This window comes from Halolamina salifodinae, assembly GCF_017874235.1.
In the GTDB taxonomy this organism is placed as follows: domain Archaea; phylum Halobacteriota; class Halobacteria; order Halobacteriales; family Haloferacaceae; genus Halolamina; species Halolamina salifodinae.
Window position 1 is genome coordinate 1 of the sequence record NZ_JAGGLC010000001.1, and the last position, 54,637, is coordinate 54,637.

Annotated in this window: 58 protein-coding genes and 2 tRNA genes (1 of these 60 cut by a window edge); 31 read left to right on the forward strand and 29 right to left on the reverse strand. The window is 67.6% G+C overall.

The annotated features are described in order from the left end of the window. Nucleotides 1–355: 355 nt before the first annotated feature. Entirely contained in the window at nt 356–1,348 is a 993-nt protein-coding gene (locus tag J2753_RS00005) for an NAD-dependent epimerase/dehydratase family protein (RefSeq protein WP_209489226.1), read from the forward strand. A gap of 30 nt (nt 1,349–1,378) precedes the next feature. Here J2753_RS00005 and J2753_RS00010 read toward each other — a convergent pair whose 3' ends face one another. Then, nucleotides 1,379–2,074 (reverse strand): HD domain-containing protein, encoded by a 696-nt coding sequence (locus tag J2753_RS00010; RefSeq protein ID WP_209489227.1) that lies wholly within the window; start codon nt 2,072–2,074, stop codon nt 1,379–1,381. A 144-nt stretch (nt 2,075–2,218) separates the two neighbouring features. Here J2753_RS00010 and J2753_RS00015 point away from each other — a divergent pair, with 144 nt between their 5' ends. Further along, nucleotides 2,219–3,004: an alanyl-tRNA editing protein gene (locus J2753_RS00015; protein WP_209489228.1), complete on the forward strand. Its 786-nt coding sequence runs from the start codon at nt 2,219–2,221 to the stop codon at nt 3,002–3,004. A 61-nt stretch (nt 3,005–3,065) separates the two neighbouring features. Here the strand turns inward: J2753_RS00015 and J2753_RS00020 are convergent, their stop codons facing one another. The 3 genes from J2753_RS00020 to J2753_RS00030 are packed head-to-tail and all read right to left on the reverse strand — an operon-like array spanning nt 3,066 to nt 6,564. Further along, on the reverse strand, nt 3,066–4,427 hold the full coding sequence (locus tag J2753_RS00020; protein ID WP_209489229.1) for an NAD-dependent succinate-semialdehyde dehydrogenase: 1,362 nt from the start codon (nt 4,425–4,427) through the stop codon (nt 3,066–3,068). A 19-nt stretch (nt 4,428–4,446) separates the two neighbouring features. Then, nucleotides 4,447–5,760, reverse strand: coding sequence for a hydroxyacid-oxoacid transhydrogenase (locus J2753_RS00025; RefSeq protein ID WP_209489230.1), 1,314 nt, complete (start codon nt 5,758–5,760; stop codon nt 4,447–4,449). Further along, entirely contained in the window at nt 5,761–6,564 is an 804-nt protein-coding gene (locus tag J2753_RS00030) for an N-acyl homoserine lactonase family protein (RefSeq protein ID WP_209489231.1), read from the reverse strand. Between the two features lie 230 nt (nt 6,565–6,794). Between J2753_RS00030 and J2753_RS00035 the strand changes: the two genes are divergently transcribed. Then, nucleotides 6,795–7,187, forward strand: a complete 393-nt coding sequence (locus J2753_RS00035; protein WP_209489232.1) for a DoxX family protein — start codon at nt 6,795–6,797, stop codon at nt 7,185–7,187. A 12-nt stretch (nt 7,188–7,199) separates the two neighbouring features. Here the strand turns inward: J2753_RS00035 and J2753_RS00040 are convergent, their stop codons facing one another. The 6 genes from J2753_RS00040 to J2753_RS00065 form a co-directional block, all read right to left on the reverse strand. Continuing rightward, nucleotides 7,200–8,768 carry a sodium:solute symporter family protein gene (locus J2753_RS00040; RefSeq protein WP_209489233.1) on the reverse strand — a complete coding sequence of 523 codons (1,569 nt, stop codon included), beginning with the start codon at nt 8,766–8,768 and terminating at the stop codon, nt 7,200–7,202. Further along, a complete protein-coding gene (locus J2753_RS00045; protein ID WP_209489234.1) occupies nt 8,765–8,980 on the reverse strand; it encodes a DUF3311 domain-containing protein in 216 nt (71 codons plus the stop codon). Before J2753_RS00045 ends, J2753_RS00040 begins: the two co-directional genes overlap by 4 nt. A 191-nt stretch (nt 8,981–9,171) precedes the next feature. Continuing rightward, nucleotides 9,172–10,212, reverse strand: a complete 1,041-nt coding sequence (locus J2753_RS00050; RefSeq protein WP_209489236.1) for a VOC family protein — start codon at nt 10,210–10,212, stop codon at nt 9,172–9,174. Nucleotides 10,213–10,395: 183 nt separating this feature from the next. Next, nucleotides 10,396–10,498, reverse strand: a tRNA-Gln gene (locus tag J2753_RS00055). Nucleotides 10,499–10,540: 42 nt separating this feature from the next. Next, nucleotides 10,541–10,975 (reverse strand): metal-dependent transcriptional regulator, encoded by a 435-nt coding sequence (locus tag J2753_RS00060; protein WP_209489238.1) that lies wholly within the window; start codon nt 10,973–10,975, stop codon nt 10,541–10,543. Next, nucleotides 10,972–11,469, reverse strand: a complete 498-nt coding sequence (locus tag J2753_RS00065; RefSeq protein WP_209489240.1) for a ferritin family protein — start codon at nt 11,467–11,469, stop codon at nt 10,972–10,974. Before J2753_RS00065 ends, J2753_RS00060 begins: the two co-directional genes overlap by 4 nt. Nucleotides 11,470–11,608: 139 nt before the next feature. On the opposite strand from J2753_RS00065, the gene J2753_RS00070 reads away from it, so the two are divergent. Both J2753_RS00070 and J2753_RS00075 read left to right on the forward strand, forming a co-directional pair. Then, nucleotides 11,609–12,820, forward strand: a complete 1,212-nt coding sequence (locus J2753_RS00070; RefSeq protein WP_321168757.1) for an MFS transporter — start codon at nt 11,609–11,611, stop codon at nt 12,818–12,820. Nucleotides 12,821–12,867: 47 nt separating this feature from the next. Beyond that, on the forward strand, nt 12,868–13,590 hold the full coding sequence (locus tag J2753_RS00075) for a ZIP family metal transporter (protein ID WP_209489242.1): 723 nt from the start codon (nt 12,868–12,870) through the stop codon (nt 13,588–13,590). Between the two features lie 90 nt (nt 13,591–13,680). On the opposite strand, the gene sufD is transcribed toward J2753_RS00075, so the two are convergent. The 3 genes from sufD to J2753_RS00090 are packed head-to-tail and all read right to left on the reverse strand — an operon-like array spanning nt 13,681 to nt 17,267. Next, nucleotides 13,681–14,928: a Fe-S cluster assembly protein SufD gene (gene sufD / locus J2753_RS00080; protein ID WP_209489244.1), complete on the reverse strand. Its 1,248-nt coding sequence runs from the start codon at nt 14,926–14,928 to the stop codon at nt 13,681–13,683. Next, nucleotides 14,928–16,358 carry a Fe-S cluster assembly protein SufB gene (sufB, locus tag J2753_RS00085; protein ID WP_209489246.1) on the reverse strand — a complete coding sequence of 477 codons (1,431 nt, stop codon included), beginning with the start codon at nt 16,356–16,358 and terminating at the stop codon, nt 14,928–14,930. The genes sufD and sufB overlap by 1 nt, the downstream gene beginning before the upstream one ends. Before the next feature lie 3 nt (nt 16,359–16,361). Beyond that, nucleotides 16,362–17,267 (reverse strand): ABC transporter ATP-binding protein, encoded by a 906-nt coding sequence (locus tag J2753_RS00090; RefSeq protein ID WP_209489248.1) that lies wholly within the window; start codon nt 17,265–17,267, stop codon nt 16,362–16,364. A gap of 254 nt (nt 17,268–17,521) precedes the next feature. Between J2753_RS00090 and J2753_RS00095 the strand changes: the two genes are divergently transcribed. Beyond that, a complete protein-coding gene (locus tag J2753_RS00095; protein ID WP_209489250.1) occupies nt 17,522–19,888 on the forward strand; it encodes a DUF2298 domain-containing protein in 2,367 nt (788 codons plus the stop codon). Nucleotides 19,889–20,017: 129 nt separating this feature from the next. On the opposite strand, the gene J2753_RS00100 is transcribed toward J2753_RS00095, so the two are convergent. After that, entirely contained in the window at nt 20,018–20,284 is a 267-nt protein-coding gene (locus J2753_RS00100) for an HAH_0734 family protein (protein WP_209489252.1), read from the reverse strand. Between the two features lie 109 nt (nt 20,285–20,393). Here J2753_RS00100 and J2753_RS00105 point away from each other — a divergent pair, with 109 nt between their 5' ends. The 6 genes from J2753_RS00105 to J2753_RS14495 are packed head-to-tail and all read left to right on the forward strand — an operon-like array spanning nt 20,394 to nt 23,006. Then, nucleotides 20,394–20,675, forward strand: coding sequence for a 50S ribosomal protein L44e (locus tag J2753_RS00105; RefSeq protein ID WP_209489254.1), 282 nt, complete (start codon nt 20,394–20,396; stop codon nt 20,673–20,675). Further along, entirely contained in the window at nt 20,672–20,845 is a 174-nt protein-coding gene (locus tag J2753_RS00110) for a 30S ribosomal protein S27e (protein WP_209489256.1), read from the forward strand. Before J2753_RS00105 ends, J2753_RS00110 begins: the two co-directional genes overlap by 4 nt. A gap of 6 nt (nt 20,846–20,851) precedes the next feature. Beyond that, nucleotides 20,852–21,649 carry a translation initiation factor IF-2 subunit alpha gene (locus tag J2753_RS00115; protein WP_209489258.1) on the forward strand — a complete coding sequence of 266 codons (798 nt, stop codon included), beginning with the start codon at nt 20,852–20,854 and terminating at the stop codon, nt 21,647–21,649. After that, nucleotides 21,646–21,870 carry an RNA-protein complex protein Nop10 gene (locus J2753_RS00120; protein WP_209489260.1) on the forward strand — a complete coding sequence of 75 codons (225 nt, stop codon included), beginning with the start codon at nt 21,646–21,648 and terminating at the stop codon, nt 21,868–21,870. The genes J2753_RS00115 and J2753_RS00120 overlap by 4 nt, the downstream gene beginning before the upstream one ends. 49 nt (nt 21,871–21,919) lie before the next feature. Continuing rightward, on the forward strand, nt 21,920–22,843 hold the full coding sequence (locus J2753_RS00125; RefSeq protein WP_209489262.1) for a PAC2 family protein: 924 nt from the start codon (nt 21,920–21,922) through the stop codon (nt 22,841–22,843). Nucleotides 22,844–22,883: 40 nt separating this feature from the next. Next, nucleotides 22,884–23,006: a hypothetical protein gene (locus tag J2753_RS14495; RefSeq protein WP_281064165.1), complete on the forward strand. Its 123-nt coding sequence runs from the start codon at nt 22,884–22,886 to the stop codon at nt 23,004–23,006. Here J2753_RS14495 and J2753_RS00130 read toward each other — a convergent pair. Both J2753_RS00130 and pan1 read right to left on the reverse strand, forming a co-directional pair. Next, nucleotides 23,003–23,182 (reverse strand): hypothetical protein, encoded by a 180-nt coding sequence (locus J2753_RS00130; protein ID WP_379810774.1) that lies wholly within the window; start codon nt 23,180–23,182, stop codon nt 23,003–23,005. The two genes, J2753_RS14495 and J2753_RS00130, sit on opposite strands and share 4 nt — an antisense overlap. 67 nt (nt 23,183–23,249) lie before the next feature. Continuing rightward, nucleotides 23,250–24,464: a proteasome-activating nucleotidase Pan1 gene (pan1, locus tag J2753_RS00135; RefSeq protein ID WP_209489264.1), complete on the reverse strand. Its 1,215-nt coding sequence runs from the start codon at nt 24,462–24,464 to the stop codon at nt 23,250–23,252. A gap of 137 nt (nt 24,465–24,601) precedes the next feature. Between pan1 and J2753_RS00140 the strand changes: the two genes are divergently transcribed. From J2753_RS00140 to rad50, 3 genes are read left to right on the forward strand one after another with little or no spacing between them, the layout of a single operon-like run. Further along, complete coding sequence (locus J2753_RS00140; protein WP_209489266.1) at nt 24,602–24,970, forward strand: hypothetical protein; 369 nt, start codon at nt 24,602–24,604, stop codon at nt 24,968–24,970. Between the two features lie 10 nt (nt 24,971–24,980). Further along, entirely contained in the window at nt 24,981–26,225 is a 1,245-nt protein-coding gene (mre11, locus tag J2753_RS00145; RefSeq protein WP_209489268.1) for a DNA double-strand break repair protein Mre11, read from the forward strand. Then, the gene (rad50, locus tag J2753_RS00150; protein WP_209489270.1) at nt 26,222–28,915 is read left to right on the forward strand and encodes a DNA double-strand break repair ATPase Rad50; all 2,694 of its coding nucleotides are present in this window, start codon (nt 26,222–26,224) and stop codon (nt 28,913–28,915) included. The genes mre11 and rad50 overlap by 4 nt, the downstream gene beginning before the upstream one ends. Here rad50 and J2753_RS00155 read toward each other — a convergent pair. The 3 genes from J2753_RS00155 to J2753_RS00165 are packed head-to-tail and all read right to left on the reverse strand — an operon-like array spanning nt 28,912 to nt 30,051. Further along, nucleotides 28,912–29,352, reverse strand: coding sequence for a DUF7346 family protein (locus tag J2753_RS00155; protein WP_209489272.1), 441 nt, complete (start codon nt 29,350–29,352; stop codon nt 28,912–28,914). The two genes, rad50 and J2753_RS00155, sit on opposite strands and share 4 nt — an antisense overlap. Nucleotides 29,353–29,400: 48 nt before the next feature. Next, nucleotides 29,401–29,829 (reverse strand): DUF7322 domain-containing protein, encoded by a 429-nt coding sequence (locus J2753_RS00160; RefSeq protein ID WP_209489274.1) that lies wholly within the window; start codon nt 29,827–29,829, stop codon nt 29,401–29,403. 45 nt (nt 29,830–29,874) lie between these two features. Beyond that, nucleotides 29,875–30,051, reverse strand: a complete 177-nt coding sequence (locus J2753_RS00165; RefSeq protein ID WP_209490765.1) for a DUF7331 family protein — start codon at nt 30,049–30,051, stop codon at nt 29,875–29,877. Between the two features lie 126 nt (nt 30,052–30,177). Here J2753_RS00165 and J2753_RS00170 point away from each other — a divergent pair, with 126 nt between their 5' ends. The 4 genes from J2753_RS00170 (at nt 30,178) to J2753_RS00185 (ending at nt 36,761) form a co-directional block, all read left to right on the forward strand. Continuing rightward, nucleotides 30,178–35,352, forward strand: coding sequence for a DNA polymerase domain-containing protein (locus tag J2753_RS00170; RefSeq protein WP_209489276.1), 5,175 nt, complete (start codon nt 30,178–30,180; stop codon nt 35,350–35,352). Between the two features lie 55 nt (nt 35,353–35,407). Next, a complete protein-coding gene (locus J2753_RS00175) occupies nt 35,408–36,175 on the forward strand; it encodes a glycosyltransferase (protein ID WP_209489278.1) in 768 nt (255 codons plus the stop codon). Further along, nucleotides 36,172–36,618: a GtrA family protein gene (locus J2753_RS00180; protein WP_209489280.1), complete on the forward strand. Its 447-nt coding sequence runs from the start codon at nt 36,172–36,174 to the stop codon at nt 36,616–36,618. The genes J2753_RS00175 and J2753_RS00180 overlap by 4 nt, the downstream gene beginning before the upstream one ends. A gap of 68 nt (nt 36,619–36,686) precedes the next feature. Next, nucleotides 36,687–36,761, forward strand: a tRNA-Met gene (locus J2753_RS00185). Nucleotides 36,762–37,140: 379 nt separating this feature from the next. On the opposite strand, the gene J2753_RS00190 is transcribed toward J2753_RS00185, so the two are convergent. Further along, the gene (locus tag J2753_RS00190) at nt 37,141–37,395 is read right to left on the reverse strand and encodes a hypothetical protein (RefSeq protein WP_209489282.1); all 255 of its coding nucleotides are present in this window, start codon (nt 37,393–37,395) and stop codon (nt 37,141–37,143) included. Nucleotides 37,396–37,575: 180 nt separating this feature from the next. Between J2753_RS00190 and J2753_RS00195 the strand changes: the two genes are divergently transcribed. Next, nucleotides 37,576–37,725 (forward strand): hypothetical protein, encoded by a 150-nt coding sequence (locus tag J2753_RS00195; protein WP_209489284.1) that lies wholly within the window; start codon nt 37,576–37,578, stop codon nt 37,723–37,725. Here J2753_RS00195 and J2753_RS00200 read toward each other — a convergent pair. The 5 genes from J2753_RS00200 to aroE all read right to left on the reverse strand — a co-directional run bounded on the left by J2753_RS00200 (nt 37,722) and on the right by aroE (nt 42,462). Further along, the gene (locus tag J2753_RS00200) at nt 37,722–38,594 is read right to left on the reverse strand and encodes an aminotransferase class IV (protein ID WP_209489287.1); all 873 of its coding nucleotides are present in this window, start codon (nt 38,592–38,594) and stop codon (nt 37,722–37,724) included. The genes J2753_RS00195 and J2753_RS00200 overlap by 4 nt on opposite strands. After that, nucleotides 38,591–39,190, reverse strand: a complete 600-nt coding sequence (locus J2753_RS00205; RefSeq protein ID WP_209489289.1) for an anthranilate synthase component II — start codon at nt 39,188–39,190, stop codon at nt 38,591–38,593. The genes J2753_RS00200 and J2753_RS00205 overlap by 4 nt, the downstream gene beginning before the upstream one ends. Next, nucleotides 39,187–40,839 carry an anthranilate synthase component I family protein gene (locus J2753_RS00210; RefSeq protein WP_209489291.1) on the reverse strand — a complete coding sequence of 551 codons (1,653 nt, stop codon included), beginning with the start codon at nt 40,837–40,839 and terminating at the stop codon, nt 39,187–39,189. Before J2753_RS00210 ends, J2753_RS00205 begins: the two co-directional genes overlap by 4 nt. A 44-nt stretch (nt 40,840–40,883) precedes the next feature. After that, on the reverse strand, nt 40,884–41,471 hold the full coding sequence (locus J2753_RS00215; protein WP_209489293.1) for a helix-hairpin-helix domain-containing protein: 588 nt from the start codon (nt 41,469–41,471) through the stop codon (nt 40,884–40,886). A gap of 82 nt (nt 41,472–41,553) precedes the next feature. Then, the gene (gene aroE / locus J2753_RS00220) at nt 41,554–42,462 is read right to left on the reverse strand and encodes a shikimate dehydrogenase (protein ID WP_209489295.1); all 909 of its coding nucleotides are present in this window, start codon (nt 42,460–42,462) and stop codon (nt 41,554–41,556) included. A 98-nt stretch (nt 42,463–42,560) separates the two neighbouring features. On the opposite strand from aroE, the gene J2753_RS00225 reads away from it, so the two are divergent. The 4 genes from J2753_RS00225 to J2753_RS00240 all read left to right on the forward strand — a co-directional run bounded on the left by J2753_RS00225 (nt 42,561) and on the right by J2753_RS00240 (nt 45,833). After that, complete coding sequence (locus J2753_RS00225; RefSeq protein ID WP_209489297.1) at nt 42,561–43,898, forward strand: D-aminoacyl-tRNA deacylase; 1,338 nt, start codon at nt 42,561–42,563, stop codon at nt 43,896–43,898. A gap of 69 nt (nt 43,899–43,967) precedes the next feature. After that, nucleotides 43,968–45,125: a cell division protein FtsZ gene (gene ftsZ, locus J2753_RS00230; protein WP_209489298.1), complete on the forward strand. Its 1,158-nt coding sequence runs from the start codon at nt 43,968–43,970 to the stop codon at nt 45,123–45,125. Nucleotides 45,126–45,209: 84 nt separating this feature from the next. Beyond that, nucleotides 45,210–45,395 (forward strand): protein translocase SEC61 complex subunit gamma, encoded by a 186-nt coding sequence (locus tag J2753_RS00235; RefSeq protein ID WP_209489300.1) that lies wholly within the window; start codon nt 45,210–45,212, stop codon nt 45,393–45,395. Continuing rightward, on the forward strand, nt 45,396–45,833 hold the full coding sequence (locus tag J2753_RS00240) for a transcription elongation factor Spt5 (protein WP_209489302.1): 438 nt from the start codon (nt 45,396–45,398) through the stop codon (nt 45,831–45,833). Nucleotides 45,834–45,953: 120 nt separating this feature from the next. On the opposite strand, the gene J2753_RS00245 is transcribed toward J2753_RS00240, so the two are convergent. Beyond that, on the reverse strand, nt 45,954–46,253 hold the full coding sequence (locus J2753_RS00245; protein ID WP_209489304.1) for a DUF7565 family protein: 300 nt from the start codon (nt 46,251–46,253) through the stop codon (nt 45,954–45,956). 122 nt (nt 46,254–46,375) lie between these two features. On the opposite strand from J2753_RS00245, the gene J2753_RS00250 reads away from it, so the two are divergent. Beyond that, nucleotides 46,376–47,110, forward strand: coding sequence for a PHP domain-containing protein (locus tag J2753_RS00250; protein ID WP_209490740.1), 735 nt, complete (start codon nt 46,376–46,378; stop codon nt 47,108–47,110). A 1-nt stretch (nt 47,111) separates the two neighbouring features. Here the strand turns inward: J2753_RS00250 and J2753_RS00255 are convergent, their stop codons facing one another. From J2753_RS00255 to J2753_RS00265, 3 genes are read right to left on the reverse strand one after another with little or no spacing between them, the layout of a single operon-like run. After that, a complete protein-coding gene (locus tag J2753_RS00255) occupies nt 47,112–47,612 on the reverse strand; it encodes a metal-dependent hydrolase (protein WP_209489306.1) in 501 nt (166 codons plus the stop codon). 50 nt (nt 47,613–47,662) lie between these two features. Further along, a complete protein-coding gene (locus J2753_RS00260; RefSeq protein ID WP_209489308.1) occupies nt 47,663–48,169 on the reverse strand; it encodes a CinA family protein in 507 nt (168 codons plus the stop codon). 40 nt (nt 48,170–48,209) lie between these two features. Continuing rightward, nucleotides 48,210–49,343, reverse strand: coding sequence for a tubulin/FtsZ family protein (locus J2753_RS00265; protein WP_209489310.1), 1,134 nt, complete (start codon nt 49,341–49,343; stop codon nt 48,210–48,212). 84 nt (nt 49,344–49,427) lie between these two features. On the opposite strand from J2753_RS00265, the gene J2753_RS00270 reads away from it, so the two are divergent. The 6 genes in view from J2753_RS00270 to J2753_RS00295 are tightly spaced (at most 39 nt apart) and all read left to right on the forward strand, a layout consistent with a single transcriptional unit that may run on beyond the window. Further along, complete coding sequence (locus J2753_RS00270) at nt 49,428–49,796, forward strand: DUF7310 family coiled-coil domain-containing protein (protein WP_209489312.1); 369 nt, start codon at nt 49,428–49,430, stop codon at nt 49,794–49,796. Continuing rightward, nucleotides 49,793–50,212 (forward strand): DUF7311 family protein, encoded by a 420-nt coding sequence (locus tag J2753_RS00275; RefSeq protein WP_209489314.1) that lies wholly within the window; start codon nt 49,793–49,795, stop codon nt 50,210–50,212. The genes J2753_RS00270 and J2753_RS00275 overlap by 4 nt, the downstream gene beginning before the upstream one ends. A 38-nt stretch (nt 50,213–50,250) precedes the next feature. After that, nucleotides 50,251–52,206, forward strand: a complete 1,956-nt coding sequence (locus J2753_RS00280; protein ID WP_209489316.1) for an ATPase, T2SS/T4P/T4SS family — start codon at nt 50,251–50,253, stop codon at nt 52,204–52,206. Beyond that, nucleotides 52,200–53,945, forward strand: coding sequence for a type II secretion system protein (locus J2753_RS00285; protein ID WP_209489318.1), 1,746 nt, complete (start codon nt 52,200–52,202; stop codon nt 53,943–53,945). Before J2753_RS00280 ends, J2753_RS00285 begins: the two co-directional genes overlap by 7 nt. Nucleotides 53,946–53,984: 39 nt before the next feature. Continuing rightward, nucleotides 53,985–54,449, forward strand: coding sequence for a DUF7283 family protein (locus tag J2753_RS00290; RefSeq protein ID WP_209489320.1), 465 nt, complete (start codon nt 53,985–53,987; stop codon nt 54,447–54,449). Next, nucleotides 54,418–54,637, forward strand: partial view of a DUF7285 family protein gene (locus J2753_RS00295; RefSeq protein WP_209489322.1) — the 5' portion only. 191 nt of this gene lie beyond the right edge of the window; 220 of the gene's 411 nt are visible here — the first part of the coding sequence; it begins with the start codon at nt 54,418–54,420; its stop codon lies off the right edge, out of view. The genes J2753_RS00290 and J2753_RS00295 overlap by 32 nt, the downstream gene beginning before the upstream one ends.

A 54,637-nucleotide genomic window follows, 5' to 3' on the forward strand; every position in this document is an offset into this window, starting at 1 on the left:
GGGCGAGAGCGAAGCTCTCGCTGGCCGTGCGGGCGACGCACGGGTCGCCCGCACAACGCGTCGGCGCGAACGAGCGCGCGAGGGTCCCGCGAGCGAAGCGAGTGGGACCACGAGGGAGCGTCGCTCCCTCGGAGGACGAGCGACCGGAGGGGAGCGAATCGGCTGGGGAGGCCGTGGCTGCGGTGCGGTGCTGTGCGGTCACAAGTGGTCATGGGAACTCCGCGGTGCAGTTCGCGGCCGCTGTTCCTCGGCAGATCAAACTAGCCACGCCCATTCAGAAAACCCATCAACCAAATTCCCGGCACCCACAACCGCCTTCCGGGAAGCTTTCCCCATCTCCACCCAATCCACACCCATGCCCAAAAGCGCGCTCGTCATCGGCGGCACCCGGTTCATCGGCCGCCACACCGTCGAGGAACTGCTCGATCACGACTACCACGTCACCATCTTCAACCGCGGGAACCACGACAACCCCTTCGCCACCCGCGAGGGCGTCGACCACGTCGAGGGCGACCGGCGCGACGAGACCGACCTCAAAGCCGCCAAACTCTCCGTCCGGCCCGACATCGTCATCGACTGCGTCGCCTACTACCCCGCGGACGTCGACATCGCGACCGACCTCTTCACCGACGTCGAGGGGTACGTCTACATCTCCTCCGGCGACGCCTACGGCGAGGAGGAGATCCCGAAGCGCGAGGACGCGACGCCGATGCGGCCCTGCACCGAGGAGCAGGCCGTCGACGACGCCGGCGAGACCTACGGGAACCGCAAGGCCGAGGGCGACCGGAAGATCGTCGAGGCCGCCGAGGAAGGCGTCAACGCGATGTCCATCCGGCCGTGCATCGTCTACGGCCCGTACGACTACACCGAGCGGATGGACTACTGGCTCGACCGCGTTGACAGCCACGACCGCGTGGTCGTCCCCGGCGACGGCCAGAACCTCTGGCACCGCGCGTACGCCCCGGACGTGGCGAAGGCGCTCCGCGTCGTCGCCGAGAACGGGGAGCCCGGGGGGTTCTACAACGTTGGGGACCAGCGCGCCGTCACACTGGAGGAGATGCTGGAACTCATCGCCGACGCGATGGACACCGACATCGAGGTGGTCACCGCCGGCGAGAACGAACTCGCGGCCGCGGGGCTCTCACCCGAGGACTTCGTGCTCTACCGGGACTACCCGCACCTGCTCGACGTGAACAAACTGGCCGATCTCGGCTGGGAGTCGACGCCGCTCGAGGAAGCGATGGCCCGGTCCGTCGAGGAACACCGCGAGAGCGACCGCGACGGCGCCGAGTACGACCCCGGACGCGAGAACGAGGAGACCGTTCTGGACGTGCTCGACACGCTCTAAAACCGGCCCGAAGGCGGCGTGCTCCGCCGCTCAGAACTCCATCGTCCGGCTCTCCTCGCTGATCCCCGCGACCTCCGCCTCCAGCCACTCGCGGAACCACTTCACGCGCTTGAGTCGCTGGTGGGCGATGGACTCCGCGGTGTCGCTGTCGACACGTTCGGTGTGTTCCTCACCGCGTTCGAGCACGCGGTCGACCATCTCCGCGGCGTCCATGTGGGTCCGGGCCTCGTAGCCCATCCGGAGCAGCATCAGGACGGTGCCGTTGGCGCCGACCTTGTCGAGTACGTCGGCCTCGATCAGGCACTGGGTCTCAAGTGAGACGTCCGAGAGCGGCCCCTGGTAGGAGTGGTCCGCGACGACGTTACAGACCTCGTCGATGAACGAGTCCGGGAAGTCACCGCGGCTGTTCAGGTACTCGCGGGCCACCTGCGCGCCCGCGGCGGCGTGGCGGTCCTGTTCGGCCTCGAGTTTGGAGACGTCGTGGAACACCGCGGCGACGCGGACGACGTGGACGTTCGCGCCCTCTTTCTCCGCGATGTCGGTGCCGATCTCGACGACGTTCCGGATGTGGTTGAAGCGGTAGTCCGCGGAGTGCCACGGGTACCAGCGCATCCGGCCGCCGTCGTCCTCGCTCTCGACGCTGGCCGCGAGGTAGTCGTGGACGAACTCCTCCATCGCGGCGAACTCTTCGGCGGAGACGGGCGCGTCCCTTATTTCGACGCCCATACTGGTCCCCCGTGCTCGGTCGTGCGGCGTACGTAGTTCATTACCTGAAAGGACGGCCGTTCCGTTCTTAGTCGTTGCGGGACGGAGAACGACCGAATCGCCGGCTACCGAACCGTTAGGTGCGTCGCGCTGCTCCGCCCCCGTATGACCGAGCAATCCTACCTCGAGGACGCCACCGTCCGGGAGTTCGAGGCGACCGTGGAACGGACTGTCAGCGACGACCGCGTGGTGCTCGACCGGACGCAGTTCTACCCCGAGGGCGGTGGTCAGCCAGCGGACCACGGGACGATCCGCGACGAGGAAGGCCGCGAGTGGGACGTCGTCGACGTGCAGAAACACGACGGGATTCATCACTATCTCGAACCCGGAGAAGGCGTCGACGAGAATGAGCTCCCCGAAGCCGGATCGACGGTCACGGGCGAACTCGACTGGGAGCGCCGGCACAGCCACATGCGCTACCACACGGCCCAGCACCTGCTGTCGGCGCTGCTGCTGAACGAGTACGACGCCGAGACCACCGGGAATCAGGTCCGAGCCCACAAGGCCACCCTCGACTGCGCCTACGAGCGCTTCCACGACGACGAACTCCAGCATATCGAGCGCCGCATGAACGAACTGGTCGAGCAGGCCCGGCCTGTCGACTGGTACGTGCTCGACCGCGAGGAGGCGGAGGAGCGACTCGACCCCGAACGAACCCGGCTCTCGCTGCTACCCGACTCGATCACGGAGATCCGGATCGTCGAAATCGGTGGGCGCTCCGCGGCACAGGGAGCCGCGGAGGGCGAGCCCAACGACGGTTCAGAACCCTTCGACCGCACCGCCTGTGCGGGCACGCACGTCTCGAACACCGAGGAGATCGGCGAGGTGACAGTTACAGGTCGGGAGACGAAGGGGAGCGACGAGGAGCGCATCACGTTCGAAGTGGCCTGAAGGCCGGATCATCGACGGCTCGACCGTCGACGAAACAGGATTGAGGCGAGACCCCGGTCCGCTACTCCACCCAGAGCGTCTTGCGGTTGACGAACTCCTTGATGCCGGCCTCCGAGAGTTCGCGCCCGTATCCGGAGATGCCGACACCACCGAACGGCACGCGCGGGTCGGACCTCACCAACTGGTTCACGTAGGTACAGCCAGCGTCGATCTGCCGGGCGACCCGGCGCCCGCGATCACGGTCCTCGGTCCAGACACTGGCACCGAGACCGAACTCGGTGTCGTTGGCCTTCTCGATTGCTTCGGCTTCGTTCTCTACTTCGAACACGGCGGCGACCGGCCCGAATAGCTCCTCGCTGTCGGCGGGACAGCCCTCGGGCACCTCTGCCAGCACGGTCGGCTCGTAGAACGCCCCATCGCGGTCGAGTGGGCCGCCGCCGGTCAGGACGGTTGCGCCGGCGTCGATGGACTGCTGGACCTGCTCGTGGAGGTCGTCCATCAGGTCCGGGCTGGCCTGCGGGCCGACATCCGTTGCCCCGTCGGTCGGGTCGCCGACGGTGAGCGACTCGACTTCCTCCACGAGTCGGTCGATGAACGCGTCGTACACGTCAGTGTGGACGACGAAGCGCTTGGCGGCGATGCAGGACTGGCCGCCGTTGAGGTTGCGCGCCCACGCGCCGGTCTCGGCTGCCTCGTCGAGGTCGGCGTCGTCAAGCACGACGAACGGGTCGCTCCCGCCGAGTTCGAGTACGGTCTTCTTGAGGTTCTCGCCGGCCGTCGCGGCGACGGCGCGGCCCGCGGGCCCGCTGCCTGTGAGCGTCGCCGCACGTACGCGGTCGTCGGCGAGCACGTCGTCGACGGCCTCGGAGCCGATCAGGAGCGTCTGGAAAACGCCCTCGGGGTAGCCCGCTTCCCGGAACACCTCCTCGATGGCCGTCGCACAGCCGGGGACGTTGGAGGCGTGTTTCAGCAGGCCGACGTTGCCCGCCGTGAGATACGGTGCGGCAAAGCGGAACACCTGCCAGAAGGGGAAGTTCCACGGCATCACCGCCAGCACCGGACCGAGTGGGTCGTAGACGGTCTCCACGTTCGCCCCCGGTGGGGCCGGGTGGCCGTCTGGCTGGAGATACGCGCTGGCGTGCTCGGCGTAGTGGTCACAGATCCAGGCGCACTTCTCGACTTCCGAGACGGCCTGCGAGATGGGTTTGCCCATCTCCTCGGTCATCAACTCGGCGTATTTCCGCTTGTTTTCGCGGAGCACGTCGCCGGCCGCGGCGAGCAGTTCCTCGCGCTCGCGGATGGGTCGCTCGCGCCAGTCCGCGAACGCGTCGTCGGCGCGAGCCAGCGTGGCCTCGATGTCGCTCGCGGAGTCCGGTTCGTAGGTCGCGATTCGTTCGCCCGTCGCGGGGTTTATCGCGTCCATGGCTGTTGGTCGGGACTGTTCAATCTTCCCAGTTGTGCAAGGCGTCGCGGAACACGTCCGCCACGTCCTCTTTGGTCACCGGGCGGGGGTTACACCGGAGCAGGCGTTCCTGCGTGTCGACGGTCTGCTGGGCGAGCCAGTCGACGTCCTCCTCGGTGATGCCCGCGAGTTCGGTGAGGCCGCTGGGGAGGACGTTCAGATCCTTCTGGAGCTGAATGTACTCCTGCTTGAGCGCGTCGGCGGCCTCGCGGTCGGTCATCCCCGCCGTGTCGACGCCAAATATCTCCGCGACTTCGGCGAAGCGTCCGGGGTCGCTCGGGGAGTTGTAGTCGATTGTGCTCGCGGGCGTGAGGGCGGCGATGGTCTCGCCGTGGTAGCTGTGATACTTGTTTCCGACCGGATACGCCATCGCGTGACAGAGGCTCGCGCCGGCCGTGAGCCCGGAGATAGCGCCGAACAGCGCGCCCAACAGCATGTCCTCGCGGGCGTCGAGATCGTCGCCGTTGTGGACGGCGGTACGGGCACTCCCCGAAAGCAGGCGGATGGCCTTCTCCGAAAACATCTCGGTGAGTTCGGTGCGGCCAGCATAGACGGGTCGTTCGGCGGGGTCCTCGGCGCGGAGCAGCGAGTCGTACTCGTGGGTGGTGTACCCCTCGATGGCGTGGCCCAGCGCGTCCATCGCCGTCCGGGCGGTGAGGTCCGGCGGGAGCGTCGTCGTCAGCGTCGGATCGAGGACGGCAGCGTCGGCCCGGACGTGGTTGCTCGAAATCGCCTCCTTGATCTCCTTTTCCGGCACCGAGAGGATGGCGACCGGCGAGATTTCGGCACCGGTGCCGGCCGTCGTCGGCAGTAACACCAGCGGCGGCCCGGACTCGGTGAGGCTCTGGCCCTCGCCGGTCGGTTCAGCGATGTAGTCCAGCGGGCTCCCGCCGTTGGCGATGATCGCCCGTGTGGCCTTCGCGGTGTCCATACAGCTCCCCCCGCCGAGACCGACGTAGAAGTCGTAGCCGTCGTCGGTGTGGTCCCGGACAAAGGAGAGGCAGTCCTCGATGGCTCCGATGGAGGGCTCCCGCTCCGAGTCGTCGTAGAGGTCCACATCGAGGCCGGCCGCTTCGAGGTGGTCGACGACGCGGTCGGCGTGGCCCGCATCGGTGATCCCTGTGTCGGTAATGACGAGGCCGCGGGCCGCCCCGTCGACGCCCAGATCCCGTAGCTGAAAGGCGAGTTCCTCGACGGCGTCGCGCCCGAACCGGATCTCCGGCATGTCGATATGCCAGACGGTTTCGGGGGAGAGCGTCCGGCTGTCCGCGGAGATGGAACGGTCGTAGCTCATTCAGGACCACCCCGACCGGATCTCCTCGAACTGCTCGGGGTCGTGCCCGTAGACGACCTCGGCGTCGTGGTAGCGTTCGAGTTCCTTCAGCGTCTGGAGGCTGTCGAACCACTCCTGACTCCCCCACAGCAGGCCCGCACCCAGCGGCACCTCGTCGTCGTAGTTGACCGACTGATAGATCTCATCGCCCGCGAACACCAGCGTGCCGTGGTCGTCGAGGTGGATCATTGTCCCAGTGAGTCCGGGCGTGTGGCCGGGGAGTCGGATGAACTCCATGTCCTCGAAGTGGGTCTCGCGGTCCTGGTGGATGACCTGCCAGTTCAGGTCGTGGTCGAAGTCCTCCAGGATGTACGCCGCGCTGCCCTTGTCAGTCTTCTCGGAGTAGTACGCGAACTTGAGTTCCTTCTCGTGGACGTACACCGGTACGTCCGTCCCATCGAAGTGGTGGAGGCCGCCGGCGTGGTCGAGATGCAGGTGGGTCTGGAACACCGCATCGATGTCGTCCAGGCTGTAGCCGGCGTCAGCGAGGTCACCTTCCAGCGTGTGCTCCCGCACGTCGTGGGGGTAGAACCCCTGTTTCAGCCCCTCCGGCCAGTGGCCGTCGAGTGCGTCCTCGTGGTTGCCCGTATCCCAGAGGATCGTCGCCTCGGGATGGTCGATGACGAGGTTCCACACCGGGATCTCCTCGTAATCGGTGTCGGGGTTCGGCTCGTCGTGGCTCCCGAGCGTGTTGCCTTGGATGAGGTAGTTAAGGTCGCACTTTAGCCCACCGCGATGGATCACGTCGATGGTTGCGTCGACCATATTCGTCGTATAGTAGTCATGGTGAAAGAACGTTCGGATCTATATGTTTTCTGTCTGGTAGAAACAAACCATTAGTTGTCGGTTCGTCCCATCGTATTCTCCGCCGACAAACAGCTACTCCGCCTAACCGGCGATCAGAGCCACATCCAAGAATCGACGATCCGACTGTTCTCGCCCAAGATCAGTCCCGCAGACACGCTTTTGAGGCGTCCGGTGGAAACTACCCACGCATGACAGAAACGGACGACGCCGACAGATCACCCGCACGCCTCGGCCGCGTCGCGCTCGGACTGGGCCTCGCGCTACAGGCCTCCGAGGACTTCCGAGATATGGAGGACACCATCGACTACGCCGAGTCCGCCGGCGCGCCGATGCCCGAGACGCTCGCGCCGCTGGCGTCGGCGACGATGGTCGTCGCCGGCCTCGGCATCGCGCTCTGGCGACTCCCGCGGTTGGCGACGGCCGCGGCAGCCGGGTTCCTCGCCGTCGTCACGACGACGATGCACGACTTCTGGAACGCGGAGGAGGACGACGCCAGCGGCGAGCGACTCGCCTTCTTCGGCAACCTCGCGATGTTCGGCGGCGTGGTCGTCTTCCTGCGGGAGGCGTGGCGGCGGGACTGATTTCGGAGATTCTCAGTCGTCTGTGGGACCTTGCATCACTGACGGCTGCTCGGCGACCGCTGGGTCGGTGAGCGCCGAGACGCCGACGACCAGCACGAGGCCGACCAGCATTCCGACCACCGACGACGACCACCCGGCGAACGTCTCCATCACGCCGGGGACGACGACGCCCCAGACCGTCGCCGTCTCGCCCGCGGGGGGCGTGAACGTCGTGACCATGTAGAACAGCTGACTGCCGAGGATCGCCGCGAGCATCCCCGATAGCGTGGTTCTCGACCAGTAGAGCGCGACGATGACTGGCGGGGCCAACTGGGCGAAGCCGCCGAACGCGGTGTCGCCGATGACGAACAGCGATGGGGGGTTGTAGAGGCTGGCGAGGAACGCGAGCGTCGCGAACACGGCGACGCCGATCCGGGCGATCAGGTCCTCGCGGCGCTCGCTCGCGTCGGCGTTGACGAACGGCCGATAGAGGTCCCGCGTGAAGTACGACGACCCGGAGAGCAGCATCGAGTCCGAGGAGGACATCATCGCCGCCATCGCGCCGGCGACCACCAGCGCCGCGAACCACGTCGGGGTGTACTCCGCGAGCACCCCCGGGAGGATGTTGCCGCTCTCGGGCATCGGGACGCCCAGTCCCGCCGCCCACGCGCCGAGCATGAACGCCGGGACGAAGAGGAGGAGCACGACGACTGGCCAGAGTGCCATCGTCCGTTTGAGCACCGTCTCGGATTTCGCGACGAAGAACCGCTGGTTCACCTGCGGGAACATCGCGACGCCGAACGCGATGCCGATGGCCTGTGAGAGCATCCACGGCAGCGAGTAGGCGCCGCCGCCGAACAGCGATGGCGAGGCGGTGCCGTCACCCAGGGCGAGGAACTCCGGGTTCGTCGACGCCAGCGCGTCGGTGGCGGCGCCGATGCCGCCGACCGCCGAGAGCACCCAGACGAACGCCGCCCAGACCATCGTGAGCATGAACAGGCCCTGCAGGGTGTCGGTCCACGCGACGCCGCGCATCCCCGAGAGCGCGACGTAGCCGATCATGAACACCGTGATCAGCCCCGCGCCGGCCCAGTAGGGGACGACGCCGTCGGTCAGCGCCGAGAGCGCACCGCCGGCGCCGACCTGTTGGAGCATCACGTAGGGGAACAGCCAGAACAGCGAGACGCCGGCGACCAGCGCTCGCAGCGCGGGCGACCCGAACCGGTCGCCGAGCATCTCACCCAGCGTGACATAGCCGTACGCCTGCCCGACGAGCCACTGCTTGTAGCCGACGACGTACCAGAGCACGCCGAAGATCAGCCCGTCCATCAGTCCCATCACGAGGATCCACTCCGGCCCGAGACCGTAGGCGATGTTCGGCCCGGCGAAGAACGTGAACGCCGAGAGGAGGGTCGCAAACGTGGTGAACAGGAGCACGACGGTCCCCAGCGTGCGCGAGGCGAGGTAGTAGTCCTCGGCGGTGCGGTCGGTGAGTCGGTAGGCGACCAGCCCCACCCCCAGCGCGAGCAGGAGGTAGGCGACGACGATCCCGATCTGGATCGTCACCGCCGACTGGAGCGTGGTCGTCGACGACTGGATCATGCTGACCATCCCCCCATCCAGACGCCCCAGCCTCGCTGGGTGAAGACGGCGAAGACGGCCGCAGCCAGCACCATCCAGCCGATGTGCCACCAGAGCCACACTGGCAACCCGACGACGACGGTCGAGACGTCCCAGAGGAACCACGGGATGGCCAGCGCCAACAGGAGCGCGAACACGGCGACCCAAACGAACGAATCAGTTCGACCCGGCATAGTGGACGCGTGTTCTGACCGACACGTGAAAATAGTGGCGGAGAAGCAAACAAGAAGAGCGTTCGAAGAGAATTCTTCTTCATTAATGCGGCACCGGGATCGGTTGGGATCAGAATCGACGGACTGCGGCGGGAGCGTCGACGACGCTGACGCTACAGGGCGTCGAAAAGCAGCAGAAAACGGGCGCGGACCTAGTCGTCGGCTTCGGTGCGCTCCGCGCGCGGAATCGTCACGTCGGGGAGGTTCGCCTCGATCTGTTCGCGGCGGTCCGCGAACTTCCCGGGCAGCACGAGTCGACCGCCCAGATCCTCGAGCGGTTCGTCGGTGTCGTAGCCCGGGCCGTTGGTCGCGAGTTCGAACAGCACGCCGGCGTGCTCGCGGAAGTAGACCGAGCGGAACCAGTGGCGGTCGATCTGCTGGGTCGGGTTGAGTCCGCGCGAGCGAACGGCCGTGCGCATCGCCTCCTGATCCGCGTCGCTGGGCGTCTGGAACGCGACGTGGTGGACTGTCCCATGGCCGTTCCGGCCGCCCTGAATCGTCGGCACCACGTCGACGTACTTCCCGACCGGCCCTTCGGCGGCAAAGCGGGTGCGCTGGTCACCCGGCGTGTCGCCCTCGGCCTCCTCGGTGCCGACGTTCTCGAACCCCATCGTCTCCAGTAGCTCCTCGGTCGGGTCCGGGTCGGCCAGCCAGAGCGTCACCGAGTGGAAGCCGCGGATTGCGGCGTCCGCCGGGACGAACTCCGTCCACGCTGTCGTCGGGTCGTCGTCGCCGATGTCGCTCTCGATCAGTTCCACGGGGAGGCCGTCGGGGTCACGGAACGGGAGGACTGTCTCTGCTCGCGGCTGATCGCCGCTCGCTTTTTCCGAGGCGCTCCGCGCCTCGCCGCCGAACCGCTCGACGCGGTCGTCGTAGTCGACGCCGTGCTCGTCGAAGCGCTCCTCCCAGAACTCGAGGCTCCCCTCGGGCACGCGAAAGCCCACACGGGAGACCTGCCCGGAGCCGACCTTCCCCTGGGGCAGATCCTCCCACGGGAAGAACGTCATGCTCGTCCCCGGCGTCCCCTCGGCGTCACCGAAGAAGAAGTGGTACGTGCCCGGGTCGTCCTGATTGATCGATCGCTTCACGAGGCGGAGCCCCAGCGTCTCGACCCAGAAGTCGAGGTTGCGCTGCGGGTCGCCGGCGACGCACGTGACGTGATGAATGCCCGGCGTCGGTGTTGGATCAGCCATACCCCTCGTAGGCGCTGGAGGAACTTGAGTGCGCGCTGACGTGGGTGTTACTTGGGGGCGCCGACAGAGGTGTTAGATCGAAGATAGTTCCGGGCGGATTCGAACCGCGAGGACTCGAATCCTCTCGTCCTCTGGGTTCGAACCGTGAGGACTATCCGCTCGTCACGTTCGTTCCTCGCAGGATAGTTCCGGGCGGATTCGAACCGCCGTCATGGGCTTTCCCTCGTGCCAGATCGAACTGAACACGTCCAAAGGCCCATATGATTGGCCACTACACCACGGAACTGCACTCGAAGCAAGCAGCGCGCCGTACAAGAGTATTACCGTCTCAGTCCGACCCCTGCTCGCACGTCCCCGCGAGGTAGCAACACGCGTCGGCCTCGGCGTCGAAACAGTCCGGACACTCCTCGGCGCGGTCGATGATCGTGTCGAGTCGGTCCGCGACCGTCTCGTCGATCACCGACTCCAGTTGGCGGGCCTCCTCGCGGAACTCCTCGACGCTGAGCACGTTCGCGAGGAAGCGCTCGATGATGCAGTACGTTTGGAGCGCGCTCTCCGCGCGGGCGATTCCCTCGTCAGTCAGGGAGACGCCCTTGTACTTCTCGTGTTCGGCCAGCCCGCGCTCTTCGAGTTTGCCGATCATCTCGTTGGCGCTGGCGGGGCTCACGTCGAGCGAGTCCGCGACCCGGCCGGTGGCGGCGGGGCCGTCGTCCGTGCGCTGGACCAGGTAGATGGCTTTCAGATACTGATTGGCCGTGTTCATTCGCGAGCCTCCATGATCCGGGTCACTTCCTCGACGCCCTCGGCCTCGTCGTCGCGGATCTCCGTCAGCACGGCGATCACGCGCTCGCGGTCGACCGAGAACGCCGCGTCGCTGGCCTCGATAGCGTCGATCAGGTCGTCGTAGAACTTGTAGGCCGTCTCCTCGTTACAGAGCTGATCGTACAGCACGCCGTCGAAGTCCTCGGGCTTGGTGCGGCCGTAGCGGGCCTCGACGAGCGCCTCGACGTCCTCGAAGGGGATCGACTCGGCGTCGAGTTCGTCGACGAGTTCCTCCAGTTGCTCGCGGTGGCGGGCCGACTCCTCGGCGGCGTCCTCGAGCAGGGCCTCCACGTCGGCTTCGAGGTCGCGATCCTCCTCCGCGAGACTCTGGTAGTGGCGATACGCGCGCGCCTCGACGACCTCCTCCAGCACCACCCCGATCTGGAGCAGGCGGGCGAGCTGGTGGTCGGAGTCGACCCGCTGGTCGACGCTCACCGCGACCACCCTCCGCTGGCGACCGGTACCGTCCTCATCAGTCCCGACTGGGTGAGGGAGGGACTTAAGCCCGGCCCTTCGCGGGGTGGGGTCGGCCGAACCCGGAAGTCGGAAGCCCACCGAGTCCGAACGACCCCGCGTGTCCTCCCGCGACCGGACCGCACTCGCACTCGTCGTCTGGGCGGTGATGCTCTCCCAGACGCTGCTCTACCCCGGGGTCGACCGGCTGGTGGCCGCGATGGGGCTCGGAAGCGGGAACTATCTCGACGCGAGCACGTGGTTCCTCGCCGCGGAGTTCGCCGCGTTCGCACTCGCCGCGGGCGTGTGGGGCGCCGCCAGCGACACCGTCGGCCGGCGGATTCCGTTCGTCGCCGGCGGCGCCGTGCTGGGCGCGGTGGGCTACGGCGTGCTCGCGCTGCTCGGCCCGACGCAGCCGGCGTTCTGGCTCGTGCTCCTCGTTCGGTTCCTGCAGGGCGCTGCCACTGTCGGCGCGTTCTCGCTCGCGATGTCGATGCTGGCGGACCTTGGGGAGGGGAACGGCCGGAACATGGGAGCCGCCGGCATCGCTATCGGCCTCGGAACCGCGCTGGGTGCGCCCCTCGGTGGCCAACTCTACTCGGTCGGCCCGTTCGTCCCGCTCTGGACCGGCGCGGGCCTGCTCGTCTGTGTCGGCGCCGCGACGCTGCTGGTCGCCGACCGCGCTCCGGCGGGAGAACACGAGGGGTTCCGCGAAGCCATCGGCGCGCTCCGGCGGACCCCCTCACTGGCGGTCCCGTTCGCCTTCGGCTTCGCCGACCGCATGACTGCGGGCTTCTTCGCGCTGGTCGGCACCGTCTACTTCCGGACCGCGTTCGAACTCTCGCCCGCAGAGACGGGACTCACGCTGGCGCTGTTTTTCGCCCCCTTCGGCCTGCTCCAGTACCCCTTCGGCCGGCTCTCGGACCGCTTCGGCCGGACCGTCCCCATCGTCGTCGGTTCGGCGTTCTACGGGGTCGTCGTACTCGGAATCGGCGCCGCAGAGGGGTGGTTCCCGTCCCGGGACGACGCGCTGTTTGCCGTCCAGTTCGGCATGGTCGCCGTCGGCGTGCTCGGCGCGCTGATGGCGCCGGCAACGATGGCGCTGGTCGTCGACCTCGCGCCGACGGGCGAGCGCGGCGTCGCGCTCGCGGGGTTCAACATCGCCGGCAGTCTGGGCTTCCTCGCGGGCGTCGTCGGCGGGGGACTGATCGCGGATGACTTCGGGTATCCCGCCGCCTTCGGCTTCGCCGGCGGCGCCGAGATCCTGCTGGCGCTGGTGGCGATCCCGGCGTTCCTCAGGCTCCAGATCGAGCGCGAGAAGCTGTTCAGCTAGGCAGCCGGTACCGTTACCCGACGCGGTCGTGATGTTCACGAGGAGTCGTGAACGAGCCAGCGACCATCCTCGGCAGCCTCCTGCTCCTGAGCCTGCTTTCCGCGAGCGGCGCCCTCCTGATCGCGTTTGCGGGCGGCAATCTCGATGCGTGGCAGCGCTACCTGACACCGCTCTCGGCCGGGGTGATCTTCGGCGGCGCGCTGGTCCACCTGATCCCGCATTTCGCCGCCGAGTTCGGGTTCAGCCAGCGGGCAGGGCTGCTCGCCGGCCTCGGGGTCGCCGGGTCGTACGTGCTCGAGGAGGCGGTCCACCGGCGCTCCCGCGACCGCAAGTACGAGGCGTTCTCCGCGACGCTCGTGGTCGGCGACGGGATCCACAACGTCGTCGACGGAATCGTCGTCGCGAGCGGGTTCTACGCCTCGCCCTCGGTCGGGATGGCGGCGACGCTCTCGGTCGGGGTCCACAAGATCCCGAAGGAACTCGGCGATTTCGGCGCACTGCTCCAGGCCGGGATCGACGAGTGGCGCGCGGTCGGGATCAACGTCCTCACCAACCTCTTTGGCTTCGCCGGGGCCGTCGCCGTGATCCAGTTCGCCGCGGTCGAGGGCGTGATGACGGTGCTGCTCCCGCTGGCTATCGGGAACTTCCTCTACGTCGCCGGAGCCGACCTACTGCCGGAGGTCCGGGCGGGCAGCGCGGCGACGACGACCCAACTCGGCGCGCTGCTCGTCGGGATCGGGGCGATGTATCTGATTACGCTGATCGTCTGAGCGTCGCTGGAGAAGTGACTGGAAATAGTGGAGAACGGAGAACCGCAGAGAGAGAAGCGCGGCGTGAGCCGCGGCCGCGTCGGAGACCGCTTACGCGAGGCGTTCCTGCACGAGCGCCTCGACATCGTCGCGGAACTCCTCGACTGCGATCTCCTCGAGGACGGGCACGAAGAAGCCCTCCACGAGCATGTTCCGGGCCTGATCCGGGCTGATGCCCCGGGAGGTCATGTAGAACATGTCCTGCTGGTCGACCTGCCCGACCGTCGCGGAGTGGCTGGCCTCGGTGTCGTGGTTCTTGATGATCAGCTTCGGCGAGGCGTCGGCCTCGCTCTCGTCTGAGAGCATCAGGGTGTTCTCACGCTGGTAGGATGAGGTGTCCCAGGCGTCGCGGCCGACGTCCTGAACGCCCTCGTACACCGAGCGGGCCGTGTCGTCGAGCACGCCGCGGGTCACGAGGTCCGCGGTGGTGTGCTCGGCGTTGTGCCAGACGCGCGCGTTCACGTCGAAGTGCTGGTCCTCGTGGCCGAAGAAGGAGCCCACGATCTGGGACTCGCTGCCCTCGCCGTTGAGTTCCGTCTCGACGTCGGATCGCGTGATCTGGGTGCCGAAGTTGCCCTCGATCCAGTTGATCGTGGCGTGGTCCCCGGCGATGCCGTGCTTGAGCGTGTAGCAGTAGGCGTCCTCCGAGAGGTCCTGCAGCGACCCGAACTGGACGTTCGAGTTCGTGCCCGCAGCGACTTCGACGAGGTTGCTGAAGTAGCGCCCCTCGTCGTCCGCGGCCGGGCCCTCGTCCTCGCCGGTTGCCGTCACCGGCGAGCCTTCGTCGCCGATGGCCTCCAGAATCGTGACGGACGCGCTCTCCTCGGTCACCACGAGCGTGTGGCTGAACAGGGAGTCCGAGCGCATCTCGGTTCGGATCTTCACGTCCTCGGCGTCGACGCCCTCGGGGACGTAGATCAGCGTGCCGGTCGTGAACAGCGCCGCCGACAGCGCGGTGAGGTAGTTGCTCTGCGGGTCGAGGGTTGCGCCGAGTTCCTCACGGATGAGGTCCTCGTGCTCGTCGAGCGCGGTCTCGAAGTCGAGGACTTCGACGCCCTCGGCCGTGACGCGCTCGGTCTCGTCGGACTGGTTCAGCGGGTCGACGAGACTGTCGAACTGTAGGTCGGTGAGGTTCGTCCACCGACGCCCGGGCGTCTGGATGACGTCCGGCAGGTCGAGGTCGTCGAGCGAAGCGAGCGCCTCGAGGCGGCGCTCCAGCAGCCATTCGGGCTCGTCGCGGGCGTCCGAGAGCTCTCGGACGGTCTCCTCGGTGAGGCCCTGTTTGAGTGTCGCGCTCATTATCCGAGGCTCCCCTCCATCTCGAGTTCGACCAGTCGGTTCAGCTCCACGGCGTACTCGATGGGGAGCTCCTCCGTGATCGGCTCGATGAAGCCCGAGACGATCATCTGTTTGGCGTCGTCGTCGTCGAGTCCACGGGTCTGGAGGTAGAAGATGTCCTCGTCGCCGATCTTCCCCACCGTCGCCTCGTGGGCCACGTCGACCTTCGACTCGTTGATCTCCATGTACGGCATCGTGTCGGAGGTCGACTCGTTGTCGAACATCAGCGCGTCACACTCGACGGCCGTCGAGGAGTTCTCGGCGCCGTCGGCGATGTGGACGAGACCGCGGTAGTTCGTGCGGCCGCCGTCCTTGCTGATCGACTTCGACTCGATGGTCGACTTCGTGTCCGGGGCGTTGTGGTAGACCTTCGCACCGGTGTCGATGTTCTGGCCCTCGCCCGCGAACGCGATGGTGATGTGGTTGTCAGATGCACCGCGCCCCTTCAGCACCGTCGAGGGGTAGAGCATCGTCGCCTTCGAGCCCATCGAGCCCGAAATCCACTCCATGCGCCCGTCCTGCTCGACGAGCGCGCGCTTGGTGTTGAGGTTGTAGGTGTTCTTCGACCAGTTCTGCACGGTCGAGTACTGGACGTGGGCGTTCTCGCCGACGAACACTTCGACGCCGCCGGAGTGAAGGTTGAACGCGGAGTACTTCGGGGCCGAACAGCCCTCGATGTAGTGGACCTCCGAGCCCTCTTCGGCGATGATGAGCGTGTGCTCGAACTGGCCCATCCCTTCCGTGTTCATCCGGAAGTACGCCTGCACGGGCATGTCGACCGTCACGTCCTCGGGGACGTAGACGAACGAGCCGCCCGACCAGATGGCGCCGTGAAGCGCCGCGAACTTGTTGTCGCTCGGGGGGACGCAGTTCGTCATGAAGTGCTCCTTGACGATCTCTTCGTGCTCCTGGACCGCCTGGTCCATGTTCATGAAGATGACGCCCTTGTCCTCCCACCGCTCCAGCATGTTCTGGTAGACGACTTCGGACTCGTACTGGGCGCCGACGCCCGAGAGGGCGTTCTTCTCGGCCTCCGGGATGCCCAGTTTGTCGAACGTGTCCTTGATGTCGTCCGGCAGGTCCGTCCAGTCATCGACGCCGCCGCGGGTCTCGATGTCCGGTCGGATGTACGGGACGATCTCGTTGATGTCCATCTCCGAGAGGTCAGGCTGGCCCGGCCAGTCGGTCGGCATCGGCATGGCCTGGAACTGCTTGAGCGCGCGCAGGCGGCGCTCGCGCATCCAGTCGGGCTCGTCCTTGTCGTCGGAGATCGCGTGGATCGTGTCCTCGGTCAGCCCTTTGTCCGCCGCGTAGGCGGCCTCGGAGTCCTTCTTGAAGTCGAAGCGCTCCTCGGTGTCGGTCTGTTGTAGGTGGTCCTGGTCTGAACTCATGGTTTAAGCCGTCTCGTAGACCTGCTCGCGCACCCAGTCGTACCCTTTCTCCTCGAGCTTCTCGGCGAGCTCCGCGTCGCCGTCCATGACGACTTCGCCGTCGAGCATCACGTGGACCCGGTCGGGCTCCACGTAGTCGAGGATCCGCTGGTAGTGGGTGATCTGCAGGACGCCGGTGCCCTGCTGGTCGCGCAGGCGTTCGATGCCCTGTGCCACGTCGCTGAGGCGGTCGATGTCGAGCCCCGAGTCGATCTCGTCGAGCACCGCGATGCTGGGCTCCAGGATCGCCGCCTGCAGCACTTCGTTCTGCTTTTTCTCGCCGCCGGAGAAGCCGGCGTTGAGGTAGCGCTGGGCGAACGACTCGTCCATGTCCAGCAGCTCCATCTTCTCGCTCAGGATCTGCTGGAACTCGGCGACGCCGACCTCGCCCTCGTCGGCGGGGCCCTCCATCGGGGAGGTCTCGTAGCCTTCTTCCTCGTCTTCGGCTTCCGCTGCTTCCTCGTCCTCGAAGAGCTCTGCTCGCTCCTCGAATTTGGCGTTGAGCGCCTGACGGAGGAAGTTCGTCATGGTGACGCCCTCGATCTCGGCGGGGTACTGGAACGCCAGGAAGATCCCCAGCGCGGCCCGCTCGTTGGGTTCGAGGTCGAGCAGGCTCCAGGACAGCTCGTCCTCGTCGGCGTCGACGTCCGCGACGTCCTCGTCGTCGAGGTGGAGCAGGATCTCACCCTCGGTCACTTCGTAGGCCGGGTGGCCGGCGATGACCTTGGCGGTCGTGGACTTCCCGGACCCGTTGGGGCCCATCAGCGCGTGGATCTCCCCGGACTCGACCGTCAGGTCGACCCCACGAAGGATGCGCTCTCCGTTCTCCGCGACTTGCGCGTGCAGATTGTTGATTTCGAGTGTGGCCATTCGTAGCTCGTACCTCTACCTCGGCTCGTTACACCCATGAACGTTACGCATCACCCCCCGAGGTGTTTTTTGATCCGAAAGATTTCTTCGCAGTTCCGGAATCCCTCCACGTGGCACGGTTCCCGCGGGAGATGGTGCCTACAGTACGAAAAGTCGGCGTTCGGTGGACCCACGCCCTATCCAAATAGGGGGTCAGATCTACTGTTCAGTCCCACCCGAAAGGCGTTTCCCGACTCGGACCGCGAGTGTTCCCGATGCAGTATCTCGCCGTGCTCGTGTGGCTCGTCATCTTCGCGGGGCTGGCGGTACTGGGCTACCCCCTCGCCGCCCGGCTGTTCGGCCGGCTCCGGAGCGGCGGGGTGGGGTTCGCACTCCCCCTCGCGCTGCTGGCCATCTGGCTCCCGGTGTACTGGCTGGGTAAGCTCTCGTTCGGCCCGCTGACGGTGTTCGTCGGCGTCGCCGTCCTCGTCGGCGTCGCCGCCGCGCTGGGCCTCGACAGAGCGGCGCTCCGGGATCGGGAGCTTCTGCTCGCCGAGGACATCCGAGTGAACCGCCGCGCAATCGCCGAGACGGCGGTGGTGTTCGTCGCGGCGTTCCTCTTCCTCGTCGCGATCCGGAGCGCCGACCCGGCGGTTCACGCGGCCGGCGGCGAGAAGTACCTGGACTACGGGATGCTCCGGACGCTGCTGCGCTCGGGGACGCTCCCGCCGGAGGACTTCTGGTTCGCGGGGAAGCCGGTGCAGTACTACTACGGCGGCCACCTGCTCGCCGCGATCCTGACGTACCTGACCGGTACCGTGCCCGAACTCGCGTACAACCTCGCGCTCGCGGGGTTCTACGCGATGCTGGTGACCGCAGCCTACGACCTCGCCGCCAACGTCGCGGCCGACAACGACGTCAATCCCGTCACCGGCGGCGCGTTCGCGGCCTTCTTCGTCGGCTTCGCGAGCAATCTGGCCACGGCCGGCCGGATCGCGCTGGGCTTTCTCGTCGGCCTCCCGCCAGCCGACCTCTGGCAGGGGTTGGTCGACCGCTACGGCTCGCTCTCGCTGTCGGGCGAGGGGTTCAGCTACTGGGACGCCAGCCGGGTGATCACCGACAGCCTCGACGGCGGGACGTATCCGACGATCAACGAGTTCCCGCTGTTCGCGTGGCTCAACGGCGACATGCACGCCCACATGATGGGCACGCCGTTCCTGCTGCTCGCGGCGGCTATCGGCTTCGCGCTGTTCCGGACGCCGGCCGCCCAGCGGCGTCGACGCCTCGGCCTGCTGGCCGTCGTCCCCCTCCTGGGACTGTTCCAGATCGTCACCAGCACGTGGAGTTTCCCCTCCGTCTTCGGAATTACCTATCTCGCGCTGGCACTGGCGCCCGCGAGCGCGAGGAGCCTGCTCCCGGAGGGCGCTGCTGGCCAGGTCCAGCGACTGCACAACAGTCTCGCCGATCAGCTTGACCCCGACGGCGGTCCGGAGTCCGCCACCCGACGCACGCTGGAGGAGCTAGAACGGCTGTTCGTCCCGCTGGCTATCGCCGGCGGGCTCACCGCCGTCGCCGCGGTACTCGCGATCCCGTTCCTGACCCGGACGACGGGCGGGAGCAGCCGCACAATCGAACTGTTCCCCGCGGCGGCCCGGAGCGGCCTCTTCGAACTGTTCGCGGTCCACGGCGCGTTCCTCCTGCTGTTCGGCGCGTTCCTCCTCTCGCGTGTGGAGCGCGGGCGCCGCGCGATGCTGGCGGTCGCTACCGCCCTCGTCGGCGCCGTCGCCATCGTGCTCCCGCTGGACGTACTCGGGTTCACCCTGCCGCTGCTGGTGGTCGGCTGGGCGCTGCTTCGGTTTGACGACGCCGGCTACGAGACGGTGCTGATCATCGCCGGCGCGGGGCTGGTGACCATCGTGGAGTTCGTCTACGTCAACGAGCAGGCCGGGCCGCTCCGGATGAACACGGTGTTCAAGACGTACATGCAGGTCTGGGTGTTCTGGGGCGTCGGCGCCGGCGCCGCCGCCGCGGGGCTGCTGGCTCGCGCCAATCGAGCGACCGAGGGCGTGGATGCCCCCACCGTCGACTGGGGGAAGGTCGCGCCGGTCGGCGTCGCGGTGCTGGTGGTGTTCACCTCGCTGTATGGCGGCTTCGCGCTCTCGGGGCACTTCAGCACGGACGCCGAGCCGACCCTCGACGCCACCGAGATGCCGGGCTGGTACGACGAGAGCGAACTCAACGCGGTGGACTGGCTGGACCGGAACGCTGACGGCGACACCGTGATCGTCTCGGCGCCCGGTACCGGGAGCAACCCCGGGATGTACAGTTGGGAGGCCTCCATCGCGTCGAGCCTGACCGGGGTGCCGACGGTCGCTGGCTGGGCCCACGAGATCGGCTACCGCGGGCCCGAGGCCTACCATGCACGCGTCGGCGCCGTCGATGCGCTCTACACCGGATCGCCCGAGCAGGCGGCGTCGCTGATCCGGGACCACGGCGTCGACTACGTCTGGGTCGGCACCGCCGAGCGCAACCGCTACGGGAGTGATCTGGTGAACTTCAACGAGCGGGCGGGCTACGAGCCAGTGTTCGTCGAGGGGAACGTCGTGATCTACGAGGTTCGGGAGTCGGAGCTACCGGAGTAAGCGGTCGGGAGAAAACTGTGCCGTCGACCGTCGTCGACGACCGGTCGCGCGAGGCTTTTCACACGACTACGGCATCGGGCTCCGTAGTCGTCGGACGGCACCGACGACAGGTCACGCGCCGTAGTCGGCTTAGACGTTCAGCGGCTTCTTCTCGCTGAGCACTTCGACGTCCTCGGCGTCGACGCTCTCGGTGTCGAGCCAGTGGGGGACGTACTGCCGCTTGTCGTACTGCTCGCGTTCGTCCTCGGTACCGACCGTGCACCAGAGCTGCGGTTCGTCGGGGCCGTGCCAGTCTCCCTGTCGGGAGATGCCGAAACAGACCAGCTCTTCGCCGTCGTACTCGATGACGGCGTCGCGACGGATTCCCGGGTCGCCGTGGACGATCAGCTGCTTCATGGGCCCGAGGTTCGGCTGTTTGGTCCTTAATCACTTCGGTCAGCTGTCGGTGTAGACCAAACGGGTTTTAAGCTGCCCTCCCGAAGTCGCCGACAAGAGGCGAATATCCATGGAGATGCCACGCCGCATGAACACGTACTGTCCGCACTGTGACGCCCACCACGAACACGAAGTCGAGAAGGTTCGATCCGGCCGCCAGACCGGGATGAAGTGGGCCGCCCGCCAGCAGAAGCGCGGCAAGAAGGTCATCGGGAACACGGGGAAGTTCTCGAAGGTCCCGTCCGGCGACAAGCCGACCAAGAAGACCCACCTGAAGTACATCTGCTCGGACTGCAACAAGGCCCACATGCGAGAAGGGTGGCGTACCGGCCGCCTGGAGTTCCAGGAATGACCGGGAGCTTCCTCACTGTGGTCTGTCCGGACTGCGAGAACGAACAGGTCGTCTTCCAGAAGGCGTCCACGACGGTCAACTGCGCCGTCTGTGGTACCACGCTGGCGACGCCCACCGGCGGCAAGGCCGACATCGACGGCGAAGTCACCGACGTCGTCGAGGCGCGATAACACCTGATGGCGGGGAACGAGTGGCCCGAGCCGGACGAACTCGTCGTCGGCACGGTCGACGAGATCGCCGACTTCGGCGTGTTCGTCGACATGGAGGGCTACGAGCACCGCGGGCTGGTCCACATCTCGGAGGTCGCCTCCGGGTGGATCAAGAACGTCCGCGACCACGTCAGCGTCGGCCGTACGGTCGTCGCCAAAGTGCTCGAAGTCGACGAGTCCGCCCAGCAGGTCGACCTCTCGTTGAAGGACGTCAACGAGCACCAGCGCAAGGAGACGATCCAGCGCTGGAAGAACCAACAGAAGGTCGACAAGTGGATGGAACTGGCCTTCGGCGAGGACCACGACCGTGAGGACGTCGAGGAAGCGCTCCTCGAGGCGTACGACTCGCTGTACGCCGCCTTCGAGGAGGCCGCCGTCCACGGGATGGAGGCACTGGAGGACTGTGACCTCGCGGACGAGGACGCACAGGCCATCGTCCAGACCGCCCGCGAGAACGTCTCGGTGCCGTACGTCAACGTCACCGGCTACGTCGACATCCGCTCGCCGGCCCCCGCCGGCGTCGACGACGTGAAGGAGGCGCTGCGTGCCGCCGAGGGCGACGGCGACGACCACGACATCCCCGAGGAGGTCGAACTCTCGGTCTCCTACGTCGGCGCGCCGGAGTACCGCATCGAGGTGCAGGCGCCCGACTACAAGGCCGCGGAGGCCGAACTCGAGGCTGCGGCGGCCCGCGCGAAGGAGGCCATCGAGGCGCTCAGCGGCACCGCCGAGTACCACCGCGAACGCCGCGAAGACGACGAATGACGAAATCGGACATCCACGTCTGTTCGGCGTGGGCGTCCGAAGACGAGTCGGACCGAGCAGGCGAGTCAGGCGAACACGACCGTCCCGTCTATACCCTTTCTGACCGCTGTCCCGACTGTGGCGCCGAGGCTGTCAACGCCTCGCCCGCGCCGTTCGACCCCGCGGACCCGTACGGCAAATACCGGCGGCGGGCCCGCGACGACGGCCCTGACACCGCCTGACAGGGCACGTTTCGACGCACCTTTACCCGACGGAGGACCATTCGCGGATATGGATCCCATCGACATCGAGACGCTCGCAGACCCCGACCTCCGGGACCCCGTACTGGTCGAGGGACTGCCCGGCGTCGGGCACGTCGGCAAACTCGCCGCCGAGCACCTGCTGGAGGAGTTCGAGAGCACGCTCGTCCGTCGCGTGTACGCCGACGAGTTCCCCCCGCAGGTCGACGTCGACGACGACGGCGTCGCCTCGCTGACCTGCGCCTCGTTCCACGCCGTCGACCTCTCCTCGCCGACCCCGACCGAGATCGAGGACGAGGAGGATGACGAGGGAGCGGATGCGGACGCTGAGGACGACGCACTCCCCGACGGCGGCGACGCCGACGAGGGGGACGAAGCCGAGAAAGCGGATGAAGAGGAGAAAGACAAGGAGCACGGGACCGTCCCGACCGACCGCGATCTACTCGTGCTCACCGGCAACCATCAGGCCGGGAGCAACAAGGGCCACTACCAGCTAACTGAGGCGTTTCTCGACGTGGCCGAGGAGTTCGGCGTCGAGGAGGCCTACGCGCTCGGCGGCGTTCCGACGGGCGAACTCATCGAGGAGCACAACGTCCTCGGCGCCGTTAGCGATGCCGATCTGACCGACTCGCTTTCGGACGCCGGCGTGGAGTTCCGCGGCGACGAGCCAGCGGGCGGCATCGTCGGCGTCTCGGGCCTGCTGCTCGGCCTCGGCGGCCGACGCGGCTTCGACGTGGCCTGCCTGATGGGCGAGACCAGCGGCTACCTCGTCGACCCCAAGAGCGCGAAGGCGGTGCTGGAGACGCTCGAACAGCAACTCGACTTCCGCGTCGAGTTCGCCGCGCTGGAGAAGCGCGCCGAGGAGATGGAGGAGGTCGTCGGCAAGATCCAGCAGATGCAGGAGAGTGGCGGCGGCGCCGGCCCCGGCGAGGAGGAACTACGCTACATCGGCTGAAACCCCGCAGAACTAAGTCCGGGCCGGCCGGCCGATCGGTATGGAGATCGACCACCCCTCGTGGCGCGCGCTGGCCGGCGCACTCGGCGGCTACGGCCTGATCCTGCTGGCGATGACGGTGCTTCTGTTCGCGGTTCCGACCGCAATTTTCACCCTGCTTTAAGCGCCCGATCCGGCGTCGCCGGTGTCGGTAATCCGGTCCTCGTACTTCGAGAGTGACGTCGCCAGCGCCGCGCCGGCGTCGATATCCGACTCCTCGGCGAGTGCGAGGAGCGCGAACAGCGCGTCGTCGAGGAACTGGGCGACCTGCTGCTGGGCGGCCGAGAGCGCTTCGACCATCGCTACTCGGCTGGGAGCGAAGAAGCAAAAATCCGGCTGCCTGCGCTGGCGTCAGGGGGCCTGCCGATCAGGCGAACGCGGGCGACTCGCCGGCCTCGACCGTCTCGCTCTGCTGGAGTTTCTCCCAGGCGGCCTCGAAGTCCCGCCGCGTGATCTCGGTGCGGTCGTCGCGGATGGCGAACATCCCCGCCTCCGTACAGATCGCCTTCACGTCGGCGCCGGAGGCGTCCTCGGCCATCTCCGCGAGCGCGTAGAAGTCCACGTTGTCGGCGACGTTCATGTCGCGCGTGTGGATCTGGAAGATGAGTTCGCGACCCGCGGCGTCGGGCTTGGGCACCTCGATCAGGCGGTCGAAGCGGCCCGGTCGGAGGATCGCCTCGTCCAGCATGTCGAAGCGGTTCGTGGCCGCGATGATGCGGATGTCCCCGCGCTCGTCGAAGCCGTCCATCTCCGAGAGTAGCTGCATCATCGTCCGCTGGACCTCGGCGTCGCCGGAGGTCTTGGAGTCGGTCCGCTTGGAGGCGATGGCGTCGATCTCGTCGATGAAGATGACGGCAGGCTCGTTCTCGCGGGCGACCTCGAACAGGTCACGCACCAGCTTCGCGCCCTCGCCGATGAACTTGTGGACGAGTTCGGAGCCGGCCATCTTGATGAAGCTCGCGTCGGTCTCGTTGGCGACGGCCTTGGCGAGCATCGTCTTCCCGGTCCCGGGTGGGCCGTGGAGCAGGATGCCACTCGGGGGCTGGATGCCGACCTTGTCGAACGTCTCGGGCTGGCGGAGCGGGAGTTCGACCGTCTCCCGGACCTCGCGCATCTGCCCTTTGAGGCCGCCGATGTCGCCGTAGGTCACGTCCGGCGAGTGGTCGATCTGCATCACGCGGGCCCGCACGTCCGTCTCGCGGGTGAGCTTCTGAACGACCGACAGCGAGTTGTTGACCGCGACACGGTCGTCGGGTTCGATCTGCTCGCGCATCTCGTCGGTGACCTCGGTCAAGGCCTCCTGATTATTGCCGTGCTGCTTGATCACGACGCCGTCGTCGTTGATCTCCTGAACCGTCGCGACGAACAGCGGCGACTGCTTGAGCTTCTCGTTCTCGTGGGAGAGCCGCTCGAGTTTCTGCTGGAACTTGTTGTTCTCGGCGTTGGCGTCGAGCAGGCTGTCACGCATCTGCTCGTTCTGGTCCTCCAGATCCTCGAGGCGGTCGCGAAGGGACTCGATCTTCTCCTGTTGCGACGCCGTCTCCTCGTACGGGAGTTCGACGTCGTCAACCGTATCGCTCATTGGCGGGTTGTACGCGGCTGACTCTTATGAGGCTTCGGGTCCCGACGGAATCCGCCGCCGGACGAAAGCCGGGGAACAGCCGTTCTCGGCATCGACAGGGGCGAATCCTCAAGTACGATGACGGGACCAACGTCGCCGTGACCGACCCGGACGCAGTCGCACGAGCGCTGGCCCGACTGGCCGGCGGTGCGCCCCGAAACAGCGAGCACAACGCCGACGATCCCCCTGCTCGCGTCGTCGCCGACGCCGAGGCGGCGATGAAGGAACTGGACCGAGCCGCTGCGTTCGTCAACGGCGACGGAGAGGGACGACTCCGTCGCGCGACCCAGAACGCGCAGGAGGCCGGCGACGACGTGGTCGCGGCCCGTGGGCAGGCCGTTCTGTCGACGCTTTCGGCGTTCCGTCGGGCAGCCAGCGGCGACGAGGAACCGGACCACGAACCGTCCAGCAGCTACCGGACCACTTCCACCCCGCTCGCGCAACGCTCTTCCGGGGAGGGGGCATAACGGGTGACAGATGACTCGGGTGATACACACGGGCGACACCCACGTCGGCTACCAGCAGTACCACTCCCCCGAGCGCCGGGCGGATTTCCGCCGGGCGTTCGACGACGTGGTCGACGACGCCGTCGAGGCGGGCGTCGACGCGGTGGTCCACGCCGGCGACCTGTTCCACGACCGCCGGCCCGAACTGCCGGACCTGATGGGCGTGCTTTCGGCGCTCCGGCGCCTCGACGACGCCGACATCCCGTTTCTCGCTATCGTCGGCAACCACGAGGCGACCCGGACCGGCGAGTGGCTGGACCTGTTCGAGGGAACGGACCTCGCCACGCGCCTCGGCGCGTCGCCAGTAACCATCGGCGACACCGCGTTCTACGGCCTCGACTGGGTGCCCGAGTCGCGGCGCCCGGATCTCGAGTACGACTTCGAGGAACACGACGCCGAGCACGCGGCGCTGGTCTCCCACGGCCTGTTCACCCCCTTTGAGTTCGGTGAGTGGGACACCGAGACGGTGCTCGAGGAGTCGAACGTCGAGTTCGACGCGATGCTGCTGGGCGACAACCACAAACCGGACACCGCGCAGGTCTCGGGCACGTGGGTCACCTACTGCGGATCCACCGAGCGCGCGAGCGCGAGCGAGGAGGAGGCCCGCGGCTACAACCTCGTCACGTTCGACGGCGAGGTGGACATCCGCCGGCGCAGCCTCGACACCCGGCCGTTCGCCTTCGTCTCCGTCGCCCTCGCCGAGGGCGAGGGCGTCGAGCGCGTGCGCGAGCAGGTGCGCCAGCACGACCTGACCGACGCGGTCTGTATCGTCGAGATTACCGGCGAGGGCGAGCCCGTCACCCCCGCAGCGGTCGAGGAGGCCGGCGCCGAGGAGGGCGCGCTGCTCGTCCGGGTCACCGACCGCCGGGAGATCGAGGAGGAGGCAGAGATCGGCGTCAGCTTCGCCGACCCCGACGACGCCGTGAACGACCGCGTCGACGAACTGGGGCTCTCGACGGCCGCCCGCGACATCGACGAGACGGTCCGGGAGAGCAAAGTCTCGGACTCGAACGTGCGCACGGAGGTCAAGAACCGCGTGAGCGACCTGCTCGGCGAGGAGCCGGCGGCGTTCGAGCGCGCCGACGACGCGGGCGAATCGGAATCTGGCGATGCCGAATCGACCTCCGGCGGCGCCGACAAGGCGGACGACGAACCGGCCGACGACGAACCGACACCGGATCCGGCCGAGCAGGGCACCATGGAGGAGTACCTGTGAAGTTCGACCGCCTGCGGCTCAGCAACTTCAAGCCGTACGCCGACACCGACCTGCGCTTCGACGACGGCGTCACCGTGATCCACGGGCTCAACGGTTCGGGGAAGTCGTCGCTGCTGGAGGCGTGTTTCTTCGCGCTCTACGGCTCGAAGGCGCTGGATGGAACCCTCGACGACGCCGTGACGACGGGCGCCGACGAGACGGACGTGGAGCTCTGGTTTACCCACGCCGGCGAGGAGTACCGGATCACCCGCGAACTCCGGCGCTCCGGCGGGTCGGTGTCGACACGGACCTGTGTGCTGGAGGGCGCGGACTCGACTGTCGAGGGCGCCCGCGACGTGCGGGAGTTCGTCGGCGACGACCTGCTCCGGATGGACAGCGAGGCGTTCCGCAACTGTGCGTACATCCGGCAGGGCGAGGTGAACCGCCTGATCAACGCCTCGCCCCGGGAGCGCCGGGAGATGATCGACGACCTGCTCCAACTCGGCAAACTGGAGGAGTACCGCGAGCGGGCCAGCGACGCCCGCCTCGGCGTGGAGGACGTGCTCGCGGACGAGCGCGGCGGCCTGAACAAGTTGGACGAACAGATCGACGCGAAAGAGGAGCAGGACCTCCACGACCGGCTCAACCAACTCAAAAGCGACCTCTCGGATCTCGGCTCGGAGATCGAACGCTTCGAAGGGAACCGCGACGACGCTCGGGAAACCAAGGAGGCGGCGGTGTCGATCATCGAGGAAGCAGAGGAACGCGAGAGCGAACTCGAAGACCTGACCGAGGAAATCGAACAAAAAGAGGCATCGATTCGCGAGACCGAGAGCGAACGCGAGACGCTGCTAGAGCAGATTACCGAGATCCGCGAGGACGTCGACGAACGCGAGGCCGAACTCGAAGGACTCGCCGACGCCGCCGGGATCGACGCCGCCACCGAGACAGCCGTCGCCGACGCCCGCGAAACCCTCGACGAGCGCGAAGCCGAACTCCGGGAGCAGCGCCAGGAGCAGCGCGACCGCGTGACGACGCTCGAAAGCGAGGTCGAGAGCCTCGAAACGGAAGCAAATCGGCTCCGCGAGCAGGCCGCGGAGAAGCGGGAGCGAGCCGAGGAGCTAGAAGCTGCGGCCGACGATGCCGAGTCGGATCTCGAAGCGCTCCGCGAGGATATCGACGACGTTGCCGCCGAACACGCGGAACTGGAAGCGAAGTTCGCCGACGAACCTATCGGGATGGGCGAGGCCGAGGCCCACCGCGAGCAGATCCGCGAGGAACTCGAGGCGGTCCGCGAGGAGATCCAGACCACCGTCGAGGAGCTCTCGGTGGCACGAAAGACCGTCGAGGAGGCCGAGGAACTGCTCGAAGCGGGCAACTGCCCAGAGTGTGGCCAACCAGTCGAGGACTCCCCACATGTCGACACGCTCGAAGCAGACCGCGAGCGCGTCGAGGCGCTCGAAGCCGAGTTGGGCGAACGCAACGGCGAGAAGGCCCAGTTGCAGGCGGATCTCGAAACCGCCGAGTCGCTGGTAGAGGCCGAGAGCCGCGCCGAATCGCTGGCCGACAAGCAGGAGATGCTCGAAGAGCGTGCCGAGACACTCAAAGCCGACGCCGAGGAGGGGCGTGCGGACGCCAAAGGGCTCCGCGAGGCGGCCGACGAACTGGCCGAAGACGCCGAGGAGACCGAAACAGAGGCCGAGGGACAGGCCGAAGAGGCAACGGCGGCCCGCGAACGCGTCGCGGATCTCGACGAGGAACTCACCGAACTCGACCAGCGGCGCGAGCGACTCGACGACGTCGAGGACGCCATCGACGCCATCGACGACGCCGAGGACCAGATCGACCGCCTCCGGGAGAAACGCGAGAGCAAGGCCGAACTCGCCGCAGAACGCCGGGATCGGCTGGACGACCTGCGGGAACGCCGCGAAGGGCTCCGCGAGAAGTTCGACCGCGAGCGCGTCGAGCAGGCCCGGAACAAACTCGAGAGCGCCGCGGACTACCTCGAGAGAGTCGAGGGCAAACTCGAGGAACTCGACGAGCAACGCGACGGCCTGACGGGGAAAATCGGCAGCGTGCAGGCCGAGATCCGGAGCCTCGAAGCGCTCCGCGAGGACCGCGACCAACTCGCCGAAACCGTCGCGGATCTGGAGTCGCTCCACGAGGAGACCGAGACGCTGGAGCAGACCTACGGCGACCTGCGGGCCGAACTCCGCCAGCGCAACGTCGAGAGCCTCGAACGCATGCTGAACGAGACGTTCGACCTGGCGTACGGCAACGACGCCTACTCCCACATCGAACTCGACGGCGAGTACGAACTCACCGTCTACCAGAAGGACGGCACGCCGCTCTCGCCCGACCAGCTATCCGGCGGCGAGCGCGCGCTGTTCAACCTCTCGCTGCGCTGTGCGATCTACCGCCTGCTCTCGGAGGGCATCGAGGGCGCGGCACCCACTCCGCCGCTGATCCTCGACGAGCCGACGGTGTTCCTCGACTCCGGCCACGTCTCCCGGCTGGCGGACCTGATCGAGGAGATGCGCGGCTTCGGGGTGCGCCAGATCCTGATCGTGAGCCACGACGAGGAACTGGTCGACGCCGCCGCCGACCTCGTCACCGTCGAGAAGGACACCACGACGAACCGCTCGACCGCGCGCCGCGAGGACGCCGCGACGCTCGCGGGCGTGAAAGCGATGCTGGAGAGCGGCGACTAGGCGCCGTCGTCGCCGTCGCGAGGCCGTAGCCGTTCGACCGCCTTTTCCGCCGTTTCGGTGGCTTCGTAGCCGCGTTCGCCGGCAATCTCAGCCTCCGCGACCAGTCCCGCAGCGCGTAGCTCCCCGAACAGGCCGTTGAAGTCGCTCTCACACAGCCCGGAGTACGAGAGCAGGTCGACCACCGCCGTCGGCCCGTCGTCGACGAGCGTCACCAGCACGCCCAGCGCCCGCTCGTCGTGAACCGCAGTCATCGTCCGCCGAACTGGCTCCGGGACGCCGCCAGCGGCGACCGAGAGTGGCGACTCAGTGACCGTGTCGACGGAATCGGCGTCGATAGTTCGCTCCGCGCCCGTCTTGGGGTTGCGTAGCCGCGCAGTCCCGTCGCTCGTCGACAGCAGGAGGTAGCGCTCGCCGTCCGGCGTCTCGACCGTTCGCATTGCTGGAAGGGAGGCGAGCGGCGCGCAAAACGCTTGCGGGGGCGAGAATCAGGCGTCGGCGTCGTCCGCGGCTGATGCGTCGCCGGCCTCGTTGTCGCCGCCATCTTCCCCATCGTCGGCGTCGAACGCCCGGTAGACCGTGTACGCGCGGACGAGTGCGGCGACGCCAGCAGCGACCAGTGCCACTGAGACGAGTGCGCGCCCGCGAAGCGCGTAGACGACTGGGCCGAGCGCCATCAGGAGAATACCGGCGTTGACGTAGATGACCGCCGACCAGAACGCCCGCGCCGTCTCGGGATCGGCCTCCATCGCCGCCTCATCGGCGTCGTCGGCGCCGCCGGTACTGGAACCAGTCCGGGCACGGAGTTCAGCCTCCATATCCCGGGCCTTGGGGCCGGTGTACTCGTCCGCTTCTTCCTCCCCGAACGGCTCGACCGACCCCTCGACGAAAGACTCGACCGGGTCGTCGTCACTCACGCATCGTCCTCCCCGACCGACCGCAAAAAGCGTTCGCAGTCCGGCTCAGCACCGGTCGTTCAGCCTCGTCGTGGTGTCGCTCCGGATCCACGCGAGCGGCGCCTCCGCGTCGTAGAGGACGACACCGCCGTCGACCTCGTAAGACTCGACGGTGTCGAAGCCGTCGTCTGCTGGTCCCGGACGCTCCGATGCCGCCTCCGTCAGGCCGCTCTCGTCGGGCATGTTACTAAGTACCAAATGAGCAGGCATATGCCTTTCGGGGGTGTGTGCCGCCGTCGAGAGCGCTCAGTCGGCCGACGCGGCGCACGGACCACCGCCGTTTTAACGGATCACGGCAAAGCACCGGCAATGAGCGAGAGCGAACAGCGGGGCCTCGGCGAGTTCGCGGCCCCCGGCGAGGGCCGGCCGGACGAGGAGGCGGCCGTCGTCGCCGGCGACGCCGGGCAGACTGTCAGCGAGGTCGTCGACGCGGCGGACCTCAAGTTCCCCGACAGCGAGGGGGTCCTCCAGATGGAGGTCACGCAGGTCGACTACACCATCGAGGGGTCGGGCGCCGGCGAATACCCGGTGATCCACGTGTTCGGCCGGACCGCCGAGAACGAGTCCGAACACGTGCGCGTGCTCGGCGTCGAGCCGTACTTCTACGTTCCCACCGAGGACATCGAGGACCGCGCACTGACCGAGGAGTACGACGTGATCCTCGACACCCGGACCGAAGGCCAGAACGGCGAACCCTTCGAGTCGATCCGTGGGAAGCCGCTGACGAAGGTGATCGGCCGCACGCCCCGGGACGTGGGGCAGATCCGCGACGACTTCGAGGAGCATTACGAGGGCGACATCCTGTTCCCGAACCGCTTCCTGATCGACAAGGACGTCAGCGCCGGCCTGCAGGTGCCCGAGCGCCGACTCGGGGACGGCCGGATTCAGGTGCGCTACGACGACGAGGAACTGGTCGCCGTCGAAGCCCCCACCGGGGCCGAACTGCGGGTCAACACGTTCGACATCGAGGTCGACGACCGCAACGGCTTCCCCGAGGACGGCGAGGAGCCAATCGTCTGTCTGACCTCCCACGACTCCTACGACGACGAGTACGTCGTCTGGCTCTACGACGCCCCGGACGCGGAGGTCTCCCCGCCCGATGATCTGTCCGAGTACGAACCCATCGCCGACTCGGGCAGCGTCGACGTGCGCGTCTTCGAGGAGGAGGCGGCGATGCTCGACGCCTTCGTCGCCTACATCGAGGACACCAACCCGGACGTGCTCACGGGCTGGAACTTCGAGGACTTCGACATGCCGTACGTGCTCGACCGACTGGAAATCGTCGACCACGGCAGCGAGTACGACCTCGACATCGACCGCCTCTCCCGGGTGAACGAGGTTTGGCGCTCGGACTGGGGCGGCCCGGACGTGAAGGGCCGGGTCGTGTTCGACCTGCTGTACGGCTACAAACAGATCGTCATCAAGGAACTGGAGTCGTTCCGCCTCGACGCTATCGGCGAGCGCGAACTCGACGTGGGGAAGGAACACTACTCCGGCGACATCGGCGACCTCTGGGAGCAGGACCCCGAACAGCTACTGGAGTACAACCTCCGTGACGTGGAGCTCTGTGTCGAAATCGACCGCAAGCAGTCCGTTGTCGCGTTCTGGGACGAGGTCCGTTCCTTCGTCGGCTGTAAGCTGGAGGACGCGCCGACGGCCGGCGACGCCGTCGACATGTACGTCCTGCACAAGGCCTACGGCGAGTTCGGCTTGCCCTCGAAAGGTCAGCAGGAGGCCGCCGAGGAGTTCGAGGGCGGCGCCGTCTTCGAGCCGATTTCGGGCGTGATGGAGAACGTCACGGTGCTGGACCTGAAGTGTTTCAGCGGCGACACTGACGTACTGACGCCCGAAGGGCCGCGAAACATTCGGGAACTGAGCGTCGACGACGAAATCTACACGCTGAACTCCGACACGTTCGAGTGCGAGGTGAAGCCCGTCGCGGAGACACACAGCTACGAGAACTCCTTCGGGGAACTGCATCACCTGAGCGGCAACACGCACGACTTCAAGGTGACCGAGAACCACCGATTCCTCGCCTCGAAGGAACGCGGCTGGGACGATCAGGACCCGGACGACTTCGAGTTCTCGGAATACCGGGAGTTCACCGACACCGAACGGTTCGCCTTCCCGAACCACCGGCCGATGGACGGTCGGACTCCCTCGACGTTCGACTTCATCGACGAAGTCGACGGCGGGAACGTCGTCGTGTACTCGGACGACGACCTCAGTATCTTCCGGGCTGCGATGCCCGAAGAAGTACGGACGGAACTGGACCTCGCCTACGGGAGTTCCGAAGCGATGGGACTCCAGCAGAAAGTCGGGAAGTACCTGCTCCCGCTCGAGTGCTACCGCGAGCATCAGGATGTCGTCGACGAACACGCCGACGACCTGTTTCTCAAGTTCGACCGCGGACACCGCGAGACGCACGTCTCCTTCGAGATGTCGAACTGGCTGGAACTACTCGGCTGGTACGTAACTGAGGGAAGTATCGACCGATCGGCGGGACGGTTCACGCTCCATCAGAACGACGAGGAGGGTCGAGAACGAATCCGGACGCTCCTCGACGAGATGGGGATCAACTACAACGTCGACGAACGGGGAGTCAACGTCTCCAACGTCTACGTCCTCGACTGGCTGAGCGAACACTGTGGGAAGGGGTACGCGGACAAGCAGCTACCCGAGTGGGTGTTCGATCTCGACGGTGAGCTTCTCCGAGGGCTGCTCGATACTCTCGTCGCCGGCGACGGGAGTACGACCGACACCGGACTGCAGAAGTTCTGGACGAAGAGCGACCACCTGAAGGAGGCTATCGTCGACATCGCGGTCCGGTGTGGTGAGAAGCCGACGGTCACAAACCAGGACGACGGGACATGGTACGTCTCGATCGGCAAGCAGGGTTCGTTCCAGAAGTCCACGAACGCGACGGTCGAGCCCCACGACGGGAACGTCTACTGTGTCACCGCGGAGGACAACCACGTCGTACTCGCCGGTCGGAACGGCCACTACCAGTGGGTCGGCCAATCGCTCTACCCGATGTCGATGGCGAGCATCAACTCCTCGCCCGAGACGAAGGTCGACCCCGACGAGTACGACGGCGAGACCTACCACGCGCCGGATGGCACCCACTTCCGGAAGGAGCCGGACGGCATCATGCGGGAGATGATCGACGAACTCCTCACGGAACGCGAGGAGAAAAAGAAGCTCCGGGACGATCACGACCCCGACTCGGAGGCGTACGAGCGCTACGACCGCCAGCAGGGCGGGGTGAAGGTGATCATGAACTGCTTCACGCCCGACACCGACGTGCTGACACCCGAAGGCGTGCAGAACATCCGTGACCTCGAGGCCGGCGACGACGTGTACTCGCTCAACCCCGATACCGAGGAAATGGAGGTCAAGCCCGTCGAGGAAACCCACGCCTACCCCAACTACGAGGGGGAACTGGTCGACATCGAGACGAGCAAGATCGACTTCAGTGTCACGCCGAACCACCGGATGCTCGTCCGGAAGAACGAGACGAACGGAATCACCGAAGACGGCTACAGCTTCGTCGAGGCGGGCGACCTCGACACCGCGACCAACTACGAACTCCCACACGACTGGTCGATGGAGCACGGCGACGACCTCGGCGAGATCGATCTCGTCGACTACCTCGAGGGCGACTACGAGGTCTGGGTCCGGCCGGATGTCCACAGCCACACGTTCGCCGCCGAGCTGGGCTACTACCCCGACACGGTGCTCAAGAACGACGTCGGCGAGGAGGGGTACGTCTTCGACGCGGAGGCGTACGCCGAACACCGCGAGTACATCGAACCGGTCTGCGAGCGGAGCTTCGTCCACCGGGAATCGGGCCGGAAGTGGATCCCGCGGACGTTCGACGGCGACGACTTCCTCGACCTGTTGGCGTGGTACGTCACCGAAGGAAACGTCTACACCTCCGAGGAGAAGCAGTTCGGTGAGAAGCTCCGTGGCTCGTCGACAACGATCCAGATCGCCCAACAGCCGACGATGGCTGACGGCGGCGACGACGACCACGCCACCATCGGTGCCCTGCTGGACCGGATGGGCTTTGACTACTACGTCGACGAGAGCGGTTACCAGTTCACCTCCCGTCTGCTAGGGGAGACGCTCGAACGGCTCTGTGGCGGGGATAGCTTCGAGAAGCGGATCCCCGAATTCGTGTTCGATCTGAGCGAGCGGCAGAAGCGCCGATTCCTCGACACGCTAGTCGACGGTGACGGTGACCGACAGCCCAACTCCTGGCGCTACACCACCTCCAGTGACCGACTTCGCGACGACGTACTGCGACTCTGTACCCATCTCGGACTGACAGCCAACTACGGCGAGAACAGTGGCTCGTGGCGCATCTACGTCGACGAGGGGTCGAAGAACACGCTCCGGATGCACCGAAGCGGATCGACCAGTACCGCCAAGGACGGCGTCTACTGTGTCACCGTCGCGGACAACCACAGTCTGCTCGCTGGCCGGAACGGGACGTTCCAGTTCGTCGGCCAGTCGCTCTACGGCGTCTCTGGCTGGGACCGCTTCCGCCTCTACGACACCGAGGGCGCCGCCGCCGTGACGGCGACGGGTCGGGAGGTCATCGAGTTCACCGAGACGGCCGCCGAGGAACTGGGCCACGAGGTGGCCTACGGGGACACCGACTCGGTGATGCTCTCGCTGGGCGAGGGCGTCTCCAAGGAGGACGCCATCGAGCAGTCCTTCGGCATCGAGGAGCACATCAACGAGCGCTACGACGACTTCGCCCGCGACGAACTCAACGCCGACAGCCACCGCTTCCAGATCGAGTTCGAGAAGCTCTACCGTCGGTTCTTCCAGGCGGGCAAGAAGAAGCGCTACGCCGGCCACATCATCTGGAAGGAGGGCAAGGACGTCGACGACATCGACATCACCGGCTTCGAGTACAAACGCTCGGACATCGCGCCGATCACCAAGCGCGTTCAGCACGAAGTGATCGACATGATCGTCCGCGGGGAGGACCTCGACGACGTGAAGGACTATCTCCACGAGCAGATCAGCCAGTTCGAAAACGGCGGGGTAGATCTGGAGCAGGTCGGCATCCCGGGGGGCATCGGGAAGCGCCTCGACGCCTACGAGACCGACACCGCGCAGGTCCGTGGCGCGAAGTACGCGAACCTCCTGCTGGGCACGAACTTCCAGCGTGGCTCCAAGCCCAAACGGCTCTATCTGAAGAAGGTCCACCCCGAGTTCTGGCAGGAGATGGAGCAGGAGGGGCGGTTCGACCCACAGACGGACCCACTCTACCGGGAGTTCAAACGCGACCCCGACGTGATCTGCTTCGAGTACGCCGAAGAGGTGCCCGACAGCTTCGAGGTCGACTGGCCCAAGATGCTCGATAAGACCCTCAAGGGACCCATCGAGCGCGTGATCGAGGCGCTCGGCCTCTCGTGGGACGAAGTGAAGTCCGGGCAGGAGCAGACCGGCCTCGGGCAGTGGGGCTGAGACCGGGCGACGGAAGTTCGGACGCTTTTTGCCCAACCGCACGGAACGGCGCTACATGCCTCGCTCCGTCGGCCTGGTGGTCCCCGCCTACCAGCCGAACGTCGATCGCCTCTCGCGCTACGTGTGCGACCTCGACGACCGGCTGAACCCGGCGGAGCTCAGAATCGAACTCGACGACCCATCACCCGGCGACGAGGCGGCGCTCGCGGACCTCCCGGCGACAGTTCACGTCGCCGACCGCCGGCGTGGCAAGGGCGCGGCGATCACCGAGGGGTTCGACGCGCTCTCGACGGACGTGCTGGCCTTCGCCGACGCCGACGGCTCCACCCCCGCCGACTCCGTCGCTGACGTGATCGAACCCGTGGCCTCCGGCGAGTTCGACCTCGCTGCGGGCTCCCGACGCCACCCAGACGCGACGGTCCAGTCTCACCAGAAGACCCTCCGGCGCCTGCTCGGCGACGGCTTCGCGTGGCTGGCCCGACAGCTACTCGTGCCGAACCTGTACGACTACCAGTGCGGGGCAAAGGCCGTGTCGGCGAACTTCTGGGCACGGCTCCGGCGTCACCTCACCGAACCCGGGTTCGCGTGGGACATCGAACTGCTCGCGATCGCGGGCGCGCTGGGTGGCAAGATCGCCGAGGTCCCGGTCGTCTGGGAGGACAAACCCGAGTCGACTGTCGACCCCGTTCGCGACACGCTCTCGATGTTCACCGGGCTGCTGGCGGCACGTCACCGTGCGAAGGCGGTCAAGGGGGGTCGACTCCACGAACTGCTGGCCGACCGGCGCGACCAGCGGCTCCTGATCGAGCGAGGTGAGCGGTGACGGCAGTTCCCGACGAACTACTCGAACTCGACCGGTTCGGGCAGTTCCTCTCGGTCGGCGCCGTCGGCGCGATGTTCGACCTCGCGACCAGTTCGGTGCTGACCGCCGGCCTCGACCTGCCGCCGGAAATCGCGAAGCTGATCGGCGCCGAGGTGGCCATTATCGTGATGTTCGTCATCAACGAGCGTTGGACGTTCTCCGAACACGGTACCGTCGGCCGGCTGAACGTGCTCCGGCGGCTCCTGAAGTCGAACCTCGTCCGCAGCGGCGGCGTCGCCGTGCAGGTCGGAGTGGTGTCGGTGCTGACGGGGCTGCCGGTCGCTCTGTCGGCGTTCGGCGTCGACCTCTGGGAGTTGGCGACGTTCCCGATCGCGATCGGCTGTTCGCTGCTGCTGAACTACGTCCTGGAGAGCCTGTTCACGTGGCGTGTGACAGCTGATTGAGTTCGGAAAAACCGCGCGACGACGACCGAATCAGAACCCTTAACCGTCAAACCCGATTTGATACAGGTAGCGGGATGGGATAGCCAGGAGATTCCGCCGGGCTCATAACCCGGAGATCGGTAGTTCAAATCTACCTCCCGCTATATTCTTTCGCCGGCAACAACGAACGCCGAGCCTCGCGAGGCGTTCGTACGCCGGCGAGGGTATAGCCCCGGAGTAGATTTGTCCCAGGGAACGACGTGAGCGTTAGCGAACGGAGTGACTGAAGTTCAAATCTACCTCCCGCTATGTTCTGTCGACGACAACTGTTCGAAGCGCCGAGCCTGCGAGGCGCGAGTCGTCGTCGACTGCAGAGCGAACGAGGAGATTTGAACTAAGGAACGACGTGAGCGTTAGCGAACGGAGTGACTGAAGTTCAAATCTACCTCCCGCTATATTCTCCTGCCGACAACCACGATCCACCAGTCGTGGCTCCGGTCGGCAGGGATATAGCGCCGACGACCGCGAGCAGTCGCCGATTCTTCACTCCTCACCGTTCTCGAACGCGGCTGCGACTCGCTCCTCGTCGCCGAGTTGAACCGCAACCCTGAGTCCGATCGCCACGAGACAGAGGCCGACCGCCACGCCGACGAGGCGGACGACGATGGAGAGCGGGCCGAAGAACGATTCGACGAGCGGATCGGCCGACCGGTAGCCGACGAACGTGGCGGCGAACGCCAGCCCGAACAGCGAGACGCCACCCCCGACGTACGTCATCACGGTCTCGAACGTGGACATCCTGCCCAGTCCTGTGGCTGGCGTGCACAAACCGTTTCCCCCGAAATCGTCGTGGAGCAGGTCGTGACCCCGACGCGGACAGCGACGCCGACTCCGATGCCGGCGAGTCGGCCGTCCCGGCGGTCACCCCCTGCGCCCACGAAGGACGGATTGATACGCCAGCGCTCCCACCATCCACCAATGAGCGGCGACGACGACGACCTCTACGACGGGAGCCTGCCCGAGGGGGAGACACCCACCGAGGACGGCCGTGTACTGAAGTTCGTGGTCGCCGCGGTGCTCGTGATCCTGGTGTACGCGGTGGTCACGATCCTGATCGCGGCGACCTAGTAGAAGCGTTCCTCGATGCGCTCCCGGTAGTTCCGGGCGAGTAGCTTCGTTACCGGCCCGCCGCCGATGCGCGTCCCGTCGACGGCGTCGACGGGCCGGATCTCCCACGTGGAGTTGGTGCAGAACACCTCTTCAGCAGTGCGCAGCATCTCGGGGCCGAACGTCGCCTCGCGGACCGGGATCCCCTCCTCCTGTGCGATGTCGAACACCGTCTCGCGCGTGATCCCGGGCAACACCGGCCCCGACAGCGCCGGCGTGAGCAGGCCGTCGCCGTCGACCGCAAAGACGTTGCTCGTCGCGCCCTCCGCGACGTTCCCCGCGGAATCGAGCATGATCGCCTCGTCGGCGTCGGTGCCCCGGAGTTCGAGGCGCGCGAGGATCCCGTTCAGGTAGTTGTGGGTCTTCGCCCGCGCCGGCACGGCCGCGTCCGGGATCCGCCGGGTGGAGACCGTCCGGAGCGTCGCCGGCCCGCCCCAGACCGGGTCGCCGTCGACGCCGCCGCGCGGGAGCGGCTTGACAACGACCACAACCGTCGGATCTACTTCCGGCTGAGGGTCGAGTTTCCCGGGCTGGACGCCCCGAGAGATCGACAGTCGGACGTAGGCATCTTCGAGGTCGTTGGCGTCGAGGGTCGCGTGGACGCGGTCGTACAGGTCCGCACGCGAGAGCCCGTGGTCGAGCGCGAGGATCTCACAGGTCTCCTCCAGCCGTTCGGCGTGGGCACCCCAGCGGAACAGGTCGCCGCCGTAGGCCCGCATGGTCTCGAAGCCGGCGTCGCCGTACTGGAACCCCCGGTCCTCGACCGAGACAGTCGCCTCGCCCCGCGGGACCAAGTCGCCGTCGACGTGATAGCGACGTTCGTCGCTCATCGCTCGGACTCTCGACAGATCGTGAGGAAGTTCCGGATCATCTGTTTGCCGTGTCCGGTCAGGATGCTCTCGGGATGGAACTGCACGCCGACGTGGGCCTTCTCGCGGTGGCGGACCGCCATCACGACCGCCTCGTCGTCGGTCGTCGCGGTCTCGATCAACGATCCCGGGATGGCCGAGCACTCGACTGCCAGCGAGTGGTACCGCCCGACCCGGATGCCGTCCGGCAGGCCGGCGAACACGCCCTCGCCGTCGTGGCTGATCCGCGAGGGCTTGCCGTGGACCACCGCGTCGGCGTGGCTCACCGGCGCGCCGTTCTGTGCACAGAGCGCCTGATGACCGAGACAGACACCTAGCGTCGGGTAGTCGAGGTCGAACACGTTCATCGAGACGCCGGCCTCCTCTGGCGTGCCCGGGCCGGGCGAGACGACGATGCCGTCCGGGTCCATCTCCCGAATACCCCGCACGTCGACGGCGTCGTTGCGCCGAACCGTTACCTCGCCGCCGGTCGACTGGACCGCCTCGCCGACGTACTGCACGAGGTTGTAGACGAACGAGTCGTAGTTGTCGATCACGAGGATCTGGGGGCGGCTCATCGCTCTGCCCCCGGGTCGGCAGCCGCGCCTCCTTCGACAGCCGATTCCCCGCCGTCGTCGGCCACTTCCAGATGACCCTGTTCCAGCGCGGCGTCGACGGCCCGGATCAGCCCCCGGGCCTTGTCCAGCGTCTCCTCGTACTCCGCATCCGGGTCGGAGTCGTGGACGATGCCGGCACCGACGCTGAGGTGGTACTCATCGGCGTGGCGCACCAGCGTCCGGATCACGATGTTGAGCGTCGCCCGGCCGTCGAAGCCGAAGATGCCCATACTGCCGGTGTAGGGACCGCGGCGGCGGTCTTCGAGTTCGTCGATGATCTCCATCGTTCGAGGCTTGGGTGCGCCGGTGATGGTGCCGCCGGGGAACGTCGCCGCGACGGCGTCGGCGAGCGTGCCGTCCTCCCGGAGTTCCCCCTCGATCAGCGAGACGAGATGCATCACCTCGGCGTAGCGGTCGACCCGGCGGTACTCCGTCACGTCGACAGTGCCGTACTCGCTGATTTTCCCGAGGTCGTTCCGTTCGAGGTCGACCAGCATCGCGTGTTCGGCGCGCTCCTTCTCGTCGGTCCGGAGGTCGTCGGCCAGCGCGGCGTCCTCGGCGTTGGTGTCGCCGCGGGGGCGCGTCCCGGCGATGGGTTCGGTCAGCAGGCGGTCCCCCTCCCGGTCCAGCAGGAGTTCGGGACTCGCACTCACCAGATCGACGCCCGGGAACTCCAGCAGGCCGGAGTAGGGCGCGGGGTTGACCTCCCGGAGCGCGTCGTAGGCCTCGACGGGGTGGACCGCGGCTGGTGCGGCGAGGCGCTGGGAGATGTTCGCCTGAAACGTGTCGCCCTCGCGGATGTACGCCTTGACCTGCCGGGTGCGCTCGCGGAAGGTCTCGCGCCCACAGGTGCTCCTGAAGCGTGCTTCGTCGGTGTCGCCAGAACGCTCTGCGTTCTGGCTGCCTCCCGAATCGCTGTGCGATTCGGGAACGTCGACGGGCGCGGGACCGACTTCGGGGTCGCCGACGTGAGCCTGCCGAGCCAGCTCATCGGCAGTCGCTAGCGCGCGGTCGTAGCAGGCGTCGAGCGCCGCCTCGTCGGCGTCCTCGGGGATCCGGGGACAGGCGGTGATTCGTAAGGTAGTCTCGCCATCGCGGGGTTCCTCCCACGTCGCGAGGCAGTCGTACACCGCGATCTGGAGGGTTGGCAGGCCGCGGTCGGCGGCGGCCGCGCCGGCGCCAGGGAGGGACTCGAGTTCCCGCGCGATGTCGTAGGAGAGCCAGCCGATAGCGCCGCAGGGGTAGGGGACGTCGCAGTCGCCGCGGACCAACTGCTCCCCGTCGAGCAGACCGTCGAGCGCCGCGAGGCTTTCTGAGCGCTTGGCACCGAACCCGCGGTCGGGTTCGTCGGCCCACCAGTTCTCGGACAGCACGGCCTCGCCGCTGGCGGTCAGGAAATCGACGGGATCGACGCCGAAGTAGCCCCGTCCGGACTGGCCGCCGGTGGTCTCCAGAAACGCGCCACCGGACTCTCCGCGGGCGCGGCGGTAGGCCGTGAACGGGTCATCGACGACAGTCGTGATCTCGACGGGCACGCGAGCGCCCGCCGGCGCGTCCGCAGCCACGGCGTGGAAGCGTTCCGGCGTGGTGACCACCGTGGTCTCGGTCATGGCTCCACCGACGGCGGCAGGGCGCTAAAAACGAGCGGGTTCCGTTACTCCTCGTCGCTCGCGCGGTCGATCCACTTCCGGACGGTCTTCTCGGGCACCGTGGTTCGCTCGGCGACATCCGCGGCGTCGGCGCCCGCGAGGTCGGCGACGGTCTCGACCCCGATCTCGCCGAGTCGCTCGGAGTAGGCCGGGCCGATCCCCTTGATCTCGTCGACCGGTTCGGTGTCCGCCTCGCCGTCCGCCTCGGCTTCGGCCGCCGCTTCCTCGGCTTTGGCCTCGGCGATCTCGTCCTCGACGGTCCTCTCGGCATCGGGCTGGTCGACATCGACGTCGGCTTCCTCGACGTCGGTGGATTCGTCCTCGGCGTCCGGGCCAGCGGCCTCAGCGGGTTCGGCCCGGCCGGACGCCTCGGCCTGTGCCTCCTCCTCGTCGACGAGGGACTCCGTCGACGCGTCGGCGTCGGTGCCAGCCGCGACCGGTTCGCCCGCCTCTTCGTCAGTGTCGACACCTTTGACTGCCGCCTCGGTCTCGGCATCGGCCTCGCTACCCTTTACTGTCACGTCGCGCTCGGAGCGGCCACTGTCCTCGCTCGTGCCCAGTCCGAGGAGCCGTTTGAGCTTCCGCAGTACCATACTGTCGCGGAAGATGATCCCCGATGGTAAAAACCCAGCGTCGCCTTCGGTCGGTTCAGCCCCGGAAACGGGTGGTCCGAACTCAGAGCCGGTCCCGGAGCGCCTCGTTCATCGCCGCGACGGGGGCGTCGACGCCGGTCCAGCGCTCGAACGCCGCGACGCCCTGGAACAGCAGCATCCACGCGCCGTCGACCGTCTCCGCGCCCGCCCTGCCGGCATCCCGCAGGAGTTTGGTCCGAAGCGGCGAGTAGACCGCGTCTAACACCGCGAGGTCGCCGTGGAGCAGCTCGGCAGGGACGGGCGAGGTGTCGGGGTCCCCCATGCCGACGCTGGTGGCGTTCACGAGCAGATCCGCCTCGGAGAGCCGTTGGTCAAGTGCGTCGAGGCCGCCAGCTTCGACGTCACCAGAACGCGAAGCGTTCTGGTTGGCGAACGAGAGCCGCTGGCTCTCGTTAACGCCGAGGCCGGCGAAATCATCGGCAAGGGCTTCTGCACGCTCCACGGTCCGGTTGGCGACGAACACCTCGGCGCCCGCGTCAGCCAGCGCGTAGGTGGCCGCCCGGCCCGCACCGCCGGCGCCGACGACGACCGCGGAGTTGCCCGCGATTTCCACATCGTGGTGCTCGAACGCCCTGACGACACCCTCCACGTCGGTGTTGTGGCCCTCCGGACGGTCGTCGCCGTCGCCGGCGTCGCCACTCTCGCCGTCCCCGCCGGCCTCGTCGAACGTGATGGTGTTGACTGCACCCACCGCCTCCGCCGTCGGCGTCGGGTCGACGTACGGCAGCACCTCCTGCTTGAACGGGACGGTGACGTTGAGGCCGGCGACGCCCAGCGCGTCGGCGCCCTCGACGGCCGCCGCGATGCGCTCGGGGTCGGCTTCGAGCGTGACGTACCGCGCGTCGAGTGAGCGCGCTTCGTAGGCGGCCTCGTGCATCGGCGGCGAGAGCGAGTGTTCCACGGGGTTGCCGATCAGGCCGTAAACGTCCATACCCGTCCCAGCACCAGCGCGAGCAAAAACCCCGCGGCGTCCACGGGGGGCTCGCCGGAGCCGACGGCTACTTTGCCGACGCCGTCGGAGCCTCGCCCATGACTATCGGCATCGTCGTCTCGCGGGCCGACCGGGCCTCGGTGCATATCGGCGAGCAGCTGCTCGCGCAGGGCAACTGGACCGAACACGAGGACGACGAGCGCCCGGACGCCGACGGCGGCGGCGCGTACTACCGCGACGGCCCGTTCGAACTCCGGGAGTTCGACGAACTCCACATCGACCTCGACGACCCCGCGCCAGCGTTCAGCGAGGCGCCGCGCCTCCTCGTTTTCGTCTCCCGGCACTCCGGCGAGACGGGCGCGCTCCTGACTGGCCACTTCACCGGGAACTTCGGCGAGGCGGAGTACGGCGGCGCCGACGCCGACCTCGCCGAGACGGCACCCAGCGCGCTTTCGGCGTATCTCGGCGCGCTCGGCGCGCACGCGCCGGATGGATACGACATCGCCGTCGAAGGCACCCACCACGGACCCACGGCGCTCGACACACCCTCCTTCTTCGCGGAACTGGGCAGCGGCGACGAGCAGTGGGACGACCCCGAGGGCGCCCGCGCGGTGGCGCAGGCCGTGCTCTCGCTCCGTGGCGTCGGCGCCCACCGGGAGCGACAGCTCGTCGGTATCGGCGGCGGCCACTACGCCCCGCGATTTGGCCGCGTCGTGCGTGAGACGCCGTGGGCGGTGGGCCACATCGCCAGCGACTGGCAACTGGAAGAACTGGGCCATCCACGGACGAACGAGGCCAGGGAAGTGCTTGAGGCGGCGTTCGAGCGCAGCGGTGCCACCCACGCGCTGCTGGACGGCGAGCACCCCGAGGTGGCCGAGGCCATCGAGGCTCTAGGCTATCGAATCGTCAGCGAGACGTGGGTCCGGACCGTCGGCGACCGGCCGCTGGGGCTTGTGCGGGCGCTTGAATCCTCGGTGGCAACCGTCGACGAGGGGCTCCGATTCGGCGCGCGCGTGCCGGATTCCGCGGACGACTGGGAGAAAGTGAGCCTGCCCGACGACTTGCTGGCGACCGCCCAGAACGTCGACGGCGAGGCGACACGAGCGGCGGTTCGGGAGGCGACTGTAGCCTTCGACACTATCGAAAACGGCACCCGGGCGAAGGGTGACGCCGCGGTTCCCGATGGCGATTCCTACGCCAACCTGATCGGCGATCTGGCGGCGATCCTGCGCGAGGACTACGACGAGGTGTCTGTCGCAGCCGACGCCGTGGTGGCTCGGGAGGAGGCGTTCGACCCCGAGAAGGCACGGAAGTTGGGGATCCCCGAGGGCCCGAAGATGGGGATGCTCTCGGGTGGCCAGCCCGTCGAGGTCGACGGCGAGCGGATCCCGCCCACAGCGGTCCACAGCGAGCGTGAGGAGCGGTTCCCGGTGTAGATCGGCGGCGGATCTCGAGTTCGGACCATGCAGAAAGATGAATAGGCTCCACCGTATACCCCTGAGCAAATGGACTCCATCGTAGAAGAGGCAATCGACGAGGCCGAAGGCGAGGGCAGCGGGGAGCCCGAGCCGACGGCCGAGGAGGAGACGCCGGCAGCGACCGACGCCGGCAGCGAGACGCCCACCTCGGGGAAGATGACCGACGAGCAGCTTCAGGACGTTCTACAGGACCTGAAGACCAACATCACGGTGGTCGGCTGTGGCGGCGCGGGCGGCAACACCGTCAACCGGATGCACGAGGAGGGGATCCACGGCGCGAAGCTGGTCGCCGCCAACACCGACGTCCAGCACCTCGTCTCCATTGAGGCCGACACGAAGATCCTGATGGGCAAGGAGAAAACGCAGGGCCGGGGCGCCGGCTCGCTCCCGCAGGTCGGCGAGGAGGCCGCCATCGAGTCTCAGGAGGAGATCAAGGACTCAATCGCCGGCTCGGACATGGTGTTCGTCACTGCCGGGCTCGGCGGCGGTACCGGGACTGGCTCGGCGCCCGTCGTCGCCAAGGCCGCACAGGCCGCGGGCGCGCTGACTATCTCCATCGTCACCACGCCCTTCACTGCGGAGGGTGAAGTCCGGCGGACGAACGCCGAAGCGGGCCTCGAACGGCTGCGTGACGTGTCGGACACCGTCATCGTCGTGCCGAACGACCGACTGCTCGACGCCGTCGGGAAGCTCCCCGTGAAGCAGGCGTTCAAGGTCTCCGACGAGGTGCTGATGCGCTCGGTCAAGGGGATCACCGAACTGATCACCAAGCCCGGGCTGGTGAACCTCGACTTCGCCGACGTTCGCACCGTGATGGAGAAGGGTGGCGTCGCGATGATCGGCCTCGGCGAGTCCGACACCGAGGAGAAAGCCGAGGACTCGGTCCAGTCCGCGCTCCGTTCCCCGCTGTTGGACGTGGACATCTCCGGCGCCAACTCCGCGCTGGTGAACGTCACCGGTGGCTCGGACATGTCCATCGGCGAGGCAGAGGGCGTCGTCGAGGAGATCTACGACCGGATCGACCCCGACGCACGGATCATCTGGGGGACCTCCGTCGACGAGGAGATCGAGGGTCGGATGCGGACGATGATCGTCGTGACTGGGGTGGAGTCCCCCCAGATCTACGGCGGCGGCGAGGGCACGGGGCGCGGTCCCTCGCCCGAGCAGCTGCAGGACGTGAACTGAGCCGAAACCGCGGTTCCGACGTTTTCCTGACCCGAGCGCGTATTCAATAGATAGAAAAGGCGTCGGGCTGAACTTCACAGCAAGATGGACGTCAAATACGACCTCTCGGAGTACATCCGCGTGCTCAAACTCGCGAGCACCCCCGAGTGGGAGGAGTTCTCGATGGTCGCCAAGATCGCCGGGGCCGGCATCTTCCTCATCGGCTTTCTCGGGTTCGTGATGTTCGCGATCATGAGCTTCGTGCCGGGCGCCGTCCCGGGTGGTGCGTAGATGCCGATCTACGCCGTCAAAACCACCGCGAGACAGGAAGAGACCGTCGCCGACATGATCGCCTCGAAAGAGATGGCCGAGATCCACGCCGTGCTGGCGCCGGACTCGCTGACCTCCTACGTGATGGTCGAAGCCGACGACGACTCGATCATCGAGCGACTGCTCGACGAGATCCCCCACGCCAACGGGATCGTCCCGGGCACGTCGTCGATGACCGAGGTCGAACATTTCCTCTCGCCGACCCCGGACGTGGAGGGGATCGCCGAGGGCGACATCGTCGAACTGATCGCCGGCCCGTTCAAAGGCGAGAAAGCACAGGTCCAGCGCATCGACGAGGGCAAGGACCAGGTGACGGTCGAACTGTACGAGGCGACGGTGCCGATCCCGGTCACGGTGCGTGGCGACCAGATCCGGGTGCTCGACTCCGAGGAGCGATAGCTCCTCGTGCCGAACGAACGGCGCGTTGCGCCGTTCGTCGACAGCGAGGAACGGTAGTCTCTCGCGCCGCCGCTCGAAGCGGGAAACAGTTTTTCAGAACGTCGGCGCCGCGTGTCGACGCTACTGCGAGCGGGCGTTTAGCTGTTCGACGACGCTCTGTAGATCCGCGTTCTCCTCGATCTCCTCTTTCACTGCTTCACGGGCGCGGACGTCGCTACTGTCGGCGTCGTAGGCGCGGACGTACTCAGAACGGGTGTGTTCGTCGAACGCGTGCCGGATCGCGAAGTAGCCCTCGGGGACGATCGTCCCGCACACCTTGCACTCGTGGCGCTGGTGTTCGGTAGTCTGATGAACGATGACCGGTTCGGGGCCGTCGAACTCCCGGCCACAGCCGGCGATCCCGCAGTTCCAGGCGCTCATACCCGCCCCCTAGGGTGGGGACGGCAAAAGGGTTCTCCCCGACGCCCGGTCGCGAACACGGAGGCTATTTGGGCGACGACCGATTGCCACCGTACGTGACTACGGCGACGACGCGGGTGGACATGCACGTCAAGACCCTCGACGGACGGGTCGTCGAGCGGGCGAAGGCCCGCGGTATCGACGTGCTGGTGTACGCCCCCCACTTCACGCGCCTGCCGGAGATCAGGGAGCAGGCCGAGCGCCACAGCGACGCCGACCTGCTGATCGTCCCGGGCCGAGAGATCTTCACGGGCAACTGGCAGAACCGTCGCCACCTGCTCGCGGTGGGCCTCTCCTCGCCCGTCCCGGACTTCATCTCCTTCGAAGGCGCGCTCTCAGAGATCGTCGAGCAGGGCGCCGCGCTCTGTGTCCCCCACCCGACGCTGCTGAACGTGAGCCTCGGCCGGCCGGAGATCCGGGCCTACGCCGACCACATCGACGCCGTCGAGACGTACAACGCCAAGTCCCCGCCCCACGTCAACAGCCGTTCCAAGCGGGTCGTCGAGGAGGCGGGGCTGCCGGCGTTTGGCTCCTCCTACGCCCATCTCCGGGGTACCGTCGGCGAGGCGTGGACCGCCTTCGATACCGAAATCGAACAGGAAACCGACCTGGTGGAGGCCCTCGTGTCGGGCGTCGACCGGCGGGTCGTCCACCGCTCGGGGCCCCAGCACCGCCTGCGACGCCTCGCGGAGTTCGCTCATCTGGGCTACGAGAACTCCTGGGGGAAGATCGACCGACTGTTCCTTTCTGGCACCGAGCCAACCCACCCCGACCACATCGCCTACGGAGGCCGCTTCGACGACGTGGCCGTCTACTGACTCAGGGGAGGCCGAGTGCCGTCAGGCCGCCGAGTTCGAGCCCCGGTGGGAGGTACTGCGGGATCACGTGAACGAACAGCGCGAACACGCCGATCTCGATCAACGTGACGACAATGGTGACCACGTCGGCGTACGTGCTCGTGGTCGTGACTCCCGTCGGCGAACCGAACTCCTCGCTCCAGAGCGGGTAGAACAGCGCGATGCCGCGCTTGCTCCCCAGCATGTCGAGCACGTAGTGGCTCAGGATCCCCGCCCAGACGAAATCGAGGTTGCCGAAGAAGACGGGGTACGCCAGGAAGATCCCGAGCACGGGGAGGTTGTGCAGCGTCTTGCGGTGTTTGCCGAAGGCGGTGTCGACGTCGGGGAACAGCGCCCCGAGCACCAGCGGCATCGACACCTCGGCGATGGCGACGAACGTGGGCACGTCGCCGGAGGGCTCCAGCACGTAGCCGACGCCGATCGCCAGCAGGAGGGCGTTGAGCACGTGGCCTTTCTTGTCCATACGTTCCCCAGCGAACGGCACCCCGCAAAGCGTTTCGGTCGGCGACTTCTTCAGAGTTCGTCGAGCAACAGCGAAAGCGCCTTCCGCGCGATCTGTTCTTTGATCTCGGTCCGCGAACCATCGAACACGTGCCGGGAGACCTCCGTGTAGGAGCCGTCAGTCCCCCAGTCGGCGGCGTAGGCGCGGCCGATGAACACCGTCCCGACGGGCTTCTCCTCACTTCCGCCTTCGGGGCCGGCGATACCCGTCGTCGAGAGGCCGAACGTCGTCCCCGCGGTGTCCCGGACGCCTGCAGCCATCTGCTCGGCGACCGGGGCGGAGACGGCACCGTGGCCGTCGAGACTCTCGCGGGCGACCGCCAACTCGGTGAGTTTGGCGTCGTAGGAGTAGGTGACGACCGAGCGGTCGAAGTAGTCCGAAGAGCCCGGCACGTCGGTCAGTAGCGATCCGATCAGGCCGCCCGTGCAGGATTCGGCGACGGCGACGGTCGCGTCACGCTCGCGTAGGGCGTCGCCGATGCGCTCCTCGACCGGCGGGTCGTCGGCGTACTCACGCATGGTCGGGATGCACGTGCGAGGCGGAAATAGGCGACGGGCCTCAGAGCAGGTCGTCGAGTTCGTCGTTCTGGAACGACTCGGCGGCATCGCGCTTGGCGGCGCCCTCGCTCTGGTCGTCGGTCTCGGCTTGAGCCTCGGCGGCGCGATTCATGAACGCCGTCACCCGCGGCGAGCCCTCGACGCCGCTCAGGAGGACCAGCGCGGATATATCGTCGGTATCGAGCGGGAAATCGCCGCCGCGGACCTCCATGCTGCCGGTCTCCTCCTCGACCCACGAGCGGGCGCGTTCGACGCCCTTCCGGGAGAGCGAGTCGGGGCGGCCGGCGGCGACCAGCAGCGCCGCGTCGGCCGTCGTCGCCTCCGGAAGGCTGGTCCCCGTCAGCAGCGCCTGCCGCGTGGTACTGGTGACGACGTTGACGTTATCGTCGGGGTCCTCGCTTGCTTCCGAGGAGGCGTAGCCGACCGCCGCGAGTCCCCCGCCACGGAGCGTGTTGATCACCTCGCTGGTGTCGACGACGCTCTGGCCCACGTCGCGGTCGATTCCGCCGCCGCCCAGTCCCATCGAGCGGTCTTCGATGGGTTCGCCGGCCGCCAGCAGCAGGCCGATGCGGCGCGCGATGCGCTCGTTGATGGTCGCCATCCCCTCGGCGACGCTGTCGCCCGTCTCGCGCCACGCGTCGTTGTCGATCAGGATCGTCGAGTCGGCCTCGCGGGCGAGCGTTTTGAGCGAGCGGCCGGCGTTGGCCTGGTAGAGCGACCCCTCGTCCCGCCCCGGGAGGATGCCGATAGCGTAGACCGGCACGTCGTAGATTCGCTCGAGTTCCTTCGCGAGCACGGGCGCGCCGCCAGATCCCGTGCCGCCGCCGAGGCCGGCGACGATGAAGATGGCTTCCGTCTCGGAGTCGATCCGGCCGCTGAGTTCGTTCAGCACCTCGTCGGCGTCGTTCTGCATCACCTCCGCACCGAGTTGGTTGTCGCCGCCGACGCCGTGGCCCTTCACCACGTCCTGCCCGATCAGGACCGTGTCCAGCGGCAGGCCCTGGAGGTCGGCCTTGGCGCTGTTGATTGCCAGGGCGTCCCGGATCGCCCGGAACCCCATCTCGTCGTCGTACTCGGCGAGGGCTGTCGCCACTTTCCCGCCCGCCTGCCCGACGCCTACGAGGACCGTCTTCATGAACGCTCGTTCACCGCGAGAGACTGTTAAGCTTCTCCCACATACGGCCCGTTCTTTATCGCCGATCGGGCGACAACCCGGGGTATGACCGACAGCGACGACCTGGAGCGTCGACTCGCGGCCGTCGAGCGTGCCGTCGACGGCGATATCGACCCCGCCAACGCCGAAATCGAGGACCGCGAAGCACTCGAAACACGACTGGAGAGCCTCGAGTCCCGCGTCGACGAACTCGACGCCGCGGTACAAGCGATACGGGGGTTCCTGGGCGGCGTCTCGGCAGTCAACGAAGCAGTCGAGCGGCGGGCGGACGCCGCCGTCGCCGCGGTCGAACGGCTGGAAGCACGCCTCGACGGTGACGCGTTGGTCGCACCAGACCTCCCGGATGACGGCGACGAAAGCGCCGAGGGCGGCGACCAATCGAGCCTGCGCGACCGGCTTCGCAGCCACCGGTGATCCGCGCGCTGCTGGCAGTCGCGCTAGCGGCCGCGCTCCTCGCAGCGACGCTGCCGGCGGTCGAGTCAGCCGCCGCGGACCGCACAGCGGCAGCGCTGGACCGGGATATCGACCGGATCGAGCGCGCCGGCAAGTCGCTTCTGGCCGACGACGACCCGGGCGCGCGGCGGGTAGTGACCGTCACGCTTCCAGCGAAATCCCTCAGTTCGGCAGGTGTGGACGGGTTCACGATTGCCTGCCAGCCACGCTGCACGGTCCGCTATCGCCTCGACGGCGCCGGGTCGCGAACGCGCCGGCTCACGCTTCCAGTGACGACACCGGACGGACCGATCCGACTCGCACGCGCCGGCGAGCACCGGCTCACACTCCGGCTCGCCAGAAGCGACGGTAGCCGGGTCGTCGAACTCCACAGCTGAGCCGAGCGTTCAAGTACGAAACCGGGACCAACCCCACTATGTCGTTGCTCCCGCGCCGCTCGGCGGACGCCTGTCGCTGCCAGCCGGCGTTCGTCGCGCCCGCAAGCACGGGCGTCCAGGACCGAACGGAGCTCCAAGTCGACGCCGACGACTGCCCCGGCGACGGCGATCTCGCCGTCGAACCGCCCTGCCGCGCGACCGTGATCGACGCGCTCGCGGATCGGGGCGCCGACGCGATCCGGGTCCGTTCGGCGGGCTACGAGCGCTGGTACGTCGAGGATGCGGTGGCGCTGCTCCGCGCTGCTGGGCAGTTCGCCGCACTCGCCGAGCACCACGACGCCGAAATCACTGCGACGGCCCGGACGGACCCGCTCGGGGCTGCGCACGAAGCGGTCGGGAGATCCGGGCCGGTGGGTCGCCTCGCCGCGGAAACAGGGCTTGCTGAGGGTGCGGCGCGCGCCGACGGCGACGGCTACGAGGCCGCGCTTCGCTCTCACGACGGTCCGGCTATCGCCCGCTGCCGGATCGACCACCGGCCGCCCGCTGAGGCTCGACTCCGAGACTCGGTTTCGCTCGAGCCAGGCGGTACTGTCCGGCGCTACACACTCGGCCTCGACTCAGCAGGAGACGCCGACGCGCTCTACCACCTCACCCCCGCCTCGGCGTCGTTCGACGCCCGCGCGTTCGAACTACTCAATGATGCAGCGGCGTGGCTGGCCGACTCCGGCGGTTCGAGTGATCTCGCCCCCGCGCGGGCAGTCCGGCAGGTCGCCCACGGCGACGATCCCGTCGAAGAACTCGCGACGATACTCCGGAAACACACTCACGGCGCCGGCGTCCTCGAGGACCTGTTCGCCGACCAGCGGGTGTCGGACGCCTACGTCACCGCACCCGCCGGGGAGACGCCGATCCGGGTCGTCGTCGACGGCGAGTCGATGCCGACGAACGTCCGCCTGACCCCCGAGGGCGTCGGCACGCTCGCTTCCCGCGTCCGGCGGGTTAGCGGCCGGTCGTTCTCACGGGCCAGCCCCCAGGTCGACGCCGCGCTCTCAGTCGGTCCACCGGGCGACCGCGAACAGGTCCGCGTGGCCGGCGTGACGCGGCCGCTCTCGCCCGGCACCGCGTTCGCGATCCGGCGCCACGACTCCGAGCCATGGACGCTTCCTCGGCTCGTCGCAGTCGGGTCGTTGACGCCGCGCTCGGCCGGACTACTCTCCTTGGCCGTCGAACGTGGCGCGACCGGGCTGGTCGCCGGTGCCCGCGGCGCCGGGAAGACGACGACGCTCGGCGCGCTCCTGTGGGCGCTCCCACACCGAACTCGAACAGTGCTGATCGAGGACACGCCCGAACTCCCGGCGGCCGCGCTCCGCGCTGCGGGCCGGGACGTGCAGTCGCTCCGGGTCTCCCGCGGCGACGACGAGACGGGTGAAACCAGCCCCGCGTCGGCACTCAGGACTGCCCTCCGACTCGGCGAGGGCGCGCTGATCGTCGGCGAGGTTCGGGGCGAGGAGGCCGGCACGCTGTACGAGGCGATGCACGTCGGCGCCGCTTCGGGGACGGTGCTGGGGACGGTTCACGGCGACGGCGCGGGGTCGATCCGGACCCGGATGACCGAGGACCTCGGTGTGAGCGAGTCGGCGTTCGCCGCGACCGGGTTCGTGCTCACCGTCGCCGACACGGCGCGTGGCCGGCGGGCCGTCGGCCTCGAGGAGGTCGAAGCAGTCGCCGGCGGCACCGAACTCCGCCCGCTGTTCACCCTCCAGGACGGCGACCTCGAACCAACTGGACGACTCGACCGCGGCGAGAGCAGCCTGCTAGCCGATCTCGTGGCTCCCGGCGAGAACTACGGGGACGTGCTCGCGGGACTCCGCGAACGGAGCGAGCACCTCCGCGCGCTAGCTGCCGACGGCGTCACGCGCCCGGCAGCGATCCGCGCAGAGCGGCAGGAAGCATCCAGCGCGACCGTCCCTGATACCGGTGGCGGATCGTGGTAGCCCGCCGATCGCCCCTCGAGCAGGCGGTCACCACGCTCGCCGAGCGCTGGCCACGCGAGCCGTCTGTCGACGACGAACTGGTCGATGCCTGTAACCGCCTCGGCTGGCCCAGCGCGGCGGATGTCGTCGCTTTCGGCGAGGCAGCAGGCGTCGCAGTGGCAGCAGTCGGCACCTTGGTCGTTACCACAACTGGCGCGCTCTCGTTGCTCCCGCTTGCACTCGTGCTCGGTGCGGTCCCGCCACTCGCCGCCCGTCACGTGCCAGTCGCCGTCGCCGAACTCGCAGCGACCCGCGCCGTCGGCGACGCCCCGGCCCTGGTCGGCCGGCTAACGCTCCGACTCCGGATCGAGCCGAGCCTGGAACGAGCGACCGCGTTCGCCGCCGACGCCGGCGAGAGTACGCTCGCCGAATCGCTCCACGAGCACGCTCGCCGGGCGAAGGGGACCCCTTCGGCCGGGCTCCAGTCGTTCGGGGAGGAGTGGGGTGAGAAGGCGCCGGCGATCCAGCGAGCGGCTGCACTCGCGGTCGATGCGGCCGAATCACCACCAGAGGCTCGCGACAGGGCGTGTGAGCGCGCGCTCTCGGCCGTCCGAACGGGTGTCGAGGAGCGCGCAGCGGCGTTCGCAGGCGAGATCCGTGCGCCGCTGACGGGACTCTACGCGTTCGGCGTGCTGTTGCCGCTGGCGCTCGTCGGCGTGCTCCCCGCGGCGCGGCTCGCAGGTGTGAACGTCGGGATCGGTGCGCTGACGGCGCTGTACGTCGTGATCCTCCCCGGCGGGCTGCTCGCGGCCAGCGGCTGGCTGCTCGCACAGCGGCCGGTTTCGTTCCCGCCGCCCGAGATTGGCCGGAGCCAACCGGAGATTCCCGACCGACGCGGAACTGCGGGACTGCTCGGAACAGTTTCCGGTGGAGCCACTGCGGCGGTCTGTCTCGTGGTCCTGCCGTGGGTGGCGCCAGTCGCCGCGGCCGGTGTCGGGGTCGGCATCGCGCTGCTGTGGCTGTTTGCACCGGCGCGACGGCGCCGCCGAGAGATCCGAGAGACAGAGGCGGGCATCCCCGACGCGTTGGGGCTCACCGGACGGCGTGTCGCCGACGGTGTCGCCGTCGAGCGCGCGCTCGCGGAGGTCGCGGAGACACTCCCGGATCGGACCGGCGACCTGCTCACGGATGCCGCAGGACGGGGAGAGCGGCTGGGAGTGACGGTCGAGGGTACCTTCTTCGGTCGGTTCGGCGTGCTCCGGCACGTCCCGAGCCCGCGGGCTCGTGACGCCGGCCGACTGTTCGCGCTCGCGGCCAGGGAGGGCGCGCCTGCCGGGGACGCGTTAGTGGAGGCGGGCGAACACCTCCGGGAGCTCCGCCGGGTCGAGCGCGAGGCACGCCGGGAGTTGGCGACGGTCACCGGCACGCTGTCGAACACCGCGGCCCTCTTCGGCCCGCTCGTCGGCGGCGTCTCCGTGGCGATGGTCGGTCGGCTCCCTGACGACGCCAGCGGGTCGTTAGGAGGTGGATCTACGACAGGCCCTGCGGCGTCGACGGCAAACACGGCGCTCGACGTGGCGTCGCTCGGACCAGTCGTCGGCGTTTACGTACTCCTGCTCGCGGCGATTCTGACAGCGCTGGCGACGGCCCTGGAGCGCGGACTCGACCGCTCGCTGCTCGGCTACCGCGTCGGTATCGCGCTCCCGACAGCGACAGGCGCGTACGTCGCGGCCGTCGTCGCCGCCAAAGCGGTGCTCTGAGCCGAGAGTTCAAGTACCGGAACGGAACCACTCCGGACCATGCTCGGACCCCCAATCGACTCGCCCGCGCTCCACGCCGGCCTCGTGGTGGCCGCGGCGGCGTTCCTCGCCGTCGCAGGATCGCTTCCAGCCAGTCCGGCGCCCGACGCGGCCGGCGTCGCGGACACGGTCGACCGTGTCGCCGTCGGCGAAGCGTCGACTGCAGCGAACGATGACCATGCCGCCGACCGCGTCCGAATCCGACCCACCGGGATCGCCATGCGAAACGACGGCGCCACGGCGCGCGCGACGTTCGCGTTCGGGCCGGTCGTCCCTGTCCGGGACGGGCCGCTTCGAGCAGTGCTGGAGGGCGAGTCACCAGAAGCCGTCTTCGATGACCATGCTGGGTTCATCGATGCCGTCGAGACCGCGACGGAGCGCAAGCCACGCTGGGTCAGATCGGACCGGATCGCCGTCAGGGGGGTGAGCTGGGATGGCGACCGTGTCACCCTCGTCGGCGCCTGAGCGGCGCGGGCAGGCCTCGCCCACGGCAGCACTGGTCGCGGTCGCCGCGGTCGGGATCGGTCTCTCGCTCTACGCGACGGTGTTCGCCGGGGTCGTTCCGACGGCGGATCGGGACGTGGCGACGCCGACGCTCTCGGCGGTCCACGAGGCCGTCGCTCCCGCCGGCGTCGCGGGGCCGGCGCGACTCG

Bases quoted from the DNA above. Each gene is read 5' to 3' on its own strand.
- J2753_RS00125 (WP_209489262.1), top strand. From the start codon at position 21,920: ATGGATCCCATCGACATCGAGACGCTCGCAGACCCCGACCTCCGGGAC.
- J2753_RS00280 (WP_209489316.1), top strand. From the start codon at position 50,251: ATGTCGTTGCTCCCGCGCCGCTCGGCGGACGCCTGTCGCTGCCAGCCG.
- J2753_RS00035 (WP_209489232.1), top strand. From the start codon at position 6,795: ATGACAGAAACGGACGACGCCGACAGATCACCCGCACGCCTCGGCCGC.
- J2753_RS00210 (WP_209489291.1), bottom strand. From the start codon at position 40,839: ATGACCGAGACCACGGTGGTCACCACGCCGGAACGCTTCCACGCCGTG.
- J2753_RS00155 (WP_209489272.1), bottom strand. From the start codon at position 29,352: ATGCGAACGGTCGAGACGCCGGACGGCGAGCGCTACCTCCTGCTGTCG.
- sufD (WP_209489244.1), bottom strand. From the start codon at position 14,928: ATGAGCGCGACACTCAAACAGGGCCTCACCGAGGAGACCGTCCGAGAG.
- J2753_RS00205 (WP_209489289.1), bottom strand. From the start codon at position 39,190: ATGAGCCGCCCCCAGATCCTCGTGATCGACAACTACGACTCGTTCGTC.
- J2753_RS00100 (WP_209489252.1), bottom strand. From the start codon at position 20,284: ATGAAGCAGCTGATCGTCCACGGCGACCCGGGAATCCGTCGCGACGCC.
- J2753_RS00215 (WP_209489293.1), bottom strand. From the start codon at position 41,471: ATGGTACTGCGGAAGCTCAAACGGCTCCTCGGACTGGGCACGAGCGAG.
- J2753_RS00010 (WP_209489227.1), bottom strand. From the start codon at position 2,074: ATGGGCGTCGAAATAAGGGACGCGCCCGTCTCCGCCGAAGAGTTCGCC.
- J2753_RS00165 (WP_209490765.1), bottom strand. From the start codon at position 30,051: ATGCCCGACGAGAGCGGCCTGACGGAGGCGGCATCGGAGCGTCCGGGA.
- J2753_RS00105 (WP_209489254.1), top strand. From the start codon at position 20,394: ATGGAGATGCCACGCCGCATGAACACGTACTGTCCGCACTGTGACGCC.
- J2753_RS00265 (WP_209489310.1), bottom strand. From the start codon at position 49,343: ATGAAGACGGTCCTCGTAGGCGTCGGGCAGGCGGGCGGGAAAGTGGCG.
- J2753_RS00015 (WP_209489228.1), top strand. From the start codon at position 2,219: ATGACCGAGCAATCCTACCTCGAGGACGCCACCGTCCGGGAGTTCGAG.
- J2753_RS00120 (WP_209489260.1), top strand. From the start codon at position 21,646: ATGACGAAATCGGACATCCACGTCTGTTCGGCGTGGGCGTCCGAAGAC.
- J2753_RS00130 (WP_379810774.1), bottom strand. From the start codon at position 23,182: ATGGTCGAAGCGCTCTCGGCCGCCCAGCAGCAGGTCGCCCAGTTCCTC.
- J2753_RS00225 (WP_209489297.1), top strand. From the start codon at position 42,561: ATGACTATCGGCATCGTCGTCTCGCGGGCCGACCGGGCCTCGGTGCAT.
- J2753_RS00190 (WP_209489282.1), bottom strand. From the start codon at position 37,395: ATGTCCACGTTCGAGACCGTGATGACGTACGTCGGGGGTGGCGTCTCG.
- sufB (WP_209489246.1), bottom strand. From the start codon at position 16,358: ATGAGTTCAGACCAGGACCACCTACAACAGACCGACACCGAGGAGCGC.
- J2753_RS00240 (WP_209489302.1), top strand. From the start codon at position 45,396: ATGCCGATCTACGCCGTCAAAACCACCGCGAGACAGGAAGAGACCGTC.
- J2753_RS00270 (WP_209489312.1), top strand. From the start codon at position 49,428: ATGACCGACAGCGACGACCTGGAGCGTCGACTCGCGGCCGTCGAGCGT.
- J2753_RS00005 (WP_209489226.1), top strand. From the start codon at position 356: ATGCCCAAAAGCGCGCTCGTCATCGGCGGCACCCGGTTCATCGGCCGC.
- J2753_RS00030 (WP_209489231.1), bottom strand. From the start codon at position 6,564: ATGGTCGACGCAACCATCGACGTGATCCATCGCGGTGGGCTAAAGTGC.
- J2753_RS00110 (WP_209489256.1), top strand. From the start codon at position 20,672: ATGACCGGGAGCTTCCTCACTGTGGTCTGTCCGGACTGCGAGAACGAA.
- J2753_RS00290 (WP_209489320.1), top strand. From the start codon at position 53,985: ATGCTCGGACCCCCAATCGACTCGCCCGCGCTCCACGCCGGCCTCGTG.
- J2753_RS00025 (WP_209489230.1), bottom strand. From the start codon at position 5,760: ATGAGCTACGACCGTTCCATCTCCGCGGACAGCCGGACGCTCTCCCCC.
- J2753_RS00095 (WP_209489250.1), top strand. From the start codon at position 17,522: ATGCAGTATCTCGCCGTGCTCGTGTGGCTCGTCATCTTCGCGGGGCTG.
- J2753_RS00020 (WP_209489229.1), bottom strand. From the start codon at position 4,427: ATGGACGCGATAAACCCCGCGACGGGCGAACGAATCGCGACCTACGAA.
- J2753_RS00050 (WP_209489236.1), bottom strand. From the start codon at position 10,212: ATGGCTGATCCAACACCGACGCCGGGCATTCATCACGTCACGTGCGTC.
- J2753_RS00040 (WP_209489233.1), bottom strand. From the start codon at position 8,768: ATGATCCAGTCGTCGACGACCACGCTCCAGTCGGCGGTGACGATCCAG.
- J2753_RS00195 (WP_209489284.1), top strand. From the start codon at position 37,576: ATGAGCGGCGACGACGACGACCTCTACGACGGGAGCCTGCCCGAGGGG.
- J2753_RS00255 (WP_209489306.1), bottom strand. From the start codon at position 47,612: ATGGACAAGAAAGGCCACGTGCTCAACGCCCTCCTGCTGGCGATCGGC.
- J2753_RS00170 (WP_209489276.1), top strand. From the start codon at position 30,178: ATGAGCGAGAGCGAACAGCGGGGCCTCGGCGAGTTCGCGGCCCCCGGC.
- J2753_RS00235 (WP_209489300.1), top strand. From the start codon at position 45,210: ATGGACGTCAAATACGACCTCTCGGAGTACATCCGCGTGCTCAAACTC.
- J2753_RS00175 (WP_209489278.1), top strand. From the start codon at position 35,408: ATGCCTCGCTCCGTCGGCCTGGTGGTCCCCGCCTACCAGCCGAACGTC.
- J2753_RS14495 (WP_281064165.1), top strand. From the start codon at position 22,884: ATGGAGATCGACCACCCCTCGTGGCGCGCGCTGGCCGGCGCACTCGGC.
- J2753_RS00045 (WP_209489234.1), bottom strand. From the start codon at position 8,980: ATGCCGGGTCGAACTGATTCGTTCGTTTGGGTCGCCGTGTTCGCGCTC.
- ftsZ (WP_209489298.1), top strand. From the start codon at position 43,968: ATGGACTCCATCGTAGAAGAGGCAATCGACGAGGCCGAAGGCGAGGGC.
- J2753_RS00260 (WP_209489308.1), bottom strand. From the start codon at position 48,169: ATGCGTGAGTACGCCGACGACCCGCCGGTCGAGGAGCGCATCGGCGAC.
- J2753_RS00200 (WP_209489287.1), bottom strand. From the start codon at position 38,594: ATGAGCGACGAACGTCGCTATCACGTCGACGGCGACTTGGTCCCGCGG.
- J2753_RS00115 (WP_209489258.1), top strand. From the start codon at position 20,852: ATGGCGGGGAACGAGTGGCCCGAGCCGGACGAACTCGTCGTCGGCACG.
- J2753_RS00250 (WP_209490740.1), top strand. From the start codon at position 46,376: ATGCACGTCAAGACCCTCGACGGACGGGTCGTCGAGCGGGCGAAGGCC.
- J2753_RS00245 (WP_209489304.1), bottom strand. From the start codon at position 46,253: ATGAGCGCCTGGAACTGCGGGATCGCCGGCTGTGGCCGGGAGTTCGAC.
- pan1 (WP_209489264.1), bottom strand. From the start codon at position 24,464: ATGAGCGATACGGTTGACGACGTCGAACTCCCGTACGAGGAGACGGCG.
- aroE (WP_209489295.1), bottom strand. From the start codon at position 42,462: ATGGACGTTTACGGCCTGATCGGCAACCCCGTGGAACACTCGCTCTCG.
- mre11 (WP_209489268.1), top strand. From the start codon at position 24,981: ATGACTCGGGTGATACACACGGGCGACACCCACGTCGGCTACCAGCAG.
- J2753_RS00090 (WP_209489248.1), bottom strand. From the start codon at position 17,267: ATGGCCACACTCGAAATCAACAATCTGCACGCGCAAGTCGCGGAGAAC.
- J2753_RS00060 (WP_209489238.1), bottom strand. From the start codon at position 10,975: ATGAACACGGCCAATCAGTATCTGAAAGCCATCTACCTGGTCCAGCGC.